Source organism: Streptomyces lancefieldiae (assembly GCF_031845825.1).
GTDB classification, from domain to species: Bacteria; Actinomycetota; Actinomycetes; order Streptomycetales; family Streptomycetaceae; genus Streptomyces; species Streptomyces lancefieldiae.
The window spans coordinates 1-46,989 of the sequence record NZ_JAVRFH010000055.1 but is presented as its reverse complement, the minus strand read 5'-3'; the positions used below and the strand labels follow the sequence as shown (position 1 = coordinate 46,989).

40 protein-coding genes and 2 pseudogenes are annotated in these 46,989 nt (G+C 70.1%); 34 read left to right on the top strand and 8 right to left on the bottom strand.

The window, feature by feature from the left end:
* Positions 1-22: 22 nt before the first annotated feature.
* The 20 genes from RM812_RS34265 to RM812_RS34170 all read left to right on the top strand — a co-directional run bounded on the left by RM812_RS34265 (position 23) and on the right by RM812_RS34170 (position 23,289).
* A complete protein-coding gene (locus tag RM812_RS34265; protein ID WP_311582054.1) occupies positions 23-1,417 on the top strand; it encodes a lantibiotic dehydratase family protein in 1,395 nt (464 codons plus the stop codon).
* Positions 1,414-2,481: a lanthionine synthetase LanC family protein gene (locus RM812_RS34260; RefSeq protein WP_311582050.1), complete on the top strand. Its 1,068-nt coding sequence runs from the start codon at positions 1,414-1,416 to the stop codon at positions 2,479-2,481. Before RM812_RS34265 ends, RM812_RS34260 begins: the two co-directional genes overlap by 4 nt.
* Positions 2,482-2,517: 36 nt before the next feature.
* Positions 2,518-4,560 carry a methyltransferase, FxLD system gene (fxlM, locus tag RM812_RS34255; protein ID WP_311582047.1) on the top strand — a complete coding sequence of 681 codons (2,043 nt, stop codon included), beginning with the start codon at positions 2,518-2,520 and terminating at the stop codon, positions 4,558-4,560.
* Between the two features lie 4 nt (positions 4,561-4,564).
* Positions 4,565-5,677 (top strand): hypothetical protein, encoded by a 1,113-nt coding sequence (locus tag RM812_RS34250; protein WP_311582044.1) that lies wholly within the window; start codon positions 4,565-4,567, stop codon positions 5,675-5,677.
* 235 nt (positions 5,678-5,912) lie between these two features.
* A complete protein-coding gene (locus tag RM812_RS34245; RefSeq protein WP_311582041.1) occupies positions 5,913-7,895 on the top strand; it encodes an ABC transporter ATP-binding protein in 1,983 nt (660 codons plus the stop codon).
* Positions 7,896-7,939: 44 nt separating this feature from the next.
* The gene (locus RM812_RS34240) at positions 7,940-9,028 is read left to right on the top strand and encodes an NUDIX hydrolase (protein WP_311582038.1); all 1,089 of its coding nucleotides are present in this window, start codon (positions 7,940-7,942) and stop codon (positions 9,026-9,028) included.
* Positions 9,029-9,078: 50 nt separating this feature from the next.
* Positions 9,079-10,551, top strand: a complete 1,473-nt coding sequence (locus RM812_RS34235) for an NUDIX domain-containing protein (protein ID WP_311582035.1) — start codon at positions 9,079-9,081, stop codon at positions 10,549-10,551.
* 74 nt (positions 10,552-10,625) lie between these two features.
* Positions 10,626-11,837 carry a M15 family metallopeptidase gene (locus tag RM812_RS34230; protein ID WP_311582032.1) on the top strand — a complete coding sequence of 404 codons (1,212 nt, stop codon included), beginning with the start codon at positions 10,626-10,628 and terminating at the stop codon, positions 11,835-11,837.
* 75 nt (positions 11,838-11,912) lie between these two features.
* Entirely contained in the window at positions 11,913-12,815 is a 903-nt protein-coding gene (locus RM812_RS34225; RefSeq protein WP_311582030.1) for an NUDIX domain-containing protein, read from the top strand.
* A gap of 29 nt (positions 12,816-12,844) precedes the next feature.
* Positions 12,845-14,020 (top strand): bifunctional class I SAM-dependent methyltransferase/NUDIX hydrolase, encoded by a 1,176-nt coding sequence (locus tag RM812_RS34220; RefSeq protein WP_311582028.1) that lies wholly within the window; start codon positions 12,845-12,847, stop codon positions 14,018-14,020.
* A gap of 102 nt (positions 14,021-14,122) precedes the next feature.
* Positions 14,123-15,241, top strand: coding sequence for a hypothetical protein (locus RM812_RS34215; RefSeq protein ID WP_311582026.1), 1,119 nt, complete (start codon positions 14,123-14,125; stop codon positions 15,239-15,241).
* Positions 15,228-16,277, top strand: a complete 1,050-nt coding sequence (locus tag RM812_RS34210) for an enolase C-terminal domain-like protein (RefSeq protein ID WP_311582022.1) — start codon at positions 15,228-15,230, stop codon at positions 16,275-16,277. The genes RM812_RS34215 and RM812_RS34210 overlap by 14 nt, the downstream gene beginning before the upstream one ends.
* Complete coding sequence (locus RM812_RS34205; protein WP_311582019.1) at positions 16,277-16,726, top strand: hypothetical protein; 450 nt, start codon at positions 16,277-16,279, stop codon at positions 16,724-16,726. Before RM812_RS34210 ends, RM812_RS34205 begins: the two co-directional genes overlap by 1 nt.
* Positions 16,723-17,421, top strand: coding sequence for an HAD family hydrolase (locus RM812_RS34200; RefSeq protein ID WP_311582017.1), 699 nt, complete (start codon positions 16,723-16,725; stop codon positions 17,419-17,421). Before RM812_RS34205 ends, RM812_RS34200 begins: the two co-directional genes overlap by 4 nt.
* Entirely contained in the window at positions 17,418-18,197 is a 780-nt protein-coding gene (locus RM812_RS34195; protein ID WP_311582014.1) for a class I SAM-dependent methyltransferase, read from the top strand. The genes RM812_RS34200 and RM812_RS34195 overlap by 4 nt, the downstream gene beginning before the upstream one ends.
* Positions 18,198-18,275: 78 nt before the next feature.
* On the top strand, positions 18,276-19,046 hold the full coding sequence (locus RM812_RS34190) for a phytanoyl-CoA dioxygenase family protein (protein WP_311582011.1): 771 nt from the start codon (positions 18,276-18,278) through the stop codon (positions 19,044-19,046).
* 14 nt (positions 19,047-19,060) lie between these two features.
* On the top strand, positions 19,061-19,714 hold the full coding sequence (locus RM812_RS34185) for an L-threonylcarbamoyladenylate synthase (protein WP_311582007.1): 654 nt from the start codon (positions 19,061-19,063) through the stop codon (positions 19,712-19,714).
* The gene (locus RM812_RS34180; protein WP_311582003.1) at positions 19,704-21,821 is read left to right on the top strand and encodes a phosphoketolase family protein; all 2,118 of its coding nucleotides are present in this window, start codon (positions 19,704-19,706) and stop codon (positions 21,819-21,821) included. The genes RM812_RS34185 and RM812_RS34180 overlap by 11 nt, the downstream gene beginning before the upstream one ends.
* Positions 21,818-22,648, top strand: a complete 831-nt coding sequence (locus RM812_RS34175) for a phytanoyl-CoA dioxygenase family protein (protein ID WP_311582000.1) — start codon at positions 21,818-21,820, stop codon at positions 22,646-22,648. Before RM812_RS34180 ends, RM812_RS34175 begins: the two co-directional genes overlap by 4 nt.
* Positions 22,649-22,869: 221 nt before the next feature.
* Entirely contained in the window at positions 22,870-23,289 is a 420-nt protein-coding gene (locus RM812_RS34170; protein WP_311581997.1) for a DUF2690 domain-containing protein, read from the top strand.
* Between the two features lie 382 nt (positions 23,290-23,671).
* Here the strand turns inward: RM812_RS34170 and RM812_RS34165 are convergent, their stop codons facing one another.
* The 3 genes from RM812_RS34165 to RM812_RS34155 are packed head-to-tail and all read right to left on the bottom strand — an operon-like array spanning position 23,672 to position 26,018.
* Positions 23,672-24,271 (bottom strand): phosphatase PAP2 family protein, encoded by a 600-nt coding sequence (locus RM812_RS34165; RefSeq protein ID WP_311581994.1) that lies wholly within the window; start codon positions 24,269-24,271, stop codon positions 23,672-23,674.
* The gene (locus RM812_RS34160; RefSeq protein ID WP_311581992.1) at positions 24,268-25,449 is read right to left on the bottom strand and encodes an MAB_1171c family putative transporter; all 1,182 of its coding nucleotides are present in this window, start codon (positions 25,447-25,449) and stop codon (positions 24,268-24,270) included. The genes RM812_RS34165 and RM812_RS34160 overlap by 4 nt, the downstream gene beginning before the upstream one ends.
* Positions 25,446-26,018 (bottom strand): secondary metabolite protein, encoded by a 573-nt coding sequence (locus RM812_RS34155; RefSeq protein WP_311581989.1) that lies wholly within the window; start codon positions 26,016-26,018, stop codon positions 25,446-25,448. The genes RM812_RS34160 and RM812_RS34155 overlap by 4 nt, the downstream gene beginning before the upstream one ends.
* Before the next feature lie 567 nt (positions 26,019-26,585).
* On the opposite strand from RM812_RS34155, the gene RM812_RS34150 reads away from it, so the two are divergent.
* A complete protein-coding gene (locus RM812_RS34150) occupies positions 26,586-27,434 on the top strand; it encodes an MmyB family transcriptional regulator (RefSeq protein WP_311581986.1) in 849 nt (282 codons plus the stop codon).
* 39 nt (positions 27,435-27,473) lie between these two features.
* On the opposite strand, the gene RM812_RS34145 is transcribed toward RM812_RS34150, so the two are convergent.
* Positions 27,474-27,917 carry a helix-turn-helix domain-containing protein gene (locus RM812_RS34145; protein ID WP_311581984.1) on the bottom strand — a complete coding sequence of 148 codons (444 nt, stop codon included), beginning with the start codon at positions 27,915-27,917 and terminating at the stop codon, positions 27,474-27,476.
* Positions 27,918-28,592: 675 nt separating this feature from the next.
* On the opposite strand from RM812_RS34145, the gene RM812_RS34140 reads away from it, so the two are divergent.
* The 9 genes and pseudogenes from RM812_RS34140 (at position 28,593) to RM812_RS34100 (ending at position 36,975) form a co-directional block, all read left to right on the top strand.
* Positions 28,593-29,489 (top strand): helix-turn-helix domain-containing protein, encoded by an 897-nt coding sequence (locus RM812_RS34140; protein WP_311581982.1) that lies wholly within the window; start codon positions 28,593-28,595, stop codon positions 29,487-29,489.
* Between the two features lie 2 nt (positions 29,490-29,491).
* Positions 29,492-30,205, top strand: coding sequence for a zinc finger domain-containing protein (locus tag RM812_RS34135; RefSeq protein ID WP_311581980.1), 714 nt, complete (start codon positions 29,492-29,494; stop codon positions 30,203-30,205).
* Between the two features lie 160 nt (positions 30,206-30,365).
* Positions 30,366-31,007, top strand: a complete 642-nt coding sequence (locus tag RM812_RS34130) for a WhiB family transcriptional regulator (protein ID WP_311581977.1) — start codon at positions 30,366-30,368, stop codon at positions 31,005-31,007.
* Positions 31,004-32,656: a hypothetical protein gene (locus RM812_RS34125; RefSeq protein ID WP_311581973.1), complete on the top strand. Its 1,653-nt coding sequence runs from the start codon at positions 31,004-31,006 to the stop codon at positions 32,654-32,656. Before RM812_RS34130 ends, RM812_RS34125 begins: the two co-directional genes overlap by 4 nt.
* Positions 32,653-32,844, top strand: coding sequence for a hypothetical protein (locus tag RM812_RS34120; RefSeq protein WP_007491133.1), 192 nt, complete (start codon positions 32,653-32,655; stop codon positions 32,842-32,844). The genes RM812_RS34125 and RM812_RS34120 overlap by 4 nt, the downstream gene beginning before the upstream one ends.
* A gap of 316 nt (positions 32,845-33,160) precedes the next feature.
* On the top strand, positions 33,161-33,772 hold the full coding sequence (locus tag RM812_RS43135) for a MobC family plasmid mobilization relaxosome protein (RefSeq protein WP_394816557.1): 612 nt from the start codon (positions 33,161-33,163) through the stop codon (positions 33,770-33,772).
* 15 nt (positions 33,773-33,787) lie between these two features.
* The gene (locus RM812_RS34110) at positions 33,788-35,521 is read left to right on the top strand and encodes a relaxase/mobilization nuclease domain-containing protein (RefSeq protein WP_311581960.1); all 1,734 of its coding nucleotides are present in this window, start codon (positions 33,788-33,790) and stop codon (positions 35,519-35,521) included.
* 231 nt (positions 35,522-35,752) lie between these two features.
* Positions 35,753-36,200, top strand: a pseudogene (locus RM812_RS34105) (hypothetical protein).
* A gap of 79 nt (positions 36,201-36,279) precedes the next feature.
* Positions 36,280-36,975, top strand: a complete 696-nt coding sequence (locus RM812_RS34100) for a hypothetical protein (protein WP_311581957.1) — start codon at positions 36,280-36,282, stop codon at positions 36,973-36,975.
* 57 nt (positions 36,976-37,032) lie between these two features.
* On the opposite strand, the gene RM812_RS34095 is transcribed toward RM812_RS34100, so the two are convergent.
* The 4 genes and pseudogenes from RM812_RS34095 to RM812_RS34080 form a co-directional block, all read right to left on the bottom strand.
* Positions 37,033-37,455 carry a hypothetical protein gene (locus RM812_RS34095; RefSeq protein ID WP_311581955.1) on the bottom strand — a complete coding sequence of 141 codons (423 nt, stop codon included), beginning with the start codon at positions 37,453-37,455 and terminating at the stop codon, positions 37,033-37,035.
* Between the two features lie 134 nt (positions 37,456-37,589).
* Positions 37,590-38,411: a DUF317 domain-containing protein gene (locus RM812_RS34090; protein WP_311581952.1), complete on the bottom strand. Its 822-nt coding sequence runs from the start codon at positions 38,409-38,411 to the stop codon at positions 37,590-37,592.
* 11 nt (positions 38,412-38,422) lie between these two features.
* Positions 38,423-38,713, bottom strand: a complete 291-nt coding sequence (locus RM812_RS34085; RefSeq protein WP_311581949.1) for a hypothetical protein — start codon at positions 38,711-38,713, stop codon at positions 38,423-38,425.
* A gap of 97 nt (positions 38,714-38,810) precedes the next feature.
* A pseudogene (locus RM812_RS34080) lies at positions 38,811-39,166 on the bottom strand (DUF317 domain-containing protein).
* A gap of 652 nt (positions 39,167-39,818) precedes the next feature.
* On the opposite strand from RM812_RS34080, the gene RM812_RS34075 reads away from it, so the two are divergent.
* The 4 genes from RM812_RS34075 to RM812_RS34060 all read left to right on the top strand — a co-directional run bounded on the left by RM812_RS34075 (position 39,819) and on the right by RM812_RS34060 (position 46,498).
* Positions 39,819-41,900, top strand: a complete 2,082-nt coding sequence (locus RM812_RS34075) for a hypothetical protein (protein ID WP_311581946.1) — start codon at positions 39,819-39,821, stop codon at positions 41,898-41,900.
* Positions 41,897-44,377: a WD40 repeat domain-containing protein gene (locus tag RM812_RS34070; RefSeq protein ID WP_311581944.1), complete on the top strand. Its 2,481-nt coding sequence runs from the start codon at positions 41,897-41,899 to the stop codon at positions 44,375-44,377. Before RM812_RS34075 ends, RM812_RS34070 begins: the two co-directional genes overlap by 4 nt.
* Positions 44,374-45,204 carry a hypothetical protein gene (locus RM812_RS34065; RefSeq protein WP_311581941.1) on the top strand — a complete coding sequence of 277 codons (831 nt, stop codon included), beginning with the start codon at positions 44,374-44,376 and terminating at the stop codon, positions 45,202-45,204. Before RM812_RS34070 ends, RM812_RS34065 begins: the two co-directional genes overlap by 4 nt.
* 511 nt (positions 45,205-45,715) lie before the next feature.
* Positions 45,716-46,498, top strand: a complete 783-nt coding sequence (locus RM812_RS34060; RefSeq protein ID WP_311581938.1) for a hypothetical protein — start codon at positions 45,716-45,718, stop codon at positions 46,496-46,498.
* Positions 46,499-46,989 lie beyond the last annotated feature (491 nt).

Sequence of the window (46,989 nt, the reverse complement as noted above, 5' to 3'; positions counted from 1 at the left end):
TCGGTGATTCGACACCAACGAGCTGTTCAGGAGGCCCTGTTCGTATGCGTCCAGCGCCCCGCGATCACCCGATCGGGACTCCCGTTCGACGCACATCTCTCAAGATCGAAAAGAGAACAGCTTCTTACCGCCTGCGGCGCGCGCTCAAGCAACCGGCCTGCGGACCGCGTGCGACCTGCGGCTGGACGCCGACGTGCGGCTGCCCGAGCAGATACTGACCGAGGCGGAGACCGCGGCGACCGTACTGGCCCGCCTGGTCACCCATCCGAACGGAACACCGACCTGGCGCCGGTGGATCGAGCAGTTCACCGAGCGCTACGGCGAGAACACTGCCGTGCCGCTGGACGTCGCCACGGACCCCCACCGAGGCGTGGGCTTCCCGGCAGGGTTCGTCACGGCGAGCGAACCCCCTCGGCCGATGTCCCGGCGTGACCGTCTGCTGCTGGAGCTGGCCGGCACCGCCGCCGCCGAAGGCACCGGCACCGTCGCGGTGACCGGGGCGATGATCGAGGAACTGGAGGCAGCGGCTGGCGACAAGCCTCACGACGTGGCGCCCCACCTCGAACTGGCCGCACAGGTCCACGCCTCCTCCGTTCCGGCCCTGGACCGGGGCGACTTCCGGCTGCGCGTGTTGACGGTCTCCCGCTCGGCCGGATCGATGACCGGCCGGTTCTGGCACCTGTTCCCCGGCACCGAGACGACGTACGCGAGCCTGCCCACCGTCGACCCGGGGGCAGAACTCGCGCAGCTCTCCTTCCACGCCGGACGGGTGCCAGCCGACCTGCTGACCCGCGCGCCCCAGGCCCTGCCACGCGTCGTCAGCGTCGGCGAATTCCGCCGCCCCGGACCGCACGTCCTCTTTCCCCAGGACCTCGCGGTCACCGTCACGGACGGACGCCCCAAGCTGGTGGAGTCCGCGACGGGCAAGCCACTGGAACTGCTGGCCCCCACCGCCATCAACTTCCTGTGGAACAACTACACCCCGCCGATGGCCCGCTTCCTCGGAGAGATCAGCAGGGCCGCCTCCCCGCAGGTGACCTGGTTCGACTGGGGCGCCGCGTGGACCCTGCCCTTCACCCCGGCCCTCACCTACCGGCGCACCATCCTCACCGCCGCCCGGTGGAAGATCCGCAGCGGCACGCTGCCTGCCCGCACCGCCACGCTCCAGCAGTGGGCAGACCAACTCCACGCCTGGCGTGCCCGGTTCCGGGTGCCGGAGCGGTTGCTGCTCGCCGAGGACGACCAGCAGCTGCCCCTCGACCTGTCCCGCGATGTCGACCTGGACCTCCTGCGCGCGTATCTGGACGCCAGCCCCTTCGGCATCGCCACCCTGCACGACGCGCCTCCGGCGGACGCCGACGGGTGGATCGGCGGCCGGGCCCACAGCATCGTCGTCCCCCTGGCCAGGCGCTCATGACCACGACGACCGTACCCCGTACGCAGGACCTGTCCGAGGGCGCCCTGGGGATGGCCCTGCTCGACATCGAGCGCCGGGACCTGGCCACCGCCCGTCGCCACCTCGCCCAGGCCACCGCCCGCGGGGTCAGCACCGGCAGTAACGCCAGCCTGTTCCACGGTGCCCCCGCCCTGGAGTTCGTCCTGGCCCGCGTGCACGGGGCCAGCGAAGACGTCCGCGTGGCCGTCGACCGCGTCGTGAACGCCCGGCTCGTCGCAGCTCACCGCCGACAGGCGGCCGGCGCGCTGCCCCACCTCGCCGAATGGGACCTCATCCGCGGCCTGACCGGGCTCGCCGCACTGCTGCTGTCCCGCCGCCCGATCGCGCCCCGGTTGCCCGACGTGCTCGCCTGCCTCGTCGCACTCGCCCACCCCGCCCGCGGTGACGGCAGGATGCTGCCCGGGTGGTGGTCACTGGCCGGCCCGGACGGGAAGGAGATGGCCGGCGGGCACGGCAACAACGGCATGGCTCACGGCATCGCCGGGCCGCTTGCCGTTCTCTCCCTCGCCCTGCGCGAAGGCGTCAGCGTCCCCGGCCAGGAGGAGGCCGTCGGCACGTTCGCGACCTGGCTCGACCGGCACGGCACCCACTACTGGTCCACCACAGCCCACCTGGACGACCAGCCGCCTGCAGCGGAACCGGCCCGCCAGTCCTGGTGCTACGGCCGGCCCGGCATCGCCCGCGCCCAGCAGCTCGCCGCGCTCGCCCTCGGCGACACCACACGGCGCCAAGCGGCCGAGGACACCGTCGTGACCATCCTGACCGACCCGCTGCACCTCGCCCGCATCACCGATTCGACCCTCTGCCACGGCTGGGCCGGGCTGCTGACCCTCACCCGCGCGGTCGCCGCCGACAGCCCCGCACCCGACCGCTTCAGCCCGATCATCCGGGACCTGCACCGACGGCTGGCCAACAGCTGGGAGCGCCTGCCCAAACTCGGATTCATGGAAGGCCGCGCCGGAGCCCAACTCGCCCTGAACGCCACCGACACCACCGGCTGGAGCCGCGCCCTCCTGCTCACCTGACCCCCAGACCGGCCCCTTGCAAGGAGTTTGCAGCTCATGACCTTCAACGACGAGAACCTGCCAATCCCTCCAGCCACGTCCTGGTGGCACGCATCCGTGGCCTTCCTCGACCCTCAAGCGGGCGCCGCACGGGCCCTGGCGACCGCGCTGGCCGGGCACCGCTTCCACTTCCTGCGCAAGGACGCCGGCGTGCGCCTGCGCACCGAACAGCCTGCCACCGGCCTGCTGGACCAGCTCGTCGCCGACCGCGTCATCACCGGCTGGACGGGCGGGATGTACGAGCCGGAGACCCATGCCTTCGGCGGCCCCGAGGGCATGGAGGTCGCGCACGACGTGTTCTGCGCCGACAGCCCGGCCGCGCTCGCCGAGACCGGCAGCCCCGGCGCCCGCGAGCGCAGCGTGATGCTGCTGTCCGCCGTGATCCGCGAGGCGGGACTGGACCCGTTCGAAGCCGGAGACGTGTACGCCCGGTGGGCGGCCCTGCGGCCCCCCGTCAGCCCTCCTCAGGGGCCCGCGCTGGAGCATGCCGTGTCCGCGATGCGGCGGTTGATGAACGTGGACGCTTCCCTGCGCACCGACGCGGAAGCGGGCTGGGTCGAGCGCGTCGCCGCGTTCGAGGACGCCGGCCGCCGACTGCGCCGGCTCGCCGCCGACGGCCGCCTGATACGCGGAATCCGGGGCGTCATCGCCCATCACGCGATCTTCGCGTTCAACCGCGCCGGCGTACCTGCCGACGTGCAGGCCGCCACCGCGTGGCTCGGCCGTCACGTCGCCTTCTCCACCGGAGAAGGCGACGTGTCTACCCGCACGTCCGCCCCGGCGGACCCTAGCCTCCCCCGAATGGAGACCATCGTGACACCCGTAACCGGCCCCACCCAGCTGCGCGAAGCCCTCGCCCAGCGACTCGTCGACAGCGGCCACCTGCGCAGCAAGGCGGCCATCGACGCCTTCCGCACCACCGACCGCCACGCCTTCCTGCCCGGCGTCGACCTGGAGAGCGCGTACAAGGAGGACGCCGTCCCGATCAAGCACGACGAGCACGGGGAGATGATCTCCTGTATCTCCGCTCCGTCCATCGTCGCCACCCAGCTCGAACAGCTCGGCGCCCAGCCCGGCCACAAGGTCCTGGAAGCCGGAGCCGCCACCGGCTACAACGCCGCCCTCCTCGGCAAGATCGTCTCCCCCGGCGGGCAGGTGTGGACCCTCGACGTCGACCAGGACCTCGTCGCCGGCGCGAGCCGGCACCTCGCCGAGGCCGGCGTCGACAACGCCACCGCCGTGATGGCCGACGGTGCGGCCGGGCTGCCCGAACACGCCCCCTACGACCGGATCATCTTCACCGTCGGCGCCGGCGACGTCCCAGTGAAGATCCTCGACCAGCTCGCCCCCTGCGGGCGCCTGGTCCTGCCGATGCGCATCCGCGGCAGCATCTCCCGCTCCTTCGCCTTCGAACGCGACGGGGACACGTGGAAGACCGTCTCCTGCGAGATGGCCACCTTCATCCCCCTGCGCAAGGGCGTCTGCGACGATGTGTACACCCTCGTGCCGATGGCCGGCGAGGGCAACGTCCGCCTGGAGACGTTCAGCGAGCAGGACGTCGACCGCGAAGCGCTCCGTACCGTCCTCGACCAGCAGCAGACCAAGCTCTACACCGGGGTGAAGTTCCGGCAGGGCTCCGCCTGGGAGTGGCTGTACCTGTACCTGGCCTGCGTGCTGCCCAACGGCCTCTCCCGCCTGCCGGGCCAGCGCCCCGGGTTCACCCCGCACTTCGGGTGGGGCTCCATGGCCGCCCTCGACGGCGGGTCGCTCGCGTACCTGACCATCCGCGAGGGCGAGGACGAGAAGGGCCGGTACTGGGAGGTCGGCGTGATCGGCCACGGCGAGGGCGGCGCCGACCTCGCCGAGCGCGTCGTGAGCGAGATCCGCGCCTGGGACGCGACCGGCGGCAATGACGCCCCCGAACCGGGCTTCCGGATGGCTGTCGCCGACTCACGTGACCGCCTGACGGCGGACGACCCGCGCTTCGTCGTCGACAAGCCGTACAGCCGACTGGTCGTCGACTGGGCGCGCGAGGGCTGAGCCGATGATCCCCGCGATAGCCAGCCGCATCCCCTTGGTCCGCCGCACCAAGGCGCCCGCGCTCCCCTTGGAGGAGCGCATCAACCACCTCGCCGGGCTGACCGTCGCGTCCGCAGGTGCGAGCCACCACGACCTGGTGGCCCGCGCCTGCGGGGTCCTCAACTACGCGGCGCTCATCGCCTCCGACGTCGGTCTGCCCGATCTGGCCGAGGATCTGTGCTGGCGCCAGCACCAGGTCTTCGCCAACGCCGGACGCCTCAGCGGACGGATTGCCGTCATGTCGCTGATGCCGCTGGTCAACCTAGCCCGGCTGCAGACTCGCGCCGGCCACGGCGAACTCGCCTACAGCTTGTTGCACTGCCTCAACGACGCTGCCCGACACCGGAGCAAGACCGACATCGACGGCCGCACCGTCGACCTCTCGACCCTGACCGGCACGGACGAGGACCACCGCACGGTGTGCCAGGAGCTGTACATCACACTGCTCGTGGACGGCGCCCGCGCCCTCGCCCAGATCGGGCGGTGGACCGAGGCCGCCGATGCCATGGCCCAGCATCGCGGCATCGGCAACCGCCTCCTCGACGGCCGCCAGATCAAGATCATGGCCCTGATGGAACAGGGCCTGGACCAGCAGGCCCGCGACCTGATCGACACTACCCAGCCCGCCGAGCCCTGGGAGAAAGCCGTCGCCCTCCTCCTGCAGGCGCACTGCCGACCTGCCGACACCCCCGTCCCCGGCGCCGATCTCGACTGCACCGTGGAGGAAGCCGTCCAGCTCCTTGCCCACCCCGATCCGCCGACCGCCGTCTTCCAGACCCGGACGGTCTTGTCGGCCCTGGAACTGGACCACGCCGGCCGCCATCATGCCCGGATACTCGACTCCCTCATCAGCGTCGCCCGACTCGACGCCTACGCCGCACGAGAGGCTCTGCACCACCCCGTCGCCGCGTCAGTCCTGGATGACCAGGAGACGGTCGCGCTGACCGCGGTGATCGCCGCGGCTGGACTGGGAGCCGGCGCTCTGTCCGCGCACGACCACGAGGCCCTGACGGGCGCGGCCAGCAACGCCGAGCGGGAGTTGGAAGAGCTGCTGCAGGCCGATTCCAATCCCGGTTAGGAGGCGGGCGACCTGCGGTGCCCGGGCGTACTGCCCACGTGGATTGGCGGTGTCGGCGTTTCGGCCATTTCCTGCCCGCAGCCGCTCCATGCCAGACCAGGGATGTGGCGCCTGCAGGTTCCACAGACGCAGGGGATTACGGGCTTTCCAGCACGACCGAATGACGTGTGTTCGATATCGCAGCCGTGTCGTTAGACCTCACGACTCTGCCGCAGCGACCGTCCTAGGGAGAACGATGACCTCGGCCATTACGCAGGACCAGCTGCCGCAACCGCCCAAGGGGACCGCGCCGGACGGCGAACAGCAGGACGCCGGTGTTCGAGAAGAGGAATACCTCTACCGCGACGAGTCGAGGCTCCAGGCCGGCTCCCTGCTGACCTCCCGCACCATGGCGCGGCGCCTTCCCTCGCTGGTGCGGCGCTCGGTGCAGATGGCCTGGCGCGTGGACCGCGGCGCAACCATCGGCCTGTTGGCGTGCCAGATCGGAACCGGCGTCCTTGCGGCTCTCGGCCTCCTGGCTGTCACGGGCACGATCACCGCGCTGGTCTCCTCGGGCGACATCACCGAGCGGCTGTGGGACGCCGCCCCACAGCTGGCCGTGATCGCTGCCGCCGCCGGCCTGCGCGCGCTGCTGGGCATTGCCGTCGTCTGGCTCACCGGGCGGCTGCGTCCGGTGCTCGGCCGGACGGCGGAGCTGACGATGATCGAGGCCGCGCTCGGCGCGGAACTGGCCGCCAACAACAAGCCCGGCTACAACGACGCCTACGACATCGCCGACCGCGGCGCCCAGGTCACCCCCGACCTCGTCGAAGAAGCGCAGGACGTGCTGGCAGCCACCGCCACGCTGGCGGCCGGCGCTACCGTCCTGACCGTCCTGCACCCCCTGCTCCTCCCCCTGCTCTTCCTCGCGTGCCTGCCGCAGGCCGCCGCGTACGTGCGCTCCGCACGCGTGGTCTACCTCGCCGGGCTGGAGACCTCCGGGCGGCGCCGGATGCTGGGCAAGCTGCGCTGGCACATGGCCTATCAGGAGTCCAGTGAGGAGATGCGTGCCTGCCTGGCCGGCCCCTTCCTGATCGGGCGGTACCGGCGGCTGGCCGCCTCGGTCAACGCGGCCGAGCGCAGGGCCGCGAACACGGGTGCCTGGATGGGGCTGGCCGGGGCTGTGGCTGGCGGCGTCGCCTCGACCGCAGTGTGGGCGGCGCTGTTGTGGCTCCTGGCCTCCGGGCGGATGAGCCTGGCGGCCGGCGGCGGCGCCGTCTTCGCCCTTCAGACCGCCACCGGCTCGGTGCGCGGCATCATCAACGGCGGGGCCCGCCTGGTGCGCACCGGCTGGTACGTACAGGACTGGCAGAATTTCCTCGACAACGCTCACGGCCAGGCCATGACCGACTCACGCGGCACCGCGCCCGTGACCGCGGCCCCGGAGCGCTTCGAGGTCCGTAACGTCACCTACCGCTACGACGGCGCCCCCAAGGACAGCCTGAGCAACGTCTCCCTGCATGTGAAGCGCGGCGAGATCGTGGCGCTGGTCGGGGAAAACGGCTCCGGAAAGACGACCCTCTCGCGTCTGCTGTGCGGGTTGCTGCTGCCCACCGAGGGCGACGTGGCGTGGGACCACGCCTCCACCGCGGACCTGGACCCGTGGGGGTCGTGGGAGCACGTGGCGCTGGTGCCGCAGAAGTTCACTTACCTGCCGCTGACGATGCGCGACAACATCACCTTCGGGCAGGGCGACACCAGCGACGCCGCCCTGCTCGCCGCGTGCGAGGCGTCCGGCGCCGCGGAGATGCTTCCCAAGCTCCGTTCGGGCTTGAACACCCTCCTGACCAGCGAGTGGTTCGGAGGACAGCAGCTCTCCGGCGGGCAGTGGCAGCGCCTGGTCCTCACCCGCGCGTTCCATCGGCGGGCGGCACTCCTGGTGATGGATGAACCCACGGCCGCCCTCGATGCCCGCGCCGAGCACCGGATCTTCGCCGGCCTGCGCGAACTGGCCAAGGACCGCGCCGTCCTGCTGATCACGCACCGCCTCACCAACGTGGCCGTCGCCGACCGGATCGTGGTCCTGGACGAAGGGCGGATCGTCCAGGAGGGCACCTACGCCCAACTCACTCAACAACCAGGGCTGTTCCAGACCCTGTGGGAGCTGCAACGCCGGATGAGCGGCGACGCCCCGCTGAAGACCCGCCCGTCCATCGTGTCGGAAGGCAGAACTACGTGACTTCTCCCGTGTCCTCTTCGGATCACGTCTCAGCGGCTGCGGGTGTGCCGGCAGATCAGTACGCCGCGACCCGGCATGCCGCGTGGCTTGGTGCCGCCGGGCTCATCACCAACGAGGTGGGCCAGGTCCTGCTGGTGCGCCCCGCCTACCGTGAGGACGGCTCGTGGGTGCTGCCCGGCGGTGTCGTCGAACACGGTGAACACCCGCATGTCACCTGTCGGCGCGAGATCACCGAGGAACTGGGCCTGGACCTGCCGCTGTCGGCCGTGCTCGCCGTCCACTCCTTCTCCGCGCACCATCCCGATCTTCAGCCCGGCACGCACTGCCCCGGAGAGATCCGCTTCGTCTTCGACGGAGGAATCCTCACCCCCGACCAGGTGGAGGTGATCCGCCTGCCGCACCAGGAGCTGTCCGAGTACGCCTTCCTGGAAACCCGGGACGCGGTCCAGCGGCTGCGCCCCGTGGACGGGCAGATCATGCTCGCCGCCTATCGGGCCCGGCTCGGCAACACCGCCACCGCACACCTCGCCGACGGCCGGCACATCCTTGACGTCCCGGCCCTGGATCGGCACGACGTTCACGTCCGCTACCGGCCCTTGTGGGACAGCCCTCTCCACCGCGGACCCGTGGCCGAGCGGCTGCCCGTGCGGCAAGCCTGGGCGTGGTGCTTCATCCCCGACGGCCGGGTCGTCGTCGTGGCCGACCCCGGCCCGCGGGGCGCGCTGCCGATGCTGCCCGGCGGGACCGTGGAGAGCACCGACGCGACGCCCGAGGACACCCTGCGTCGCGAAGCCGCCGAGGAAGCCCAGCTCACCCTGGCCGATCCGGTGCGACTGGGATGGGTGCTGGACAAGACCGGCGAGGTCTACGGAGGCGTGGGGCCCAACGCCCGGCTCCGCCTGGCCGCCCGGGTCACCGCCATCGGGCCGGCGGCCGTCGACCCCGCCACCGGGCGCCCCTTCGCCCGCCTGCTCGCCACCCCCGCCCAGACTGCCGCCCTGCTGGGCTGGGGCCCGCCCGGAGCCCGGCAGGCCCAACTCGCCGCGGACACAGCACGAGAGCGGTGGGGTCTCCCCACCGCTTCCCCCTCCGCCATCGAGGAGATCCCTGCGGAGGGGATGCGGCTGAGCTGACCCCGACCCCGCCCACCACGTCCCCTTCCCGTCCCGCTGAGGTAGTCCCCATGCCGTTGTCGCACCACCACGTCCGCACCACCGTCGATACCTACCTCGCCCGTCACCCTCACGAGCGCGAGCAGCTCAGCGTTCTCCTGGAGGCCCTCGACCGGCCTGGCGAGGACATCACCAGCCGCTCGACCTTCACCGGGCACGTCACCTGCGGCGCGATCGTCGTCGACCAGCTCGGCCGCGTCCTGCACGTGCTGCACCGGGCCAGCGGGAAGGTCCTCGCCCCCGGCGGACACACCGAGCCCACCGACGGCTCCCTGGCCGCGGCGGCTCTGCGTGAACTGCACGAGGAGACCGGGATCCCGTCTCGGGCCGTCACGCCGTGGCCGGGCTACGAGACCGTGCCGCTGGACATCGACATCCACGACATCGACGCCCATCCGGGCAAGGGCGAGCCCGGACACCAGCACTTCGACCTCCGGTTCCTCTTCCGTCTGCAGACGACCGAGGTGCCGGTCGTGCCGCAGGAAGAGGAGGTCGGCGGCATCGAGTGGCGTCCCGTGGACCGGGTGACCTCCCCGGCACTGCGCGGGAAGCTGCTCAAACTGCCGCTCCAGGTCGAACCGGAGACGGCCAACGCCTCGGCCCTGATCTACAACGACCGCGGCGAGTACCTGCTCCACCTCCGCGACTACTTCCCCTGCCAGATCTGGGAGCCGGGCATGTGGTCCCTGCTCGGCGGCGGCCGAGAGCCCCAGGACGCCACCCTGGAACACACCGTGCGGCGCGAACTGGCCGAGGAAGCCGGCCTCGATCTCGCCGCTCTGTCCCCGTTCGGCACCGAGTACGCCTCCCACGACGACGGCACGACCGTACCCATCGCCATCTACGCCGGCCGCTGGAACGGCGACCCGCGCGAACTCCACCTGACCGAAGGAGTAATGCTCGCCTGGTTCGCCCCCGACGACCTTCACCGCCTGCGCATCGCGGACACGACCAGCGACCTCGTACGGCGCCACGCCGCCAGCCTCCCGGCGGCGCAGAGCCGGCCCGAGCCCGAGGAACAGCGTCCGGCGTCACCGCACGGCACGGTCCCCAACATCATCGGCGTCCACCTCTACCTGGAACGCCCCGACCGGACGGTGCTGCTCGGGCTGCGCCACCCCGACTCCGCGTTCGCGCCGTCCACCTGGCACGTCCTGGCCGGCCACTGCGAGCAGGAGAACGCCATCGACTGCCTGATCAGGGAGGCGATGGAGGAAGCCGGGCTGCGCATCGAGCGCCAGGACGTGGAACTCGTCCATGTCGTCCACCACATCGGTCAGCCCAGGAACCCGCCCCGCATGGGCCTGTTCTTCCGCGCCCGTACCTGGAGTGGCGAGCCGGTGCTGCGCGAGCCGGACAAGTGCACCCAGTGGAGATTCTGGGATCCCGCCGCCCTTCCCGACGACCTCGTCCCCTATACCCGACTGGCCATCGAGAAGATCCAGAACGGGGAGCTGTACAGCGAGACGGGCTGGCCCGCATGACCGGCGCATCGACCAGCGCATCCAGTCGCGTGCCCACTGCGACAGCGACCGGGCGTCCAGATACCCGCCTCGTGGTGATCCGCGGCAACTCAGCGTCCGGCAAGTCGAGCGTGGCCCAGGGCCTGCGAGATCACTACGGCCGCGGCATCGCGATCGTGGGCCAGGACGTGATCCGCCGGAACGTGCTCAGGGAACACGACACCGCGCGCGGCGCCAACATCGCCCTGCTGAGCACAATCGCCCGCGCAGCCCTCGACGCCGGCTTCCACGTCGTCCTCGAAGGGATTCTGTACGCCGACCGCTACAGCCACATGGTCACGTCTCTGGTACGGGACCATCGCGGCTCCTCCCACTGCTACTACCTGGACGTGCCGCTGGAGGCGACGTTGGTCCGGCACGCCTCGAAGGCGGATGCCGCGTACCTGGAGCAGGTCACCGACAGCCACCTCGCCTCCTGGTACCGCGAGCTGGACCTGCTGCCCAGCGGCCTGGAGACCGTGATCCCGGCCGCCAGCACGCTGCAGGACACCATCGCGGGCATCCTCCGCGAGACCGATCTGACCTCTGCCTCCCCCGTCCCACCGCCGCAGTGCAAGTCGTCCCAGGGAGATGCGATGAACCCTCTTGTGTTGATGTCCGATCCGCGGGTCGCCGCGATCCCGGTGCGCGAGTGCGGGGAACCCCTCGTCGACGTGCGAGACCACGGCTTCCGCGTCGACCCCCGTAAGCAAGATCCTCTGGGTGCGTTCGCCCACGTCCGCGAGGGTGTCCTGGCCCGCCTGAAGCAGGCCCGCTCGCTCCTGCCCGCCGGCACCGACCTTCTGTTCATCGAGGGCTACCGGCCGCTCGCACTCCAGCAGCGCTACTTCACCGAGTACCGCGACGAGCTGGCCGCCGCCCACCCTGACTGGACCGCCGAGGAGCTGCACCAGAACGCCAGCCGGTACGTGTCGCCACCGGAGATCGCACCCCACTCCGCTGGCGCGGCCGTGGACGTGACCCTCGCCGACCAGGACGGCCATGAACTGAACCTCGGCACCCGCGTCAACGCCTCCCCGGAGGAAAGCTACCGGGCCTGTTTCACGCACGCCACGAACATCAGCGACCGTGCGCGCCACCACCGCACGCTGCTGCTCAACGCGATGGAGAGCGCCGGCTTTACGAACTACGGGACCGAGTTCTGGCACTTCTCGGCAGCAGACCGGTACCACGCGCTGATGCGGCAGGAGCCGCACGCTCGCTACGGACCGATCCAACTGGCCCAGCCCGCCGGCAGCGCGACATAGGAGCGCGCCCCCACACCCTGACCCGGTTTCGACTCCCAGACCGGCAACGGACGGAAACATCGAACGGAGGCACGTATGCCTGACGACACCCAACAGACGATCCCGGCCATCCCGAGCCCGACGGGCGGAGACGGACCGCAGGAGCACCACATGCACCTGCTCGGGCGGTACTACCGCCAAGTGGAGGCAGGCCGCAAGACGATCGAGGTCAGGGTGGCCACCCCGAACAAGCGGACCATCGCAGTCGGCGACACGGCCGTCTTCCACGACCGGGACACCGGCCGGGAACTCGACGTCACCGTACAGCGGATCACCTCGTACCCCTCCTTGGAGGACCTGCTCGGCTCGGAGGATCCCGCGCGCATCGACCCGGACGGACCGCCCGGGGAGCTGCTCGCCTCCCTCCGCAGTATCTACCCGCCCGCCAAAGAAGCGCTCGGCGTTCTCGCCTTCGCGTTCGACCACCGCCCTGCCCGGCCAGGGCGCCCCATGCCGATGACGGCCGAGGAGTACGCGCAGACCGTCCCCCACCACACCGTCTACGGCTGCCTGTACATCCGCGACGAACACGTCCGGCCGGTCCAGCTCCGCTCGGTCTACGGCTGCAGACTCTGGCAGTTCCCGGGCGGCAACCTGGACGCCCCAGGCGAGGACCCGCTGCAGACCGCCCAGCGCGAAGCGGTCGAGGAAACGGGCCTCGAACTCGGTCTGAGCACGCCGCCGCTGCTCCTGACGCACTTCCTGCACGCCGGGCCCCACCTGCCGCTGAACAAGGTGGGGCTCATCTTCGACGGAGGCCAGTTGACCGCCGACCAGCTTGACCGGATCCGACTCGACCCCGCGGAACACGACATGTGGGCCGTCCACGACCTCGCGACCTGGCAGGAGCTGATGGCCCCGCGCGCCTTCGCCCGCCTCGACGCCGTCGAGAGAGCCCGACGCGGCGAGGGTCCCGCCTACCTGATCACGCACACCTGATCCCCAGCACCCCCACCCAGGAGGCAACCATGCCCGCCGAGGACACCAACACCCGGGCCTGGCATATCTACGGCCAGCGCCAACTCGCTCGGGCCTACACCCCGCCCATCCCCGCCCGGCTCGGCTGGACGCCCTGGGAAGGGATCGGACCGGGAGCAGAAGTCCTCGGCGCCGTCACCGGCCGCCGCGTCCTGGACATCGGCTCCGGGGCCGGCCATCACGCCGTCCACCTCGCCCAGGCTCACGGAGCGTGTGTCACCGGCATCGAACTGTCCCCAACCCAGCACGAACGCGCCGTCAGCACCCACACGGACGTGGACGGCGTGGAGTTCGTCCAAGCAGACGTGACCGAGTACCTGGCCGAAGCCGAGCCGTTCGACGCCGCTTACGCGATCGGAACGCTCGCCTTCATCGACCCGCACCGCTCGCTGCCGGCACTGCGCGACGGCCTGCGCCCCGGCGCCCCTCTGATCCTCTCGCTCCTGCACACCGACCTGAACGGCCGCGGTCCGTCCACGGAAGTAGCGCCACGGGAGCAGACGATCCTGCTCCGCGACGACCCACCACTGCCGACGCAGATGTGGGTCCTGGCACCGCAGCTGTGGGAGGACCTGCTCACCGAGTACGGCTTCCGCGTTGAGGCCATCGACCTCTTCCCGCACCCTGACGAGAACGCCACGGTCATCCAGCAGCTCCTCCGCGCCCGGCGCTTTCCCGACCGGCCGGCGCGCATCTCCAGCCGACCCCGCAGCACCCGAGCGCCAGCAGCCCACGCGGCAGTCGGCGTCGGCGCGATCCTGCTCAGCGAGCAGGGCATTCTGCTGGGCCGACACCGCCTGGGCACCCTCGAACTACCCGGCGGCAGCGTGGAAGCTGACGGTGAATCCTTCGAGGACGCGGTCGTCCGAGAACTTGCCGAGGAAACCGGTTTGGTCGCTCGAACCGGCGACGTGGAACTGCTCGGCACGCTCGTCGATCACGTCGAAGGCGTCCTGCGAGTCACCGTCGGCGCGCAGGTCCACGCTTGGGAAGGGCAGCCGACCACCCAGCCGGACGAAAACGTCGGCGACTGGGCGTGGTACCCCCTCGATCAGCTCCCCAACAGCCTGTTCGTATGCAGCGCCCAAATCCTCACGTCCTGGCGGCCCGGACTGTCCATCGACCACCCGCCGGCGCACTTCGCTGCCTTCGCCCATGCCCAGTAGCGCCGCTGACACAGCAGCCGCCACCGGTGCCCTCCTGCGACACGACGTCGGCACCGCCCCTGGTGGCAACACCCACCGCTTAACCCCAAGCTGGAGTTCTTCATGCCGCATCTCTCCATGCGCCGGTCCATACCCTCGGACGGCACCGTCGGCACCGACCGACTGCGCGATCTGGAGCAGGCTGCCCTGCGCCACAGAGTCCCCATCGAGGACGTGCTACTGATCGCCATTAACCTGTACGGGATCACATCCGACCACGACCGTCACCGTGCCCGGGTCAACCTCCGCCTTGTACGCCGCCCCGACACTGCCTGGCAGATCATCGTCCCGCTGAACCAGCTGGCCAGCCCTTTTCGGCTCCGCGGGGACGAACTGTTGCTGAACGGCTCGGTGGTCTCACACGTCGAGCGCATCGACGCCGACGAGGCTGTCGGAGGGTACTTCCGCAACGATGGCCAGGCCGCGACCCTGAACCCCAATGCCCGCAGCCGGTGCGTCGGGTGCGGCTGGTGCCCGAACACCCTGGAGGCCGCAGCTGATCCGAGAATGCAGGAGAACCAGGGGCTCGATGTCCTGCTGCGGGCCCTCGGCGAGCAGCACCCCCGCCGCAACCTGGCCGAGTTGCAGGAAGTCACCGTCTCCACCGGGTGTTTCGAGCGCGAGGACGCCGCCCTCGCGCACGTGACCGCCCTGCGCACCGCACTGGGGCGGGCCGGCGTCACAGCCCGGATCGGCTTCCTGACCTCCGTGCTGCGCACCGACGAGGCGTTCGAGGCCATCGCGTCGTTGGTGTCGCCGTTCGTGCTCAGGCTGACTGCCGAGCACTTCACCCGGCGAGAGGCCCTCATGAAGGCCACCAAGGCCGACCTTCGGCCAGAGCAGATGCCGAACTTGCTGGCACGGGCACGTAAGGCAGGTCTGGACACCTCGTACACGTACATCGTCGGCCTGGACCCGATGGACGACCTCGCCCGCGGGGTGAACGAGCTGGTCGACGAGGTCACCGCGTTCCCGAACATCCAGGTCTTCCAGGCACACACAGTGATCATGCAGGGGATGCGGACGCCGGGCGCGGAGAGACTGGAGTACTACCTGCAGGCGCGCACGGTGATCGAGCGGGCCATGGCGCCGACCGGGCTGCGGCCGGTGGGCTGGGAGTGCTACCGGCCACTGTGGTACTTCACCTTCGCGGGAGAGGACCTCGTCGATGGGGCTCGCTGACGCGGTCATCGAGCGGGTGCGGGTCGAGCACCTCGACGAGAGCGTGGCCGGCCCGTGGGAGAGGGGCGACAGCCGATTCGCGGTGTTGGTCGAGGCCGGCGGGGTGACCGGGGCGTTCGCTCCGGTCGACGAGCTGCCCGCCGCGCTCATCGCCACCCGGCTCGGGCAGAGCGCGCTGCGCCACCCGGTGGCCGACCACCGGGGCTTGCTCCACAGACTCCTGGCCGAACTCGGTCCGCACGCGGCAGGGCTCGGCCGGTGGGCGGTGGGGGCAATGGACTGCGCGGTGTGGGACCTGCACGGCCGCCTCGCCGACCTCCCGGTCGCGGCCCTGCTCAGCGACCGGCCCGCGCGGCAGGTGCCGGTCTACGCCTCCTGGCTCTCCCTGGACCTTGCTGCGGCGTCGGCCGCCGACTCGGTCAAGGCGACCGCCGACGAGGGGTTCGCCTTCACCAAGTGGGCCCTGCGCGACGCCGAAGCCCGCGAGATCGCGCTGCTGGCCGAACGGGCAGCGGAGTGGGCTGGGCAGAGCATGGCGGTGGACGCCCTGGGTACCTGGGGCCACCTGCGGACCATGGAGGTCTCACCGCTCCTCGTCCCGGAGACGGTGCGCTGGATTGAGGACCCGCTCCCGCGAACCGACCAGACCGCCTACACGCAACTTCTCAGTCGTGCGGCGGGCCTTCGGGTCGCGTTCGGCGAGCGGCTGTCCCACGTGGAGGACGCCAGGGCTCTGCTGGAGAACTGCCGGCCGGAGGCGTTCACGTTCGACGCAGTGTGGTGCGGCGGCATCACCGAGGCACGAGGGTGGCTGGGCGCCGCCCACGAGGCGAGGGTGCCGGTCCACCTGCACGGCCGGGCGTTCCTGCCCGCCGTGCACCTGGCCGCCGCCTTCCCCGACGCGGCGGGCGCGGTGGAGTACCAGGTGGTGTGGGAGCCGAGGCGCCAGCGGGCACTGCACGGCACGCTCCGGCCCAACGGCGGACACGTCGCTCTCCCCGACCGGCCCGGCCTCGGGATGGAGGTGCACCGGTAATGCCCAGGCACACAGGCGAACTGGCGGTCCACGGCCACCTGCAGCAGCGCGAAGGGGAGACGCTGCTCGTCGTGGACGAGCGGCTGAGCGGTCACGACACCTTCCTGTCCACGACCCTGCACCTCGAACAGCCGGTGCACGTGCCCGAACTCCCGGTCCGGATCCTCACGTTCGACGACGGCACCGTCCTGTCTCCCCTCGACCCGGTCCTGCCGCAGGAGCGAACCGGCGAGGAGTGGAGCGGCACGCTGCTGATTCCGCACGGCGCCCGCCCGCCGGCGATCCCCGGCGACCTCGCCCAGGCGGCTGCCGAAGCCGGCGTCGACACCGGCGGCTGGTCGCCGGCCGAAGCCCGGCACCTGCTGACCTTCCTCGGCGAAGCCGGCTCCGCATCCGTGCGCACCGAGCGGATTGGCATGATCATCACGGCTCTGGGAGACCGTTCGTGAGCGCGGCGTCGGTGCGGCTGGTGAGCCTCGATGTCGGGTACACCCTGGGCGAGCCGTCCGGAACGACGCTGACCCAGCGCCTGGTAGAGCTGTCCCCGCGTCCGGCCCGGGAGGCGAAGCGAATCGCCCAGCGGATCCTGCACGCCATGAACCCGAGCGCCGACACGACGGGGCCGCAGACGGTGTGCGCCGCCCTGGGCATCGCGCAGTCCGCCTTCCCCCACGACCACCGTCCGCCCGCCTTCGCCCTGTGGCCCGGCGCGGTGGAGGTGGTGGCGCGGATCGCCCGGAACGTGCCGGTGGTCACCCTGTCGAACGTGAGCCACTGGGACGAGCGGGAGACCGACGTCGCCGCCCTTCTCGCCCCCCACCTGCGGGCCCATCACCCCTCCTGGCAGCTCGGGTTCGCCAAACCCGACCCGCGCGCCGTGGAGACTGTTGCCCGACTGCACGGCCACGACCCCGCGGAGGTGCTGCACGTCGGTGACAGCCTCGACTACGACGTGCGCGGCGCCCTCGCCGCCGGAGCTCAGGCCCTGTGGATCACCCCGTGCCCGCCGTCGGCCGAAGCCGTCCGGCTACTGGCCGAGTACGCCGGCCGGGTCACGGTCGTGCCGGACCTCGCCCGCGCCGTCCGGCACATCGAGCAGACCCTCCTCCCGTCAACCCACACGATCAGGAGCACCATCCCGTGAGCCAGTTCGACACCACCGCCCCGTTCTACGCCGCCTACCGGCCCGGCATCCCGAAGAAGGCCGTCGAACTACTCGCCCGGCGGATGGCTGGCAAGGAGCACCGTGCCCTGCTCGACCTCGGGTCCGGCACTGGGCAGGTCCCCCTGGCCCTGGCCGAGACGGTGACGGAGATCGACGTCGTCGAACAGGACGCGGGGATGCTCAGTGAGGCCGACAAGGCGCTCGCCGGGCTGCCCGTCCCCGTCCGCCTGCACAACTCCCCGGCCGAGCAGTTCACCCCGCCCGCCTCCTACCGCGCCGATCTCGTCACGGTCTGCAGGGCGTTCCACTGGATGGACCAGGGTGTAGTGCTGTCGCGGTTGGAGAGCATGGCCGCGCCGGACGCGACCGTCGCGGTCATGGGCGACGGCAGTCTGTGGACCGCGCGCACTGCGTGGACCGACGCCTTGCGTGCCCTGATCCAGGAGTACCTGGGCGAAGAGCGACGGGCCGGCGCGGGCAAGACGTACGCGGCGCACAATCGGCCGTACAGCGAGATCCTCGCCGAGTCCGCCTTCGGCCGGGTCGAGGAGCACACCATCGCCGTCGAGCGGCAATGGGTCACCGACACGGTGATCGGCTACCTGTACTCGACTTCCTTCGCAGCCCGGCCGCTGTTCGGGGAACGCGTCGAGGACTTCGAGCGCCGTGCCCGGGCTCTGCTCGACGAGCACGCCGCTGCCGGCGGCCTGACCGAGCACGCCTCCTTCCAGGTCGTCCTCGGCCGGCGCGGCTGACCCGCTCCCCCTCTTCGCCGTGGCAGCCCCTCTTCCCGCCCCGGTCCCCTGTCCCGTCCTTCCGGAAGGAGATCAACCATGCCTCGACCCGAGATATGGAGCGACGACGAACAGCGCCGGTTCGTCGACGACGGCGTCCTCATACGCCGTGGCCTGGTCCACGGCGACGTTCTGTCCCGGGCCCGTGACCTCGTCAGCGGCTGGGTGACCGAGGCGTACGACCCAGCGCGGCTCACCGCCTACACCGAACGCAGCTTCGCCCCGAAACTAGAAGAGCACCCCGACCTCCTTGCCCTCTACCAGCACAGTGGTCTGGTGGAGCTGGCCGAGGACCTGCTGCGGCCCGCGTGGATCGCCCCGGTCACCCGGGCGCAGATCCAGATTCGGCTGCCGCACGGCGCCGAGCAGCCGGTGAAGCGGATGCACGTCGACGGCGTCTCCTGCCCTCACCTGGAACCACGTGACCTGCGTACGTTCAGCTTCATCATCGGCGTCGTGCTGGACGGCAGCGCCACGGCGGACGCAGGCGCTCTGCACTACGTGCCCGGCGGGCACCACCGGATGGCTCGCTACTTCGCCACGGACTGGGTGCTGGGGCAGCCGGCCCAGACCCCTGACGACATCGACGCCCAGGACGGCACCGCCTTCACCGCCGAGCCCGGCGACGTGGTCGTGATGCACCACCTCGTCCCACACCGGGTCGGCATCAACACCAGCAGCACCCCGAGGGTGATGGCGTACTTCCGTATCCAACACGCCCAGCACCCCGACCTCGCCCTGGCCGCCCTGTCGGACCCGTGGCTGGAGTACCCGGCGCTCGCCGCCCTCGCCCGCCCCGGCACCGCGTGAAAGGGCCGAGCACTGTGGACGTCCTCACGCCCGACCAGCTCCCCGACGCCGCCCGGCTCCTGGCCGCCGGGCAGATGGTCGCCGTGCCCACCCCCCGCTGGTACTTGCTGTGTGCCCCCGCCGCCGACCCGGCCGCCACGATCGCGGTCTTCCGCGCCAAGCAACGCCCGGCCGCCAAGCCGCTGCTGCTCCTGCTCGACTCCCGAGCCACGGCCGAGGCACTGTTCAACCTGAGCGACGACGCCCGCCTGCTGGCCGACGGCCTGTGGCCGGGAGAACTCGCCCTCCGCCTTCCATGGAAGCCGGGCGCCGAGACCGTCGCGGCGGTCGGCTCCCCAGCGCTCGTCGGATGCCCCGACGGGGCTCTGGGCCAGCTGGTCGCCCTGCTCGGCGAACCACTGGCCGCCGCCGTGTGCAGCATCTCCACCCCCGCTGCCAGCGAGGAAGATCACCCGGCGCTCACCGCCGGCGAGGTCGCCGCCTTCGAGCGGACCACGGGGGCCGGGATCGCCGCGGTCGTCGACGGCGGGATCTGCCCGCACGGCCGGCACATGACCATCATCGACTGCCCCGCGGGCGCCGCCGCCCGCCTGGAGCGGGAGGGCACCGTCCACGCCCGCGCCGTCGAAGCCGCTCTCACCCCGGCAGGAGGACTGCATGTGGGCTGACCTCGCCCGCCGCACGAACCGCCTGGTGCCCGACGTGTCGGTGACCGCCGTCGCCGACGCGCTCGACTACCTCTGTCTCGCCCAGCTCTACCTGCACGACAACCCGCTCCTGGCCCGGCCCCTGACCCCGGCCGACGTCAAGCCCCGCCCGGCCGGCCACTGGGGGGTGTGTCCGCCCGTCAACCGGATGCTCGCCGCCCTGGGTCCGCTCCAGGCGGCCGTCCCCGACGGCTACGAGCTGCACGTCCTGCACGGTGCCGGGCACGCCGGGCCCTCTGCCCTCGCCCACGCCTATCTCACCGGCCGGCTTGGCCGCGCCCACCCCGGCTTGTCCCAGGGCGAGGCGGGGCTGCGTGAACTCGTCGCGGGCTTTCCCCGGGCCGACATCGGTGGGGAGATCACCCCGATGATCCCCGGCCATCTGCACACCGGAGGCCAGCTCGGGCCCGCCCTCGCGATCGGGCAGGGCACCGTCCTGGACGCGCCCCACCGGCTGTCGGTGGTTCTGATCGGCGACGGGGAGTGCGAGACCGGGACGACCGCCGCCGCCTGGCTAGCCAGCCGCGCGCTGCACGGCACGGGCGACCACGGCACTGTCCTTCCCGTCGTCCTGCTCAACGGGCAACGCATGGGCGGGCCGAGCGTGCTGTCCACGCTGAGCCACGCCGAACTCACCTCCTACTTCACCGGCCTCGGTCACCGGCCCGTCTACAGCGACGGGCGCGACATTGGCCAGCTCCGGCAGGCGGTGGCCGAAGCGCTCGGCGCCACACAGCCTCTGGGCAGTGCGGGACCGTCGAGCGTCCTGGTGCTCACCCTGGACAAGGGCTATGGCGCGCCCGCCCGCCTCACCGGCACCTCGGCGGTCCATAAGACGCCGTTGCGCGACCCGGCCGCTGTGCCGGCCGAGTTCGACGCGCTCGCTGACTGGCTGACCTCCTATCAGCCGGGTCAGCTTTTCACCTTCAGCGGCCGGCCCCGGCCTCACCTGCTGCCCGCGCTTCCGCCGCCCCGGCCCGAGCCCGACGGCCTCCCGGCGCCGCGCGGCTGCGTCGCCGCCTCCGCCCAGGTCGCCGCCCACGCAGCCGGCCGCCCGTTCGCGCAGGTGGTCCCCGAGGTCCTGCGGTCCCGCGCCGAGCAGGGACCGTTCCGCGTGTTCAGCCCCGACGAGCTGGCCTCCAACCGCCTCGACCTCGGCGACAAGCATGGCCGTCCGGTGCCGTGGGCAGTGGAAGTGCTCAGCGAGGAGGTGTGCCACGCCTGGGCCCAGGGCTACACCGAGACCGGACGCCACGCGCTCGTCGCCACGTACGAGGCGTTCGCGCCGATCGCCCTCAGCCTCATCCAGCAGCAGCTCAAGCACCGGTCCGTACGCCGGCACGCCGGGCTCGCCCCGCTGCCCAGCCTGGTCTACCTCCTGACCAGCCTGGGCTGGCACAACACCTTCACTCACCAGAACCCGAGCCTCACCACGGCACTTCTGGCCGGTGGCGACCCCACGCTGCACGTCCTAACCCCGGCCGACTCTGCGCGCACCGCCGCCGCGCTCACCTTCGCCCTGCGCAAGCTCGACCGGTGCACGCTCGTCGTCGCCGGCAAGCAGACGACCGTCCACCACCCGCTGGAGACCTTCGACGCGGAACTGCGGAACGGCATCGCGATCTGGCCCCACCTGACCCACCCCAGCCCCGGCGAGCCCGACCTGATCCTCGCCTCCGCCGGCGACCTGCCCGCCGAGGCCCTGACCAACCTGGCCCGACGGCTCCACACCGAACGCCCAGATCTGCGACTGCGCTACGTCCACGTCCACGACCTCACGGCCCTCGCCGAGGACGGCACCCGCCCCCTCGCACTCACCCCGGACGGGTTCGCCCGCCACTTCGGCATCCGGGCGCCAATCGTCCTGGCCACCAGCGGGCACCCGGCCGCCGTCCACGCCCTCCTCGGCCGCCGCCACCCCGGGCCCCGGCTCACCGTCCTCGGCTACCTCGACCCCGGCCGCCCCGTCTCCCAGAGCCGCCTTCGCCAGCTCTGCGGCCTCGACGACGCCGGCCTGTGGCAGCTCGCCACCACCCTCACCAACGCCCCGAAGGAGATACCAGAATGAGCACACCGCTCCCGCCCGTCGCCCCCGACGCTGGCATCCTCAACGTCTTCGAACGCGACGGGTACGCGGTCGTCCGCAACGCGATCACCCCGGAACTGCGCGACCAGCTCTTAACGGCCGCCAAAACACTGCTAGCCACGAACATCACCCAGGGCCGTGACCGAGGAGGCGACGGCAAGGACGGCTTCCGCGGATGCCTCAGCCTCGACTCCGCTTTCCTCCCGCTCCTGGCCAACCCCGCCGTCCTGCCCACCGTGGTGCAGCTCCTCAGCCCAAACATCCACCTGCTGTCCGCCCACATCATCGCCCTCCCCAGCGGCCCGCCCCGCACCATCCGCGTCCCCGGACGCCACGGCTGGCACCGCGACATGTTCGGCGTCACCGCCGACCTCGGCTTCCCCCACACCCCCCGCATGGCCATCAAAGCCGCCTACTACCTCACCCCCGTCACTCCCGACTGCGGGCTGACGATGTTCCTTCCCGGCAGCCACTGCCTCACCGAGGAACCCCTCATCCCCGACGGCGCGATCGACCCACCCGGCGCGATCACCCCCGGCATCACCGGAACCGACGCCGTCCTCTTCGAGAACCGCACCTGGCACACCGGAGGCATCAACCTCTCCGGCCGCCCCCGCATCGCCCTGATGCTCCAGTACGGATACCGCTGGCTTCACCCCGTCGACGACCCTGCCACCGACCTCCGAAAAGACCCCGCGCTCACCCTGATCCAGCAGCAACTCCTGGGCCTGCCCGACCGACATCCGGACGGGTCTCTGGCCAAGGGCAGCGGAGCAGCCCCCATCCGCTCGTGGTGGAGGACGCGTTGACTAGGTAGCCGGGTCACTTCGTCAAGTCCCGGCTACCCGACGAAGTCGCTCACCGTCCCTTGTTCAGACGCTGGCAACTGCCGTCGAAGTCATCCTCGCGCCGGAGCTGACTCTTTCCGGTGAACCTCCGGGGCACATCTGCCACAGACAGCCAGAGCTTGACTAATAAGGGCAACCAATTGCTTTCGCCTGCCAGGCAGGCCGAGGAAGATGAGGTGTCTATGGGTATCACCCGGCGATGGATGATCGCGGCTGCAGCCGCGCTGGCATTCATCGGCAGCGGCGTCACGGTTCCCGCGGCGGATGCCGCAGCAAGCTGCCGAGGCTACGCCTGTGACGGGAAGAACCCCCACACGACCGGATGCGACCAAGGGGCCAAGAACTTGGGAGCACCGATCCGCGGTGGTGGCGGACCGGCCGTACAACTGCGTACCTCCGCGCACTGCAGCGCCGCCTGGGTCATCATCGAAAAGGGCAATCATGACTGGAGGGGGTGGATCCAGATCCGCGGAGGAGCGTTGTACGACGTGAACGCGAAACCTTCGCGCCCCGCCTACTCCCTCATGGTCGGCACAAGTCACGCTTACCGCGCGTGCAAGCAGGATTCCGACGGCGGCCCGATCTGTGGTGGCTGGCACTAACGACGATGCGCGCAGTTGAGGTTGGGGCGCGCTGGCCTGGCTCACCACCGACGACCTCCACCGCCTGTGCATCGCGCCCTCCGCCAGCGACCTCGTACGGCGTCACTCCGCCAGCCACACAGCCGACGCGTCCGCTCCGGCCTCACGGACCGTAGCCGCCACGGGGGAAAAGATCACCGACCGGCCTCCCCGAACAGCGCGGTCCTCAACGCCGCCGGAGTCCATCTCTATCTGGAGCGGCCTGACGGCACGGTGCTGCTCGGGCTACGCCAACCCGACTCAGCGTTCACGCCCTCCACCTGGAACGTCCTGGCCGGGCACTGCGAGCGCCTGCCGTCACCGCATCTCTCATGAAGGCCCTCTTGCAAGTGGTGGCCGGGACCTACCGGAGGGCTGCGAACACGGCCGCTGCGACTGCGGAGCCGAGGACGGTTCCGGCGATCACCTGGGCGGGTGTGTGATCGCGTAGCGCGATGCGTGACCAGCCGACGACGGCGACCAGGGCGTAGCCCCACAGGGCCCAAGGGCCGTAGGTCTGGACGAGCATGACGACGGCGCCGGCGGAGACGGCCTGATGGACGGATATCTTCCAGGCCAGTGTGATGACGGCGAGGGCTGCCAGTGTGACGATCATGCTGGCGATCAGCGCGATCAGGATGTGCGGGGCGGCGAGGGCTGCCATGAGGGTGAAGCAGGTCAGCACGGAGGCGAGGATGACTGCCATCACAAGCAGGCGTGCCCGTTTGGCTCCGACGTTCCGGTCCCCCCATCGACCCTTCTTGATGCCGTGGTCGATGAAGATGATCGGGATGACGGCCGCGAAGAGGATGCCGACGAGGCTCCATGCCAGGCCGCTCCAGTGGCCGCCGTACCAGCCTACGGCCAGGCAGACAATGACGATCCACGTCTTCGGGTGCAGGCGCTCGCTGATAACGCGGGCGAGGCCCTGGTGAGGGCTGGGCGCGGTCGATGTCGTGCTCATGGGATCTGATTCCGGTCTTCTTCTCGGAGCGTGGCGGCCTCGGCCGTGGCGAACGCTGCGACGTGGGGACATCCGGCATAGGCGGCGCTGACCTGGCGAATCCATCGCAGTTCCGCCGCAGGGCTCAGTCCGTCGCCACCGGACCGCGGGTGGCGACCGCGGCAGGGCTCGGCAGTCGGTTTCAGCAGTACCGCCGTTTTGAGCCAGGCCGCTTCGACGACGGCCGAGTGCGCCTTCGGCGGGTAGCCGACGCGTTGCGCCACGAGGAGGGCGCGCTCCTGGATGTCTGCGGGGACGTATTCGCGCAGGGTGAGAGTGGCGTCGCTGATCTCGGTGAGGCGCCGGTTCAGCAGGAAGCGCGTGCTCCTTCGCGTGTCCGCGATGGCGAGTCTGGCGGACGGCACGGCGGCGACGAGCGCTTGCCAGAGCGGTTCTGTCTGCTTCAGGGCTCGCCGCTCGCTAACGGCGGTAGCCGCGAGAGATGCGGGTGACAGGCAGCTCCCGACGCTGATGGCCGTGATGGCTGCTTCCTTGAGTGCCTGCGACACGGCAGCGGCGTTCTGAACGTCTGCTTCCGTCAGGCCACCGCCCGCGACATCCGCGAGGTGCAAGATGCGCTGCACGGCGTACAGGACACCGATGACGCCGCCGAGGCTGAGAAAGCTGTGCCCGGCTCTGACCCACCGGCTGCTGGCGTGGCGCGCTGCGTGGGCGAAGAGGAGGGCCGTGACGGTCATCGCTGCGCCGATGTAGAGCGTGAAGACCGCGACGTGCAGCAGTGCCCAGCCTGAGACGGTGTGGACGGTCAGGGTGTCGTCGGGTACTCGCCCGTCGCTCGGCGCGAGCGCGAAGGCGATCACCATGAGCGTGAGGCATCCCACTTCGAGGCCGCGGCGGGTGCGCTGCAGCAGGCCCTCGGGTTTCACCACGGCGATCACGAATTCGAGGACTGATGCCGCCGAGACGACTCCGAAGAGGTGCTTCAGGAGGTAGCCCGTGCTGCGGAGTCCGGTGAGGGAGTCCACCCAGCCTGCCGCTTGGGGTATCTCCAGCGTCATGGCGGCGGCGAGGCCCAGGAAGGCCAGTTCCAGGGACCGCTGCTTGCGAGAGTTCCACAGCGACGGTGCTCTCCACAGGGCTACCGCCCAGAGCATGACGGCGATGATCAGGTCGCTCACCGGCAGTCCCTTCGCGGGTGGATCATCGTGGCGTCGACTCGGGCGAGCATGCCGTGCAAGTCGCTGGCCGGTGCAGCCGGCAGGGTCTCGACCAGCTCAGCCAGGATCGAGGCGGTCAGTTCGGCGTCGTGCTCTTGGTCGGTGGAGTAGTCGGTGCGTCCGAAGACGGCGCGTACCCGTGCTGGTGAGATCCCGGTCGGCAGGGCGGCCAGGAGGGCGGACAAGCCCGAACCGCCGCTGTGGTTCAGCAGCATGTGGCCGACCTCGTGGAGGATGACTTGGGTGCGGTGTCGCTGGCTGGTGGCCCGCACGTGCCAGATGTGATCTTCGTCGGCGTAGGCGATCCACAGTCCGCACGGTGCGTTCAGGCCGTTGTCGTCGGGCAGTTCCCGCAGGACCATCTTGCGGCCCCGCTTGACGGACAGCGCTTCGCAGAACGAGGCGATGTCGAAGGGGTGCGGGATGGGAACGTCCTCAAGGGCCCTTACGGCCGTGCGCCGCAGGCGCAGCTCGTGCGCGCTCATCTCTCTCAGGCGCGCGTCGTTCTCGCGCTTCCGCCGAAGAAACATGGGGACTGGTCCTTAAGTGCGGATGAGTCGGTCATGACACTGGGGCCGGCAGAGCGGGCACCGTCAGAGAGGCGCGGGCCAGGGTGGCTCGCTCCGGCGGCACGGCAGATGCGGTCCCGCCGACCCGAGGGGGAAGGCCGGGCTACCAGCTCAGCCGAGGCGTACGTCCCGGTGGGGAAGCGGCGCCCCCTGACCGGGCGCTCACATCCCGGCATAGCCGCTAAACGGCCACACGCGCACTCTGGACGGCGGAGGTGCCGCACACATCGGGTTCGCAGCCGCGACACGTGTCACCATCTCTTTCCTGGCCGCATGAGGCAGCGGAGCTGTCCACCGCCGAACTGATCTTAAGGCTGCAGGAAGCCCCGATCAGCTGTGAATTTCTACACGGGGAAGTGTCAGTTCCCCTCCTTACGCCAGACCCCTTCTTGGTTGAGTGCTAAATTAGTTGACCGGGGCAATCGGTCCTTTTTATGCCGACAAGGCTGCCCTGTTAACCTGCGCGCGCCGGGGGTCGCCCCGCAGGGTGAATAAGAAATGTGACCCACACCTCAAGATCGTTTATAGATGCCCGACGACCAACTTCGAGACAGACCGCAGCCGACCCTGACCCGCATATTGCGCAGGGCTCGGCAGCGAGTCGATCCCCGCCGCTTTCCCGAGGTCATTGAGGTACTCGGACCGCGCAGTCGGAACGGCTTGACGCAGGCCGAAGTCGCTCAGCTACTGAGCGTTTCCCCCAAGTGGTATCGCAACCTGGAACTGGGCAAGCCACTGACGTACTCAAAGAGCTTGATGGAGCGGGTACGCCGCATCCTGGATCTTAGCGAGGACGAGTGGGGCGCCGTCTGGCAGCTGACCCAGGGCCGTACGCCTTCCGATGAACGCAGGCCGCCAGCCTCGCGCCGGATGCCGCCTCCGGCTGTCCGGCGCTTCATCGATACACAGCCGTGGCCCGCATACATCTGCGATCACCGGTGGGATCTGATCGCGTACAACAAGGCAGTCGCACGCGATTTCCCGTGGGTGCTGGACGGCACGAACGTGATGATGTGGGCGCTGACGCACCCCGAGGCCCGCACCTTCCTGGTCGACTGGGAAAAGGCTTGGGCACCTGCCTTGATGGCGAAGCTTCAACTGCAAGCCGAGGTCATAGGCGCTGACGCGGGACTGCAATCGATCATCCGAGCCGTCGAGGCCGATGCCGTGGCCCGTCGCCTATGGAGTTCCGCTGCCCTGCCGGTCGTTCCGCATCTCAGTACGAGATACCCGCGGAAAGTCCTGCTGCCGCGAAACGGCAGCGGGCAGCTCACGGTAACCCTGCTGACCGCTCAGGTCGATGACATGCCGTCATGTCACATGACGGTTCTAGTCCCAGCCTACGAAGGGTTGGCCGCCTCGGCGTTCGACGCATAATCAGCAAGGCTGCACCCAATCAGTCAACTGGGGCGTCCATCAGCTTTGGGAGCCGTCCAGCCCCTGGGCTTTGCGTGCCGTTTCGATGACCGCGCGGACCATGTGGAGGTTTTCCTCCGACAGGCCGCTGGCACGGGCGAACAGCCCCACGACCCCGGCCTTCTCTGCCGCATTGAGGAGCTCCAGGCCGGCAACGACCCGGCGCGCATGCTCGTCACTGGTCTTCCGGGAGAAGTATTCGGTGGTCACGCCGAAGAAGTCACTCAGCGCCTCGATGGTGTTCAGCGTCGGGTTGAGCTTCACACCTTGACGGAGCTGCGCGATGGCGCTTGCGGAGATGCCGGTGGCGCGGGCAACGTCCGCGTTCACGTAGTGACGCCCCGTCTCGGGATTGACCATGGCAAACAGGGCGTTCAATCGGTCCTTGACCGTGCGCCCTTCTGGCGGCGCGGAACCGTCACCGTCTTGCACCTCGCCTGGCATGGCAGCTCCACCTCCGTCTCTCCGTATCGCACGCAGCATACTTCAGTACCCCTCCGGTGCGCCAAGTCCGGCCACACGGACACTTCAGCATTGACAGGGGGTGATCACTTTGGCGTATGTTCCCAACACGCAGCGACACTATAGTGTCGAAATCGACGTGGGGACTTCTGGCCGTTCCCCGCCCTCCTGGACAAGGACCACCCGTGCTTCACGACATCGCGCCACGTCAGACCGTGCGACTAGTACAGAGTTTATGAACCAACTCTGGACCTTGACACGGGTCCGTGCGTATGTTCGTCGTCCCCCGGGGCAGCCCGCTCGGGTCCAACGAACACGAGGAGCCGCCGCAGTATGCGTGCGCTTTGGGCCTCATAGCCCGCACACAGCAACGGCGTCCGGGAGAGGCAACTCCCGGACGCCGGACGCTAACGGCATAACCCGCCCCGGCAAGGGCGGAGATTGCCCACTATCACCACGCTGAGTCCTTCCAAGGGGCGCGTCAGCGTGGCAACACTGCAAAGGGGAGTATCGCATGCCTCCTGCCCTGCGCAAAAGGCCCTTCTGTCTGGCCTGCGTGGCAGCCACCTCCGCCTCGGCGCCTCAGCGGCCCGAGCGGAGCCGCACCGTCCCGGTCTCGGCCCATCACCGGCCTCGCCCCGTCGCCGGGAGCGGCCGATGAGCAGCGACGCCCGCGAATGGGTGTGGGAGCACAGCGCCAGCCGGGGAGCCGCGCGCCTGGTCCTGCTGTCGATCGCCGACCGGGTGGCGGACGATCAGTGCATCTCCTGGGCCTCGCTGTCCAGCCTGGCCAAGCGCACGCGCGCCTCGGTCTCCACGGTGCGCGAGGCCATCGAGCGTCTGCTCCTGGCCGGCGAGCTGGAACAGCTTGACGACCTGGTGGGCCCGCAGCGGAGCACGGTCTACCGCCTGCCGCTCGCCGCCGAAGCGGTCGCACAGGCGCTGCGCGAGCAGCGGGAGGAAGCGGGCGACACGGCGGTGTCGGAGGAGCCGGCCGCTCCTGCGAAGCTCCGGCTGTCGGCTCTGCGGCGGTACGGGATCCGCCCGCGTGAGGTGCCGGAATCCCCCGCGAGGGTCCGGAGACCGGCAGTGCCGGAAACCGGCAGGTCGAGGCGGAAACCGGCACAGCGGCGTACCGGCCACCGGCACAGCGATGTACCGGCTACCGGCACACAGAACCGTAGTGAACCTGATTTGAACCGGAGGTACAGCAGTGGTGGTTCTGCGGTCACCTCGGCTGCCGAGTGGCAGGTCGACCCCGCCACCCACACCTGGGCCCGCCAGCAGGGACACCTCGACCGCCTCGGCGAGCAGGGCCTGCAGGCCGCCGACGCGAAGTGGCGTGCACACCGGGCGGGCCATGCTCCGAGGCCGGCGGAAGCCTGGGCTGCAGACTGGCGAGCCTGGATCACCCGGGAGCACGCCCCCAGCCGCCCGAACCTCTACGCCGTGCCCGGCCAGAACACCGCCGCGCCCGGTGGCATGACGCGGGCCGAGAAGCACACCGCCGCCCTTCTCGCCGCCCTGGACGAGCCGACCGGAACGGAGGGCTGACCGTGGACCGCCGCGAAATCGCCGCCCTGCTGGCCTACATCGGCAGGCTCGACCCCCGCAGCATCCGCACCGACGAGGGCGAGGCCCGCGATCAGCTCGCTCAGTGGCACGAGCTGCTCGGTGACGTGCCGATGGCCACCCCGCACGGCTGGGACGCCCGCGTCGCCGCCCGCCAGCACTACCGCGCCTCGCCGTACCAGATCCAGCCCGCGGACGTGGTCCGCCCCTGGGAGAGCTACCGGCGCAACCGCCTGGCCCTCCACTGGGACCCCACACCGTCCGCGGACCCGGACGACCAGGCCGCCTGGACCGCAGAGCTGGTCGGCACCCGCCACGCCGTCGCCGCCGGCATAGCGCAGCCCGCGTATGCCCCGGCCATCACCAGCAGCCAGGAGGAAATCAACCCGAGGCTGCAGGCTCGGCTGGACCAGATCGGCTCCTGCATACCGCCCGCCGCCCGCGCCGCTCTCGCACCGTTCCGGCCCGCCCGGGCAGCACGGGAGGCCGCCGTCGCGCAGGGGCTGCCCGATGCCCTGAGCGTGCGATGCGAGTGGTGCCTGGCCCCGGTCGGCGAGCCATGCCGACGCCGCCGGATCGGCCCCAACGACGGGGTACGCGCCATCACGCCGCGCGCCACCCCGCACCCCGGCCGCCTCGACCTCGCCGCCCAGCAAGCCCAGAACACCGAGCAGGCCCAGCAGCCCGCCCTGGCCTGACCGGCGCCTCCGGCACGTGCATCCCGTCCGCTGCACCGCCGCAACCTCACCGTCCCGCACCGGATGCGGCGCACGCCCACGCGCCGCATCCGGCACCCGACGCCGCACCCGCCGGCCACTGCGCCAGCCGGCCGGTGCGGCAGCACATCGGAGACTCGCCTTGCGCCACATCACCACCCACGACGCGCCGGCCACCGGCCTGCGCGGCATCGGAGACACCAGCTGGCACGTCCGCGGAGCGTGCCACGGCATGGACGTCGAGGACGCCGACGCCGTGTTCTTCCCCGGCCCCCGGGATCACGAGGAGATCGCGGAGGCGAAGGAGCTGTGCGGCTGGTGCCCCGTACGCCGCGCGTGCCTGGACTTCGCCCTGGAAAACGTCCTCAAGGAGGGCGTCTGGGGCGGGCTCACCGAAGCCGAGCGGCGCCCGCTGCACGACAACCTGCACCGGCGCCTGGACTACCGGCGCGTGACCGCCTTCTTCCATGGCCGCGACGTGCACCTGACGGAAGCCGAGCGGCAGGTAGCCATCGACCACGCCTACGTCCGCGGCTGGCAGCCCGACCGGCTCGCCGCCGCCCTGCAGATCAGCCACAAGCACGCCCGCGACCTGCTCCGTCAAGCGGCCAACAAGGTCTTCGACCGGGACCGCAACTACGGCGTGCCCCGCTCCAAGAAGAAGCGGAAGAAGACCTCCAAGCCCAAGGGCACCCCCGCGCCCGCAACTCCCGGCACTCAGCAGCCGACAGGCCGCCCAGCGGCGTCGACCCCGGCGCACGCCCCTCTCGGAAAGGCAGCATGACCCACCCTGTCCTCGCCTTCGGTGCTACCTCGGACCTCCCTCTCCTCCTCGCCGCCGTCGTGCCCGCCGCCCTCGCGCTCGTGCTGACCGCCTGGGCGATCCGGCGCCGGGGAACCCGCCCGCGGAAACGTCTCGGCGGCCCGGCGGTCAAGGTCGCCGCCGTCGCCGCCCTGGGCTGCACCGCCTACAGCGCCGACACCAGCTGGCGCTTCGCGGCCGACTACCTCGACATGGCCGGTACCGCCGAGCGCGCCGGCATGTTCGCCGCGGCCGAGCTCGCGCTGTTCGCCACCGCGCTGATGGCACGGCAGAACCTCGCCGTCCAAGGCGCTCCCGGTCTGCCGGGCACGCTGGTCTGGGTGATCACCACAGTGCAGGTGATCCCCGCCTACGCCGAGAGCGGCCCCGTCGGAGGCACGGTCCGCGCCTTCGTCGGGCCGGTCATGGCGGCGCTGCTGTGGCACCTGGCCATGGGCATCGAACTGCGCCTGCGCACCCCGGGTGCAGCCTCGAACGGACTGATCTCCGTCCTGGGCCGGGAGGCACGCGAGCGGCTGCTGTCCCGCCTGGGCATCGCCGCGCGAGACCGGGATGCCGCGCAGATCACCCGGGACCGGGCCACCGCCCGTGCGGTCACCCTCGCCGCCCGCCTCGCCGAGCGCACACCCGAGCAGCAACAGAGCCGTCGCGGCCAGCGGCTGACGCGACGCCTGTCGAAGGCGGTCGGCAGAGCTTCGGTCGGCACCGACCCTCGCCAGCGGGCACAGCTGCTCGACCAGCTCGCCGCTCGGCGACACGCGCTGGCGCTCGCCACGGTCCCGCTCCCTTCCCCCTGGTCCCCGGCGCACAGCAGCGCATCGGCGGCCACGGTCCCCGTACAGCCGGCATCGAATGTGCCGGTCCCCGTCCCCGGTCCCGACGGTCCCGACGAGCCGGTCCGGGACCAAGGACCGAGGGCTCCTCGGGGACCGGTCCCCGTGGAGGCGGACCCGGAAGCCAAGATCGGCGCGGGAACCAAGCCCTCTGAAGACTGTGCGGTCCCGGGGACCGAACTCGCCGGTCCGGAAGCCGCAGCGCGGGACGCAGCGGCCATGAGGACCGACCACACCACGCGAGAAGTAGCAGCTCAGGACCCGGGTTCTCATCGGGGGCCGGGCGTCGCAAAGTCGGGGACCGAGACCACCGAGGACCGAGGACCGACCGCCCCACAGTCCGGGACCGACACCACCCAGGACCGAGGACCGACCGCCCCACAGTCCGGGACCGACACCACCCAGGACCGAGGACCGACCGCCCCACAGTCCGGGACCGACACCACCCAGGACCGAGGTCACAAGGTCCCGCTTCGCCGGAAGCCGGCCAGGACGTCCCGGACGAAGAACAAGGACCGGCGTGCCCGGTCCCGCTCTCCGCAGACGGAGCGCCAGGCACGCGAGCTGGGTGAGTCTGAGCGCCAGCTTGTCCGTGAGGTGCGCCCCCATGTTCCCGCCCTGCTCGAACGGGACGGCAACGGAGCGATCACTCGGGTGCAGCTGCGCGAAATCATCCGCCGCCAGGGTCTGACGGGAGTCGGTAACGACCGACTTGGCCTGGTCCTCCAGGAGCTGCGGAACGAGGACATCACGACGACGAGGAGCACCGCCCGATGAAGACCTGCCACCAGTTCAAGACGGTCCGTGCGGAGTACGAGCGCGAGATCGGATTCATGCTCGCTCACTCCGAGCGGCATGCGGGCAGGCCGGCGGCGAAGTCCAGTGCGAAGCAGGCTGCCTCGGCGAAACAGCGGATGGCCCGCGCGCTCAACAGTCACGTCGGGCGCTGCCCCGAGTGCGGTTGAACCGGCAAACCCCAGCTCAAGGCCCATATCCGTAAAGGTGGCCCGGCTCAAGCCGGGCCACCGCCCCACTTAGGAGGTACGCCATGATTCCTCGTCCCCCTCGCCTTTCCGGGCCCACCACCGCCGAAGCCGATGCCTGGGCGGACGTCCTCGTCCGCCGGCAACTCCTCCACGCCGTCGTCCTCACGCCGACCGGGCAGTGGCTCGTCCAGGACCGTCCCAACAAACCTGTCCGCGTCCTTGCCAGCCCAACCGATGTCCTCGCGCTGGCCGCAACCATCCAGCAACGCACCCGCTCTACGAGGCCCGAATCCCGATGACAAACGCACCCAAGAACGGCACCACCCCGGAACCTGATCCCGACTCCAACTCGGTCTCGGGGCGAGCAAGTTATCCCCTTGGATACTCCGCCTTGAGCGGAGTATCCAAGGGCTCCCCCGCCCCTGGGGGACCGGGGCTCGTCCGGCGCCGGGGGACGCCAGACGAGGAGGCTGCGACCGAGGGCGGATCGCAGCCAGAAGGGACACCAGACACACGCGAGCAGCCGCGTACACGCCGCCGCAAGTACCAGCGTCGCCAGCGTCCGCACGTCCGCAACACCCGCTTCAGTGATGACGAACTCGTCCTCGTGACCGCCGGCGCGAAGGCTGCCGGCCTCACCCTCGCCGGTTTCCTCGCCCGTGCTGCTCTCTCTGCCGCCCGTGACCTTGAACGGACCGCAAGTGCCGTCGCGGACGAGCGTGAGGTGATCGCCGAGTTCTTCGCCGCCCGTCGGCACCTCGGCCACGTCGGCAACAACTTGAACCAGATCGCCCGAGCAGTCAACGCCGGAGCGCACCCGGGCGAACTCGACGTGGTCATCGCGGCCACCGACCGCGCGATCCAGCGTGTCCAGCACGCCACCGACCGGCTCCTCCACCAGGATTAGGACCTCACCACATCCATGATCCCCAGGATCCAGAAACGCGGACAGCGCACCATCGGCCTCCTCTACTACCTCTACGGACCGGGCAAGTTCGAGGAGCACACCGACCCCCACCTCGTCGCCTCCTGGGACCACAACGCCCCCGACCCCGGCCGCAACGCCACCGCGACCCTCAAGCAGCTCCAGCAGCTCCTGGACCAGCCCGTCGAGAACATCGACCCCTCGCAGCGCCCGAAGAAGCATGTGTGGCATCTATCCGTGCGCAACGACAGCGAGGACCGGATCCTCTCCGATGAGGAATGGGGCGACGTGGCCCGCCGTATGGTCGCCGCGGCCGGGATCGACAACCCGGAGGAAGGAGCGGGCTGCCGGTGGGCTGCCGTGCGTCACGCCGACGACCACATCCATATCGTCGCCACCCTCGTCCGCGAAGATGGGTACAAACCTGACCTCGACAACGACGCCAACCGTGTACAGGCCCAGGCCCGGGCGCTCGAAGTGGAGCTGGGCCTGCGGCGCCTCAAGCCCGGCGACGGCACCGCAGCGAAGCGGCCCACCAGCGCCGAACGCCACAAGGCAGCACGGCAGGGCCGTGAGCGCACCGCCCGTGAGGAACTGCGCGAAACCGTACGGCGCGCGGTGGCCGGTGCGAGGAGCGACGAGGAGTTCTTCAACCGGCTCGCCGCCGCCGGCCTTCTCATCCGCAAGCGTGTCGCGCCCTCCGGCGACCTGCTCGGATACAAGGTCGCTCTGCCTGACGACCTGAATAAAGACGGTGAGCCGGTGTTCTATCCCGGCGCGCGCCTGGCTCCCGACCTGTCGTTGCCCCGCATCCGCGAGCGCTGGGCCGGTGACGCCCCGGATGCCCGGCGGGAGAATCCGATTCATTCGGGGCCGGGCAGTCCGGCCTCCGCGCGCCGCGAGACGGCATCGGCCGTGTGGCAGGCCGTGCTCGTCGTCGAGCACGGCGAGGACGGGGTCGCCGCCGCCCACATCGCAGCGGCCAGCGAGGTCCTGGACGCCCTCGCGAAGACGTCCGCTGCCCACACCCGCCGCGAACTGCACGACGCAGCAACGGCTTTCGAACGGGCCTCGCGCTCTCACGTCCGCGCCGTACGCGGGCATGACCAAGCCCTGCGGCAAGCCGCCCGCGACCTCGTCCAGGGCGGTCCGGCCCTCGGCCGCGGTGAGGACGGAGCCACCACGGCGATGGCGATCGACATGCTGTTCTTCCTGATCACCGCCGCCGCGCACTGGCACGTCAGGAAGGGGCACGCCCAGCAGGCAGAGGCCGCCGCCCGAGCCGCCGAGCACCTGCGCGCCGCCTATCGAGCCGCCTCGGCCCAGCCGCTCGGTGTGCTCTACCAGCGTGGTCGGCGTCTGAGCCGGCCGATGCTCCAGCGGCAGACGGTGCTGCTGCGCGAGGCTCTGCCGGAGCTGGCCGAGCAGATCCTCTCCGAACCCGGCTGGTACGCCCTGGCTGCAACCATTGCGGAAGCCGAAGCCGCCGGGCACGACCCGGCCGCTCTCCTGTCCGACGTTGCCGCTCGGCGCGAACTGGGCACCGCGGACTCCGTCAGCGACGTGCTCGTGTGGCGGATGCGGCGGACAGCCGACCTGCCCGCCGATGCCTCCCACCTTCCCGAGACCAGCACCGCGGAGAACCGGTCCGCGACGCGAGGGACAACCACCAAGCCCTCCTCGCCCGCCAAGCGGCGCAGCGGCGAGGAGACATCGCGCCAGACCCGGTAAGCCCACCAGAGGCCGCCACGCAGTCTCACCGCATCACCGCCGTGGCAACGCAACCGCGCCATACCGAAACGCGCATCGTGGCCCACTCGCCATCCAGGCAGCCTAGAGGCCGAGTACCCCTGCTGGCCTGGCCAGAGGAACTGTGGACTTTGTGAATTGAAACCATCACGGGCGTGGGACACGATCATGAAGCGCGCAGGACGAGGTGACGAGGTAGAGGAGGACGCCAGGGTGTTTCACCGGATACGCCGCAAGGCCAAGGAGCCGAGCGAAGCTCAGAGGCAGTTCGCCGAGCTGTACGCGCAACTGCAGGGCCCAGGTCCCGCCCGGCATCGGAGTGCCGGCGCCTGAGCCGCAACCGGTCGAGCCGGCCGCCGCCGTCGTGGACGACTTCCTCCCGCCGGGACTGCGGGTGCCGAGCCACGACCAGGTCGAAGGCAAGATGATGCCGTGGAAGCAGCCCCTCGTCCTCGACGGTGAGATGGCCGCCTGCACCGAGTGCGGCGCATACCGGGACTGGCTCATCCTCTCCACCCGCGGTGAGATTTGGCTGCGCTGCAGGGCCGGACACCAGCAGCTGGAGACCCGCATCGACACCGCCTGGTATAACCGGCACTCCGGGCCGGCGGACGCGACGCACGCCACGTTCGAGGACTGCCTGCGCCACCTCGGGCACTGACCACCACTCCTACGACCCCGCCGGGCCCTCGGGCCCGCACTGACCACCCGTCGCCTAGCACCAAGGGGTCAGTTCCGTCATGCGCGTTCGCGTCGCCACCACCGCCCTCGGCATCACCGCCGCCGCCCTCCTCGCCCTGCCAGCCTGCTCCACCGACACCACCGGGTCCAAGCACCAAACCTCCTCCTCCCGACCGGGGAAGCCGACCGACGCCATCCAGGAACCGACCGCGCTCTCCTCGGCCGCGCTCGAGTCCCGCCTGCTCGATGAGAGGGACCTCGGCAGCGGCTACCTTCCCAAGCCGGAGCGTGCGGCCCAGCACGACGACGTCACCGTCATCGGCTGCCCGGCCCTGAGTGAGCTGGGCGGCGACGCGGCGGCTGGCGGCACGCTCGCTTTCCCCCACAAGGCGAAAGCGGACTTCACCTACGGCGGCAGCTCCTCGGAAATCTCCGAGGAGCTGTACAGCGACAGCGCGAAGAAGCTCTCCGACGGCATAGCCCGGATCTTCGACGCCATGACCGGCTGCCCGGCCTATCAGGTCGTCGCGGGCGGAACCCCGGTCGACGTGGCCTCGCAGAAGCTGCCCGCGCCCCACGCCGGCGGTGACGAGCGGTGGAGCCAGCTCCTGACGTTCATCACCGGGGGACGGAGCACCGTGGTCAAGCAGACCGCGATCCGCGACGGCAACCTGCTGCTGGTCGTCTCCGGCTCCCCGGCCCTCGTTGACCGCCACCTCGACAAGGCCCTCGCCAAGGCCACGGCAACGAGCTGACCTGCGCGTACGTCACGCTGCCTCCTCCGACCACCGTAGGTCGGGGGCAGCAGTGCGTTACTGGCTGACGCGTTGAGCGGCGCGAGCGGCTTGGCCTGGTACCCAGGCCCGGACCTGGCTGGGCTGGACGTAGAGCACGTTCGGGTTATGACTGTGCGGCCCGTAGCCGCTGGAGGCGTTCACGAGCAAGTACGCGCCTGTGGGAACGTGCCAGTTCCAGAACCAGGCGTCCTGCTGCCGCCCGGTGTCGCACCAGGTCACGACAGCTTTACTGCCACGGCGGCCGTGCTGGTAGACCCGCGTCACCTGGAGGAGTTGCCCCTGCCCGGAGCTTCGGTGCTGCTGAAATGCCTGCCACTGCGCCGCGAGGGCAGCCGTGCGCTTGCGGCGTGAACGGACCGTCAACGCGATCGTCACGGCGACGATGAGAGCGATGACCATAAAGGCGCCGGGGCTGGGGTACGTTGCCGCATCCTGCATCGTTCCATCAACGGGCGGCAATTCTTCCTGGGCATCGAAGATCGAACGGCCACTTCACCCAAGAAGCAAGAAGGTCCGGCACCCCCAACTGGGAGGGTGCCGGACTGCGATCGTTGAGAGTTGTGCGCGGGACGTCAGATGGCCGGCGCGCGCAAGAGGCGCTCCTGGGTGGCCTCGGGCAGGACCCGCCGCAGGACTGGTGCGGTCGAGCTGAGGGAGGCGGCGAAGGCGGCGACGAGATCGTGTGGGACGCTGGCGGCGAACGATGCCGCCCACAGACACGGTGCGCCGAGCGCGGGCTCGGCCCACGCCTGCCATCCGGCCGGCCCCGTCTCGTCGTCCTCGGCGGACAGGGCCCGCGGGTCGGCGTCCTGGATGAGGGGCGGGACCTCGCCGAGGCTGATGTGCGAGGTGAACGTCGGGTCCGTCGCCGCTGCCTGGGGTTGGTCGATGTCGCGGAACCATCCGTGGGCGGCGACAGCGTCAAGGACCAGCTCGGATCCGGCGAGCGGCACGGCAGGCTGGTTGCTTGCGTCGAGCGCGACGAGGAAGTCGACCACCGCCTCGCCGGGGACGTCACGGGTGAAGTAGGCCGACCACTGGGCGAGCGGGCTGCTCGCCTCGGCTCGGGCGGAGATCTGCCAGGCGATCGGCAGCTCGCCCAGGTGGAACGGTTCGTCCGCCAGGCCCCACTGGGCCCAGCGCAAGGCGTCGGGGCTGATGTGCAGGACGGTGCTGCGCAGGACCTGGCGGTCCTCCGCTGCCTCGTCCGGCTCGTGCCGTCCGCGGACGATCGTCAGGCTAGTCCAGCCCAGGCCGGCGAGGGCGTCGGCGACGACGTCGTAGAGGCGTCCATCGTCACCGGCCAGGTGCCGGGGGCCGACCCAGAACGCGGGTGGGCCGCCGTGCGAGGCGGACGGATCGGGCGGAACGTTGGGGTACAGGGGCGCCTCCAAAGGCTGTGGGTCTAGTTGCCGCCGGCACGGCGGCGGGGGCGACGCGGGGGTGCCTGGACGGGGCCCTGCCACGTCAGGGCGATGGCGACCTCGGGCGGGAGGGTGCCGAGTTGTGCGTCCGGGTCGGGTCCTTCGGCGAGATAGACGACGGTCCGGCCGGTCTCGTCCACGGACTGCACGACCTGCGCCAGGCGGTGTGCCATCGGGAAGAAGGGATTCATGGCCTGGCGGACCGGAGCACTCCGGTCGCAGGCGGACAGCAGATCGATGAGATCACCGACGGTCATCTCCGAGGACGGCACGAGCAGCCTCCTAGTGCGAGGGGGAACGGGAGCGAAGAACGGGCTGGGGGCCAGCAGTAGGCCGACCGCCGGATGGTATGGCCGGGGGCCTGCACCGTCATACGCGGCGCGAGGTCTCCAGCACGCGCGCCACGACGGCGGCGACGATGTCAGCCGGCGTCTCGGTGTCGAACGACAGCTGGTAGCCGCGCACCTTCGCCGTGCCTGTGACGGCGATTGTCCATCCCACGCCGTCGGTGCCGGGGCGGCCGTTCGGGAACCAACCGAGATTTAGAAACGGCCGTCCTTCGAGCTGACGTGCACGTCCGCGCGGTCGTCCACGATGAGGTGGAAGTCTTCCGCAGAGAACTGTTCCGTGACGAGCGTGGGCTGGCCGGGGCCGAGCTGCCACTCGCGCAGCCGCAGGGCTTCGACGGTGGTGGAGAAACCAGGGCCCAGGGGAGCCACGGTCACAGGCAATCACCTGACCTGGGGTTACTTGCAAGGTCGTCTACGTTGACATGCCCTCACACACCTTGGCCAGTCTTTCCGTGCTCTTTCCTGTCTGCCCCCGGCGAACTGCCGTTCCGAGTCATTCTGTGGGATCTCAGACGGCGTGGCCAAGTCTCGCGGCCGTTGGCCAACCCGTGGCCGACTGTCCACGGATCTGAGACTTCCCAGCCCACTCTGCTCGCTCTTTTGGGTGAAAGTGAAGTAGTGCAGCCCCCGTCTGGACAGCCTCTCGGCAGTCCGGCCCCTCTGCCTGGCACACCGCCACCCGCCTGGAGCAGTGGCGCACCTGGTACGAACAGGACCACCTCTCGCTCCAGGACATCGCCGACCACGAAGGAACAAGCGTCTCGACCGTCAGACTCGCATTCCTCAAGAACCGCGTCCCGCTGCGCCCCGCCGGGTCCTATCCGGTCTCCGCCCCAAGGAAATGATCCTCAGCTGCGAACAAGCCGGCCCGGTCGAAGGGAAGGTTTTCGAAATCCCATCCCGGCAGTCACTCCGTCTCCTAGCCTGTTCTGCGGCGATCACGGGCGAGGCAGCAAAGGTGTGAAGCGTGGCTGGGGGCGACTTACTGGGGACGGGGAAGGCCGACGACCTCGCCGTAGTCCTTTCGATGTCCAAGTTCCGGCTTGCGCACGCGGACGACGATGGCGAGGGCGAGGATCCGGAAGACCCGCCGGGACGATCGGCCTGGCCAGATCTCGATTTCGCCGAGGACCTTGGTGTGCTCGTTGCCCAGCGCTTGTCGGGAGTGCTGGCCGGACCTCCGGACCACCTGCACAACCCGGATCACTCGACGGTCGCCCGTCGCATGGACCGGTTGCTGAGCGAGATCAGGGAGGGCGGGGACGCGATCGTCCATGTCCTCAGCCACGGCTTCATCCTGCGGAGAGCGCAGGAGCTGTGCATCGTCGCCAAGGACTCCCTGCCTTCGGACCACCGGGACGTCGTCCAGACAGTTTTCGGGATCACACGGTTCCTCACCGACGCGGACCGGTGCTCCGGGCGCATCCTGCTGCTGCTCGACGTCTGCCACAGCGGGGCAGGCATCGATCCGACGACAGACGTCACCTTCCCGGACCGCCGTGCGTTCGTCATCGCGGCCTGCCCGTCCGACAAGCAGGCACGAGGCGGACGCTTCTCCCAGGCGGTCAGCGACGTCCTCAAAGGTCTGGCTCAGGGCCACAGCGAGATCCACCCGAGCGAGCGCTTCGTTCGTCTCACCTGGTTCAAGGACGCGGTCCACAAAAGGGTGAGCAAGCTGTGCACGGACGCGGACGAACCGGTACAGGAGGTCGTCTCCAGCGACCTGCACGCACCCGTGACCCAGTTCCTGCCCAACCCGTGGTTCCGCGAGGACCCCGCAGAGGTCCTGGGGCTGAATAACTACTGGGCCCTGCAGGAGTTCGTCGTCGGCAGTGGTGTGCATCCCTCGCTCGATGTGGATCACTACATGTCACGCGCGTCCGGGCGCGATACGGCGCAGCAGGCTCAGCCGACCTGCCACTTCTCCGGTCGTGAGGCGGAGTTGGAACGGATCCGCGCCTGGCTTGAGAATGGCGCGGAGGAAGGTGCGACGCTGTGCGTCGTCACGGGGAGCCCTGGGGTCGGCAAGTCCGCGCTGCTGGGCGTCGTGGTCTGCTGTACCCACCCGCAGCTGGCCAAAGGACTCAGGCTGGTCATGCGGAGCATCCCGAAGAAGCTCCGTCCCGATCCCCGCTCCCGAGTGGCCGCGGTGCACGCGCGGGGCATGGTCCTGAGTCAGGTTGTCGAGGCGGTCGCCGCCCAGCTCGACCTTCCGCTGCCGCCGGAAGGTTGGACCGCTCAGAAACTGGTGGACGCGGTAGCCGGGCTGGCGGAGGAACCTCTGATCGTGGTGGATGCCCTGGACGAAGCCACCGAGAGCGTCCAGATCAGTGTGGAGCTGCTGCTGCCACTCGCGAACCGGGAGGACCGGGGCGGCGGCCGACGGCGGGCATGCCAGCTCCTGGTGGGTGTGCGCCCCTATTGGGACAAGCTTCCCCAGTTGGCCGAGGCTGCTGGCGACGCCCGCCAGTCGCTGGTCGATCTGGACGCCGTCGACCGGGCCGGGCTCAGGGACGCCCTGACCCATTACATCGACGAGATGCTCAGCGATACGGACACCTACTTCACCCGCGGTAAGGAGCGGGGCATGGTCGCGACGGGCGCGGCCGAACGCATCGAGAGCCACGCCGAAGGGGGAGAGTTCCTCATGGCCCAGCTGTCTGCCCGGTTCCTCGAGGCTGCAGCCCCGATGACCGAAGAGGAGCTCGAGCGCGCGCTCAGCGGTCTGCCCCTGACCTTCGCCGCCCTGTTGGAGACACAGCTGAGCGAGGAGCGTACCCATCCGTGGGCACGCCCGGTTCTCGCGGCCCTGGCCTTCAGTGCGGGCAGTGGAATGCCCGCCGATGCAATCGCCGATGTAGCGCCCGAATTCCACCCCCGGAAGGCACGGCCGACCCGTGCCGACGTGCGTTCGGCGCTGGACCACGTGGCGTTCTACCTCCGGCACGACGTCGACCCGACGTACGGGACGACGCTCTACCGGCTCTTCCACCAGGAGCTGGTGGACCATCTGCATCGGCACCCGCGCGTCGGGTCCGGCCCGTCGGCCGGGTCGCTAGCCAACGGGCCTGAAGGAGGATCGGGTGCAGGCCCGGTGACGGCGTCATGAGCCGGGACGAGGAGGCAGTCTTCCGACGCCTGCTGTCCAGCCTGCCGCGCTCGGGCGCCGGCCGGCGCTGGGACCTCGCCGATCCCTACCTGCGACGGCATGCCGCCGAGCACGCGGCCCGGGTGGGTGGCGACCTGCTCGGCGAACTCTTCTCCGACGGCGAGTACCTCGTGAACGCGGACCCGAGGTCCGTCACATCGGCACTCTCCCCCTTCCGGGACGTGTACGGGGGTTTCATCCAGCAGCTGCTCGACGTGTACTGCGCCTCCGTCAGTTGGCATCAACGGGTGGACCCGGGAGCGCGACGTCAGATCCTTGCCCTCGACGCCCTGCGTCTCGGCCACCGGGACCTGGCAGCGAGCATGGAACGTCTGCCAGGCGGCCGCGTGCTTCCGTGGCACTGCGTGTGGTCGAGCGCCACCAACGTCTCCCCGTCGGCAGGCGCCACCATGACCGGCCACGCCGAGGCCATCACCGCACTGACCGTGACCGAGGTCGCCGGTGGCCTGGTGGCGGCAACGGGGAGCAAAGACCGTACGGCTCGGATCTGGGACCTCACCACCGGCCGGACCCGGCACGTACTGCTTCATGGCTCGCCGGTCACCAGCCTCGCCTCCACTCTTCTCGACGGCCGGCCGGTCCTGGTGACCGGCAGCGACCGGATCACCCGGTGGGATCTGTCGACCGGCCATCCGCTGGGCTCGGTGTCCGTGGGATCTCCCGTCAGGCAGCTCGCCCTCGATGACTCCGGTCTGATCGCCTTGGCCACCGAGACCTTCCCGTACGTGGCCGACCTGCGTGCAGAATCGGAACCTCCCCGGCCGGTGCGGGCCGCAGGACAGCGGGTGCGGTTCGTGGCCGTCTGCCGCGAAGGGAGCAGCCGCTTCGCGCTGGCCGTCACCGAGGGCAGCTACGTCAGCGCTTTCGCCCTGCCCGGCGGCGAGCTCCGGTACCGGAACGTGCTGCGCCGCAGCGGCGACACGGCGGACCGGATCACCGCCCTCGCCGCCCGTGACATCGAGGGCCAGACCGTGGCCGTCGTCGGTCACGAGAGCGGAGCCTGTACGGCCTTCCACGCACACAGCGGCCTGCTCGTCCATTCCCTGCTCCACCCGGCCGTCACCGAGGGCCGGCGGCCCCGAGGGGTGCGCAACGAGGTCGACTCCATCGAAATCCACCCGTCGGCGCATGGCTGGCGGGCTGTCGCGGGCCACCGCGACGGCATGCTGCGCACCTGGGACCTCGGCTCCGGCGGGCTGCTGCGCGAGGAGCGCGCACACGCCGGCTCCGTCACGGATCTCGTGACCACGATCGTGAACGGCCGCCGCGTGTTACTGACCGCCTCGGAAGACGACACGGTTCGTTCCTGGGATGCGGAGACGGGCGAACTGCGGGACGTCCTCGCCGGCCACACCAGTGGGGTCACCCGCGTCGCGCCTGCCCTGTCCGGTACCCGTCCGGTGGCGGTGACCGTATCGAAGGACCGGACCGTGCGTACCTGGGACCTGCGCAACCGCCGGCCAGCCCGGCTCCCCGGCGAACATCCGAACTGGGTCCGCACCCTCGGCCTCCACCGCATCGACGGCCGGCTGTACGCCGTCACCTCCTGCCGCGACGCCTCCATCCGGGTGCTCGACGCGGACACCGGTGAGAACGTACGGGAGTTCACGGATCCGGACGGGCAGCCCCTCCAGGCCGCCGACGTCCTCACGGACAGCCGGTTCACCTGGATCGCCGCAGGCGGCGAGCAGGGCCGGTTGCACCTGTGGGAGTACGGCACGCCGGAGCCGAGGGAGAGCACGGGCCGCGGCCCCAGCGCAGTCACCGCGCTGGCGATCCTCGCCAGAGACAAGCTCGGGTTCCAGGTGGTTGCAGGCAGGAACGACGGTGCGCTGGCCGTCTGGTACCCGGGCACCGGTGAGGAACCGCGACTGCTCGCCCCGCCCGGGCGTGGCCGAGATGCCGGAGTGTCCGCACTGGCCGTCGCCGCGACCGCACGCGGAACGGTGCTCCTCTGCGGAGCATACGACGGCACCTGCCGCACACTGCTCCTGCGCGACGGGCGCCAGTTGCACAGCCACCGCTATGAGACACCGGTCAAGGCGGTGGCGATCGGCTCGGTCGCCGGTGAGCCGGTCACCGCCGCAGGCGACGACAGCGGCCGTATCACGCTGCGCCGCCTGGATGACGGCACGGTACTGCGCACTTTGCCGGGCCACACCGGCCCCGTGCGCTCACTCGCCTTCTCCCGGGTCGGTCATGTGGACGCCCTGGTCTCGGGCAGCTCCGACGGCACCGTCCGCATCTGGGAGACCTCGACCGGAACCCCGCTCCACCGCATCGACCTCCCGGACTACGTCCAGACCGTCGCCCATGCCGACGGGGTCCTCGCCATCGGCTACGGGCGGGAGGTCTCCGTGTTCGCCCCGTCAAACCAGCCGACCCCGCCGGAACACCGAGCAGAAGGAAGCCGATGACCCGCATTCTCGCCATCCACGGCGTCAATCAGTACGACCCGGCGCGCACACCCGAAGCGGCGGCCTCCCGCCTCGGTGCGGTCTGGCACCGGGCCCTCAACCGGGAGCTGCCCGTTCCCGTGGATGCCGCGGACATGCGCCTGGTGTACTACGCGGACCTGTTGCGTCCCACCGGTCCCGCCGCGCAGAGTGCCGCTGACGACGTCGACCACCTGTCACCCCAGGCCGCTGACGCCGCGCGCCGATGGGGCGAATTGCACGGCCTCGATCTGGACCAGGCGCAGGGCCGGGTCCTGACGCCCGTCCGCTGGGTCGCGGATGCCGTCGCCCATCGCAAGGGGCTGGACAGCAAGCTCGTCCGCAGGTTCGTGGCGTCCTACTTCCCCGAGCTCGTCGGCTACCTCCACTCCCCCGCGCGACAGGCGGTGCAACAGCGGCTGGCGGACGCCATCGCCAAGGAGTCCCCCACGATTCTGATCGCCCACTCACTGGGATCGGTCGTCGCCTACGACACGCTCTGGCGGCACGCCCACAAAGTCGATGTGCTGCTCACCATCGGGTCGCCGCTGGCCATGCCAGACATCGTCTTCCCGCACCTCCAGCACACCCCCAGGTCGGGTAAGGGAGTACGGCCACAGACGGTGGGCCACTGGATCAACATCGCCGACCCCGGAGACCTGGTCGCCATCCCCCAACCCCTCACCAACCACTTCGACGACGTCGACTCGAACGTCTCAACTGGCATCGGCGCCTTCAGCTTCCACAAGGCCGCCTCCTACCTCAAATGCTCCGCCACAGCCAAGGCACTCGCTCCGTTCCTCGGGTAACGCCTTCTCGCGGACGGGTCGTACCGGTGGTCGGCCATCGGAGCGGGCCAGCAGCCCGGGCGCCCGGATCCGTTGGGCAGGGCGCCGAGCGATGATCGGCACCCTGCCGTATCGGCGTAAGGACGTAGTCACCGGGGTTGACTACACCACAGCCTCCGCAGGCGTCGGCTGACATAGGGTCGCTTGACTCGAGTCCAAGGTCACCGCCGGAGTATGCTGCCGTCTGCACTCAGGAAATGGCCGCCCTCGTGAGACGCAACTTCCATGCCACAGGTGAGACGACTAGCAGAGCGCCAGGTCAGCGAGCAGTCCCATGGCATGAGCCGCGAGACCCTACACATTCTGTGGGATCTCAGGCCGCACCCGTGGTCGGATTTCACGAACCATGGCCACTCAGTCGCCAGTTGGCCGCAGTCGTGAGACTGGCTGGCTCCCCCGTCACATGCGCAGCCACCAGCCGGCGTAGCCGGGTTCCCCTTTGGCGTGATCTTCGGCGTGAAACAATGCCGGTATGGATCAGGGGGCAGCAGCCGTACTCGCGGCGCTGATCGCGGTGGCAGGTGTGGCGCTTGGCCTGTTTGGGGCCCGCTGGCAGGCACGCGGCATGCAGGAGCAGGCGAACGCAGCCATCGAAGCGGTCAAGGCGCAGGGACGAGACCAAAATGCACAGTGGCGTCGGACCGTAAGGCGCGACGTCTGGGTCGAATATCTCGGCGCCGTGGATGAGTTCAGGCTGGCTGCCGAAGAGGTAGCAGGACATCTCGCTGACGAAGATTTGCCGGAGGCCGAGCTGGGACTCGAAGCGGCTCATTCTCGGTCTGTGGGCGCAACCGACGCATATCGCAAGATCGAGCTCGAAGGACCTGAGCAGATCGTCTCTAAGGGCTACGCCGTGCAGGGCGTCATGGTCCAGACGGTCTTCGAGCTGGAGCAGGCACTCACCGCCGCACGAGCGATGGGAGTACTCGAAGAAGCCGGGCAGCGTGAGCAGCGCGAAGTTCCCTCCGATCAGCATCGGCCGATCGCGGCGGTTCTCAGTTCTCTACGCGAGCTGCGGGGAACGGAATCCGACGATCCGGGGAGCACGGAGTACGTACAGCGCCTCGGCCTCCAGATCCTCGCCTTGGACTTGCTATCTGCCTCTGACACCACGGCCCTCGTTTTCACGTACGCACACCAGCTGTCGCTATGCGAGGCTGTGGAGCGCTACCCCCACGGGCGGTGGCAGCGTTTCCACGAAGTGCGAACGGACTTCGTTCAAGCAGCTCGCTCGCATCTCGATGGCAGCACTTGAGCCTGGCCGCCGGGGCGCGGGTAGATCGCTCAGGCGAGCGCCCGTCCGAGGATTCCACACGACCCTGAGACTGGCAGGCCGGGACACGGCGCGAGACTCGGGCGAAACCACAGGGCACGATGCGCTGCATCACACGGGCCACCGAGCCGCCTCCGGGCTTCACAGGCTTCCTGGGGAGCTCGCCTCACGCGCTGGCGAGACTGATCACGAAGCATCGGTCCGCCAGGACCCACCAAGATCGGCAAGATGCTGGCGAAGTGCACCGCGCTGCTCCTCAAGGTCCTGCGAGGCGGGAGACAGAAGATAGACGTTGTCTCGGTAGGGCCGGAAGCCCAGGCTCTCCCACCCCTGGGCGATCCTGGCGTTAACCTCGCCGTTTCACTTGGGTACGCCTGACTTTGGGGCGGAAACGCGAAAGTGCCTTCCTGACCTGGGACGATGAACCTTGCTGAGGGGTTCTGTCGGTCCAGGCGGAGGGCACTTTCTACGTG

Bases quoted from the DNA above. Each gene is read 5' to 3' on its own strand.
- RM812_RS34205 (WP_311582019.1), top strand. From the start codon at position 16,277: ATGCCCAGGCACACAGGCGAACTGGCGGTCCACGGCCACCTGCAGCAG.
- RM812_RS34145 (WP_311581984.1), bottom strand. From the start codon at position 27,917: ATGCCAGGCGAGGTGCAAGACGGTGACGGTTCCGCGCCGCCAGAAGGG.
- RM812_RS34095 (WP_311581955.1), bottom strand. From the start codon at position 37,455: ATGCAGGATGCGGCAACGTACCCCAGCCCCGGCGCCTTTATGGTCATC.
- RM812_RS34180 (WP_311582003.1), top strand. From the start codon at position 19,704: ATGTGGGCTGACCTCGCCCGCCGCACGAACCGCCTGGTGCCCGACGTG.
- RM812_RS34235 (WP_311582035.1), top strand. From the start codon at position 9,079: ATGCCGTTGTCGCACCACCACGTCCGCACCACCGTCGATACCTACCTC.
- RM812_RS34065 (WP_311581941.1), top strand. From the start codon at position 44,374: ATGACCCGCATTCTCGCCATCCACGGCGTCAATCAGTACGACCCGGCG.
- RM812_RS34110 (WP_311581960.1), top strand. From the start codon at position 33,788: ATGATCCCCAGGATCCAGAAACGCGGACAGCGCACCATCGGCCTCCTC.
- RM812_RS34175 (WP_311582000.1), top strand. From the start codon at position 21,818: ATGAGCACACCGCTCCCGCCCGTCGCCCCCGACGCTGGCATCCTCAAC.
- RM812_RS34070 (WP_311581944.1), top strand. From the start codon at position 41,897: ATGAGCCGGGACGAGGAGGCAGTCTTCCGACGCCTGCTGTCCAGCCTG.
- RM812_RS34250 (WP_311582044.1), top strand. From the start codon at position 4,565: ATGATCCCCGCGATAGCCAGCCGCATCCCCTTGGTCCGCCGCACCAAG.
- RM812_RS34210 (WP_311582022.1), top strand. From the start codon at position 15,228: ATGGGGCTCGCTGACGCGGTCATCGAGCGGGTGCGGGTCGAGCACCTC.
- RM812_RS34260 (WP_311582050.1), top strand. From the start codon at position 1,414: ATGACCACGACGACCGTACCCCGTACGCAGGACCTGTCCGAGGGCGCC.
- RM812_RS43135 (WP_394816557.1), top strand. From the start codon at position 33,161: ATGACAAACGCACCCAAGAACGGCACCACCCCGGAACCTGATCCCGAC.
- RM812_RS34100 (WP_311581957.1), top strand. From the start codon at position 36,280: ATGCGCGTTCGCGTCGCCACCACCGCCCTCGGCATCACCGCCGCCGCC.
- RM812_RS34125 (WP_311581973.1), top strand. From the start codon at position 31,004: ATGACCCACCCTGTCCTCGCCTTCGGTGCTACCTCGGACCTCCCTCTC.
- RM812_RS34060 (WP_311581938.1), top strand. From the start codon at position 45,716: ATGGATCAGGGGGCAGCAGCCGTACTCGCGGCGCTGATCGCGGTGGCA.
- RM812_RS34120 (WP_007491133.1), top strand. From the start codon at position 32,653: ATGAAGACCTGCCACCAGTTCAAGACGGTCCGTGCGGAGTACGAGCGC.
- RM812_RS34170 (WP_311581997.1), top strand. From the start codon at position 22,870: ATGGGTATCACCCGGCGATGGATGATCGCGGCTGCAGCCGCGCTGGCA.
- RM812_RS34225 (WP_311582030.1), top strand. From the start codon at position 11,913: ATGCCTGACGACACCCAACAGACGATCCCGGCCATCCCGAGCCCGACG.
- RM812_RS34245 (WP_311582041.1), top strand. From the start codon at position 5,913: ATGACCTCGGCCATTACGCAGGACCAGCTGCCGCAACCGCCCAAGGGG.
- fxlM (WP_311582047.1), top strand. From the start codon at position 2,518: ATGACCTTCAACGACGAGAACCTGCCAATCCCTCCAGCCACGTCCTGG.
- RM812_RS34150 (WP_311581986.1), top strand. From the start codon at position 26,586: ATGCCCGACGACCAACTTCGAGACAGACCGCAGCCGACCCTGACCCGC.
- RM812_RS34190 (WP_311582011.1), top strand. From the start codon at position 18,276: ATGCCTCGACCCGAGATATGGAGCGACGACGAACAGCGCCGGTTCGTC.
- RM812_RS34075 (WP_311581946.1), top strand. From the start codon at position 39,819: ATGTCCAAGTTCCGGCTTGCGCACGCGGACGACGATGGCGAGGGCGAG.
- RM812_RS34140 (WP_311581982.1), top strand. From the start codon at position 28,593: ATGAGCAGCGACGCCCGCGAATGGGTGTGGGAGCACAGCGCCAGCCGG.
- RM812_RS34220 (WP_311582028.1), top strand. From the start codon at position 12,845: ATGCCCGCCGAGGACACCAACACCCGGGCCTGGCATATCTACGGCCAG.
- RM812_RS34155 (WP_311581989.1), bottom strand. From the start codon at position 26,018: ATGTTTCTTCGGCGGAAGCGCGAGAACGACGCGCGCCTGAGAGAGATG.
- RM812_RS34165 (WP_311581994.1), bottom strand. From the start codon at position 24,271: ATGAGCACGACATCGACCGCGCCCAGCCCTCACCAGGGCCTCGCCCGC.
- RM812_RS34215 (WP_311582026.1), top strand. From the start codon at position 14,123: ATGCCGCATCTCTCCATGCGCCGGTCCATACCCTCGGACGGCACCGTC.